Genomic DNA, 57,671 nt, shown 5'->3' on the forward strand with positions numbered 1-57,671 from the left:
TGCTGGAAAGGAGCAACTTAATTCTATCTGCCACCGCACCAGCAGATCCATCTCTCATTGTGCATCAATCATGCTGCACGTCAAAGGGCCAGCGTTAGCTAAAGGTATATCCGACAGTGGTAGAACTATCCATTAAAAAGAATTGCATATGACTTACTCTGCGAAACTTTGCGTACTCTGCGGTGAATGCCTTTTGCGTTTCAGCGTGATGAACCTGTGAGGATAGATATTCTTTTCATCCACGACACCGGACTGGCTGGAAACCACCTGCCAATCATCGCGATTAAATATCGGGAACCAGGCATCCCCTTCAAAGGCCGCATCAATTTCAGTGATATAAAGGTAATCGGCCTGATCAATGAGCAAGGCATAGATCTCTGCGCCCCCCATGACCATAATCTCCTCAGCATCTGGCACAGTCGCCCGCGCTTCGGCAAGCGAGCTAACCACCGTACAGCCATCAATATGCAGATCGGCTTGTCTGCTCAAGATAATGTTTACGCGCCCCGGTAGTGGCCGCCCAATAGATTCATAGGTCTTGCGCCCCATCAAAATAGGCTTACCCATGGTATTCTGTTTAAACCAAACCATATCAGCCGGCAGCTTCCATGGCAGCGCGTTCTCCCGCCCGATCAAACGATTGCTATCCATGGCCCAAATCAAAGAAATTTTCATATAGACCACCCTCAATCAATAATATTTTACCGCAGTCCCCCAGGGGAGTATCTCTTGCTACGCAATTCACCTTCAGTACGCAAAGTTCACCCCAGGGTGCCTTCTCCCCTAGGGGATACTCTCTCGCTTTGCGATTCACCTGATCTTGCGCAAACGCAATTCACCTTGTCGCAAAGTAGAACCAAACAATATAAATGTAATTTTCGATCGCTGTCATTGTCGCGATGCTTTTTTAATGCATCACAACTTGTGATTTTGGCCTATTATAATTGCATTCCGAAACCTACAACACAATGATTTTAACTTACTTTGTGGTGAATCGTTTTGACCATAATGGAACTGTCAGTCTGGAGTTTGCCTTATCATCTTCACCAGCCACATCTATTTTATTGCCTTTGACTTACTTTGCGTAACTTTGCGTCCTTGGCGGTGAAAAGCTTTTGACCCGTTATTTACTTGCAGCTAATTGACGCAGGACATACTGCAGGATACCGCCGTGTTGGTAGTACTCAACCTCTTTCGGGGTATCGATACGCACATCAACCACAAACGATTTCACCGAGCCATCACTCGCTGTTGCAGTCACATGAAGCTCTTTGGCTGATCCATCTTTGATGCCTGAGAAATCATAAGACTCCTGACCAGTAAGACCAAGTGATTCAGCCGATTCGCCCGCCTTGAACTGCAATGGCAGAATTCCCATACCAACAAGATTAGAGCGATGGATGCGTTCGTAGGTTTCAGCAATCACCGCCTGCACACCCTGCAACCTTGGGCCTTTGGCAGCCCAGTCACGCGAGGAGCCTGAGCCATACTCTTTACCTGCCAGGATGATACTCGCCACACCCTCATCTCTGTATTTCATAGCCGCATCATAGATGCTCATTTGCAAACCGGATGGCTGATGCAGCGTTACACCACCCTCTGTACCCGGCGCCAAACGATTGCGCAGGCGAATATTGGCGAACGTACCGCGCATCATGATCTCATGGTTACCACGGCGAGAGCCGTAGGAATTGAAATCTTTGGCATCAACACCGCGTTCCTGCAGATAACGACCGGCCGGAGAGTCGGCTTTAATAGCACCAGCTGGTGAAATGTGGTCGGTCGTGACCGAATCACCCAGCAACGCCAGTACTCGTGCGTTCTTGATATCGATGATCGGATCAAGATCAAATGTCATACCTTCGAAATATGGCGGATGCTGGATATACGTTGAATCTGCATCCCATGCGAAGCGGTCACCTGTAGGTGCTTCCAGATTCTGCCAGCTGGCATCACCATCATACACATTACCGTAAGAAGCTTCGAACTGCTCAGCGGTTACACATGAAGCAACCACATCGGCCACCTCTTTCTGGGTTGGCCAGATGTCTTTCAAAAAGAGATCATTGCCATCACGATCCTGACCAATCGCATCGTGATAGAGATCGATATTCATCGTACCTGCAATGGCATAAGCCACCACCAGCGGTGGAGAGGCCAGATAGTTCATGCGTACTTCTGCATGCACACGGCCTTCAAAGTTGCGATTGCCGGAGAGTACGGCTGTAACAGCCAAGTCACCTTCAGCAATAGCAGCAGACACTGCGGCAGGCAGTGGGCCTGAGTTACCGATACAGGTGGTGCAACCATAACCGACGGTGTTAAAGCCGAGTGCGTTCAGATCATCAGAGAGACCTGCTTTATCGAGATATTCAGTTACCACTTTGGAACCGGGGCCGAGGGAAGTTTTCACCCATGGCGCTGCAGTGAGGCCAAGAGCCACTGCTTTCCTTGCCACCAGCCCTGCCCCCAGCATGACAGAAGGGTTGGAGGTATTGGTACATGAGGTGATAGCGGCAATAACCACTGCGCCGTTATCAATGGTGACCTCTTTGCCGTTGATCATCGTGGTTACAGCCTTGGTGGTAAGGCCAGCCTCAGCTTTAACCGCTTCAATCGTTTCAAGATATTTAGCTTTGGATTCGGTCAACGCAATACGATCCTGCGGACGTTTATGGCCAGCCAATGATGGCACAACAGATGCCATATCCAGTGACAGATTCTCACTGTAGATCGCTTCAGGCGAGCCCGCTTCACGGAACATGCCCTGTGCTTTGGCATAGGCTTTTACCAGTGCAATACTTTCTTCACTGCGGTTGGAAAGGCGGAGGTAGTTCAGTGTCTCTTCATCAATCGGGAAGATGCCGCAGGTAGCACCATATTCAGGTGCCATATTGGCTATAGTGGCACGATCCGCCAGCGGCAGAGAATCCAGCCCAGGACCATGAAACTCAACAAATTTACCCACCACGCCGTGGCTGCGCAGCATTTCAACAATGGTCAGTACCAGATCGGTGGCGGTTGCACCTTCAGGAATTTCACCGCTCAGTTTAAAGCCAACCACCTTAGGCACCAGCATAGAAACCGGCTGACCGAGCATGGCAGCTTCCGCTTCAATACCACCCACGCCCCAGCCCAATACACCCAGACCATTGATCATGGTGGTATGTGAATCAGTACCAACCAGGGTATCAGGATAGGCCACGCCATCACTGTTCACAAACACGGTGCGGGCAAGGAACTCAAGATTCACCTGATGCACGATGCCGCAACCCGGAGGTACTGCTTTAAATGTTTCGAATGCGTTCTGACCCCATTTGAGGAAATTGTAGCGCTCGCGGTTACGCTGAAACTCAATCTCGGTGTTTTTTGCAGCTGCGTCAGCAGAGCCGAAATTATCCACCTGTACAGAGTGATCGATCACCAGCTCGGCAGGAGCCAACGGCTCAATCTTTCTGGTGTCACCACCCAGGGCTGCCATCGCATCACGCATAGCAGCCAAATCCACCACCGCAGGTACACCGGTGAAATCCTGCATCAGCACACGCGCTGGCATGTAGGCAATCTCGTGGTTCGGTTCAGCCTTCTCATCCCAGTTAGCAAGAAAGCGAATGTCATCTGCAGTAACATTAATGCCATCTTCGCGGCGTAACATGTTCTCCAGCAGTACTTTCATAGAATAAGGCAGGCGGCTTACATCGCCTGCAGCATTCAGCTGATAATATGTGTAGGCCTTGTCGCCGACCTGAAGGCTTTGTTTGGCGTTAAACGTATTACTCATACTATCAGTCATGTTAGGACTCCTATTGCAAAAAAGAAGCCGCAAGCTAGCGATAACGCCACTATTTCAAAAGCTCCATCATTTAGAGCCTTCTGATCCAGTGTAATTCACAAGCGTTCACCGCAATCCCCCAGGGGAGTCTCTCTTTCACAAGTGAAATTCATCTTCAGGACGCGAAGTTACGCAAAGTAAGTCAAAAGCATTAAAGAAATAAATGCCAGTCCTCAATTCTATTAATATTATCGCCAAAGGCTTTCAATTCTGAGTTGGTCATAGGTGCTTTCTTTAAAAGAGAGTTCGCTACTATTGCTTGGCGTTCCTTTTACTAACGCAGGCCCTTTGACGCACAAGTACAACAGAGAGATGGGCCTGCTGGTGCGGTGGCTGAGAGAATTAGTAGCACTCTTTCCAGCAATCCCTCTCTTTGTTTGTTTTTGATTTTACTTTGCGACAAGGTGAATTACGCTTGCGTAAGAGAGCGTGCCCTGGGGCAAACTCTGCGTACTTTGCGGTGAAATATTTTAAGTATTTTAATGCGATAACGCTGCGTTCTCTGCGATAAATATTATTTCTTTTATTAAATAAGACTTTTATAGCTAGAGTCGGCCCATGTCCAAATTACTCTCACCCCACATGACGTTTGATGATCTACCCACTTGGTTCGCCGAAGGCTGCAAACCCAGGGATGCTTGGCGCATTGGCACAGAGCACGAGAAGATAGGTTTTTGCATGGATTCATTCAGGCCCATTCCGTATGCAGGAGAGCGTAGCATCAAAGGTCTGCTTGAGATGCTGGCAGGGCATGGTTGGGATCCTGTGCTTGAAACGGGTAATATTATAGCACTCAAACGCGGCATGGCCTCCATCACGCTCGAACCGGGCGGACAACTGGAACTGTCCGGAGCCCCCCTAGAAACCATCCACCAAACTTGTCAGGAAACCACCGAATACCATCAGTTGGTGCGCAGTATTTCTGATGAACTGCGCATTGGCTTTCTAACCCTTGGCTTTCAACCCAAATGGAAACGCGAAGATATCCACTGGATGCCAAAAGCCCGCTATGCCGTTATGCGTGATTATATGCCCCGCGTAGGTGATGGTGGACTGGACATGATGCTGCGCACCACAACCGTGCAGGCCAATCTTGATTTTGCATCGGAAACGGACATGGCTAAAAAAATGCGCATATCCCTCTGCTTGCAACCACTGATTACAGCCATGTATGCAGCCAGCCCCTTTGAAGAGGGTAAACCCAGTGGCTTTTTATCACGCAGGGCAACCTGTTGGCTTGATACTGATCCGCATCGCACCGGCATTCTCAAGTGTGCATTTGATAATAACTTTGGCTTTGAGGCCTATACACAATGGGCGCTGGATGCGCCGATGTATTTTATCATGCGTAATGGTGCCTATATCGATTGTACCGGCAGCAGCTTCCGCGACTTTATGCATGGAAAGCTGGCACAGCTACCCGGCGCATATCCCGACATGGATGATTGGGAGCTACATCTCTCCACCCTTTTTCCCGATGTACGCTTGAAACAATATCTGGAAATGCGCGGTGCCGACGCCGGTGCGTGGCCATGGATCTGCTCGTTACCGGCCTTGTGGAAAGGGCTATTATATGATGAGCAGGCTGAATCTGAAGCATGGGATCTGGTCGCCGACTGGTCTTTTGATGAGGTCAATGCACTGCGTCAACAGGTGCCTCGCACAGCGCTACAAACGCCATTCCGTCAGACATCGGTGATCAAACTCTGTGAGCAGGTGCTCGAAATTTCCAGAGCTGGATTGGAGCGCTTACAGCAATGCAATGAAGCAGGTGAAGATGAGAGTAAATTCTTACAACCTGTCATCCAGGCTGTTGCAGCGGGAGAGACACAAGCCGATCACTGGTTAAAACTGTATAACAGTGAATGGAATCAGGATATTGATCGCGTATTTTTAGAAGCCATGCACTAATTTTTTCACCGCAAAGTTTCGCAGAGTAACCCCTTATATTTTATTGTGCTGAGGGTTTCTGATCTTAGCCGCACTATAGCGATCAGGTGAATGCCTCTTCTTTCACAAGGATAGCCTTTGACTTCCTTTGCGGAACTTTCCGGTGAAATGTTTTTTAACTTTAGCTGTCTGCCTTTTTCAAACGACCCAGTAAATCCGCCACGAAGTCTTTTGCTTTCATATACTCCATCAAATATGAGGATACCTTACGCACCCGTTTGGAGAGATATGATGGCCGGGCATGATAGCTGAGTACATTATGCTGCTTAATGCGAGCGCGCACCCAATCGGCATGGTCAGCCGAAACAACAGCGGCTTTCGGCACATCACATTTCTTAAATAACATATGAAGATCGGGATCATCATCGTTTGAAAAACATTCAACCAACTTAAAACCACACTGCTCAACCGATGCCTGCAATGTTTTGGGAGAAAAGTTATAGATATGCGCGTAATGAAACATGCGATCATAAGTCGCAAAAGGGCCTGTTACATTCGGGCATTCAACATAAAGTAAGCCATCATCATGAATCAATTCACGCATGTGCGTTAATGCCTTACGTGGTGAAGAGAAATGTTCAATCACATGAATCAACAGCAGCAAATCCGTTTTCGGCGTTTGCTCCAGATCAAACAAATTCACATTGTCCACATTGGCAAACAGGCTCTGGCGGGTAAAGGCATTAAAGTCATGATTCGGTTCGATGCCCGTTGCCTTAAAGCCTTCCGTTTCAAACTTTTTCACCGTACAACCAATACCCGCGCCAACTTCAAAGACGGTATCCACACCGTTTAAAGCTGGTTTCAGCTGCGCATGAATGCGTTCTGCATTTTTCCATGCCCGCATAATACGCCGTTCCGAAGGCTGAGACTCGCCATGATAATCCTGACGATATCTGGAGGCATAATATTCATTTACCTCGGCTTCACTTGGCACCGGCACATGCATCACCAGACCGCAGCCTAAACATAAGCCTGTATCCAGAGCTTGCTGGTGCCGGTCTGATTGAGAAATGATTTCTAAATTATCGCAACCACAAAGATCGCATTGCACGGAAGGAGTAGTCATAGCGAAACACTAATCAATAGATCATGCTGCTGCCAGTCGAGACTTTTTTTATGCTCAGAGCCCATGACAAGGCTATACCTGATTATGGCATTCTTTCACCATAAACACCGCACTAAAAAACGTCCACAACAACAGTTCATTAAAAACATACAGCCTGGTCATTTCTGACATCAATAATCCTGCAAAATTCAGCACAAGCTGAATACTGCCAGCTATTGCACTCATGCTTTGGAGATGATGGAGTCGGGATATGGACAAACGATATGACATGATTGTGATCGGCGCAGGCATTAGTGGCTTGGCCATGGCTTTTGAAGCCAAACAGGCTGGCCTGAAGGTGCTGGTCTTGGAAAAAGAGGCACGCTGCGGTGGCTGCTTTGATTCAGCGGCGGTGGAAAATGCTCAGCAAGCGTTCTGGGTCGAAATGGGCACACATACCTGCTTTAACTCATACGCTCGTCTATTGAGTATATTAGACAGGTTGGGACTGATGGATCAACTGCAGGCCCGTGAAAAGCTGCGTTATCGCTTGCTGGTTGACGGTTCGCTCTATTCTATCCCGTCTCGCTTACACTTTGTTGAGCTGATGACCCATGCCTGGCGTATATTTTCACTCAAAAAGCAGAATCAATCGGTAGCCGATTATTATGGCGCGCTCGTTGGCCCTAAAAACTATACAGAACTGTTTCAACACGCTCTAAGCGCGGTGGTATGCCAGGATGTAAATAATGTACCAGCCGACATGCTGTTCCGAAAACGGCCACGTGATAAATCTATTATGCGCAGCTATACCTTTTCCGGCGGTCTCCAGGATATTATTCAGGCTCTGGAACAACAATTGGATATTCATACGAATCAGCATATTACATCCATTGCGAAGGATGAAAGTGGCTACGCCATCACAACAGCCGATGCCTGCTATCATAGTGATCGGCTGGTTTGTGCCACGCCTGGCCTGGCAGCATCACGCCTGCTCAAGCAAGCCCATCCCGAGATTGCAGCGCAACTTAACTGGATTCGTGAGGTAGAGATTGAGTCTGTCGCTGTGGTGATGCAAAAAGCCACCTTGTCACAAGAATCCATGGCAGGGCTTATCGCCGTGGATGGAGACTTTTATTCAGCCGTATCACGCGATTACATCGAGCACCCAACACTCCGAGGCTTTACGTTCCACTTTAAGCCAGGCCTGCTCAGCGAACAAGAAAAAGTGGAGCGCATATGCACTGCTTTACAGATCAGCAACTCCGACATTCAACATCTGTTTCATAAAACCAACCGATTACCCGCACCGGATATGGGACATTATCAACTCATCGAAGCACTGGATGCATCGTTGGCGGACACTCAACTGTCCCTGATCGGCAACTACTTTAAAGGCGTGGCAGTAGAAGACTGTTTGGAACGGGTTGAAACAGAATTCCACCGCATCATGCCATCCGCATGAGGGTATGCGTAGTTTTGATGGCAACCACGCTGTTACTGCTCTCTGGCTGCAGCAGTGAAAAAACAGATATTATGTTTGAATGCCCTTCTCCATCAGGGAACAAGACCGCCACCCTCTTCCGCATCTCTCACGGCGATAATCCGATCCATCAAGAAATGAAAATCAACATTCGCCAGGCCAATAAACAGTTCAATGATGACATGGCCAGCTTTTCCTTTAAATATGGTTATGATGCCCTTATACGATGGCAGTCCGATGATGCCATCATCATTGAATACCCCGTAGATTCCGAACTTACACATCAGGAAACTGTCATTTTCGGCACCACGTACAGCTTTAGCAGCAGTGATATCATCCATGTGACCTATCAAGAGAAACCATCTACTCACGGTTATTTCCTGATCGAACAACGTTGTTTTACAACCAATCCCCTCGCCAATTAAAGTATATATTTAAAAGAAACAGGACATCTCGCCACTGTCGCACCACCACCTGAAAAAAAGTTATGGAGAATTCAATCAGGCTAGTACAAGATAGCTGCTGCACATAGCGTGGCAAGGGAGAGCATATCAGTGCCTTATACAAGCAAGCAGATCAGTGAAGAACTAGCCCTGAATCATCTGGGCTTAAAAAACCTGGAAGATGTATTCTGGAATATGCCTACCCCTCTGTTTTATGAACATGCTCTGCGCAATAGAGAGGGACACTTAGCCCATCAAGGGGCTTTGGTGGTACGCAATGGACACTTCACCGGTCAGTCAGTAAAAGATAAATATATTGTAGGTGACTCGCTGAACAATTTCGATGACGCCCATGGTGATTTTGACCGCTCTCTATCCAAATCGCAATTTGAAGCCTTGCTCAATCGCGTGCGCGGCTATCTGGAAGGGCGTCAACTGTATGTCGAGGACTGTTTGGTGGCAGCCGAATCAGAGCATCAAAAATCGATACGCATCATTACGCAAGACGCATGGCATGGCCTGTTTGCCAGAACTATGTTCATTCGACCTTCCGACCTTAGTCAAAAAACCGATTTCAAGGAACCAGAATTCACCATTATTCACGTTCCGCATTTTCACGCAGTACCTGGCCGTGACGGCACCAATGCAGAGACGTTTGTCATTATCGACCCAAGCCAGCGCATTGCACTCATCGGTGGCACTGCCTATGCAGGTGAGATCAAAAACACTGTTTTCGCCATCATGAATCACCTGCTGGTGAAATCAGACGTACTGCAGCTGCATGCCGCCGTAAATGTGAGTGATAATGGCGATGCGACCCTATTTCTTGGCCCGGATGGCAGTGGCAAAACGGCACTGGCATCGGATCCATCCCGCAGCTTTCTTGGAGATGACATGCACGGCTGGAATAACGAGCATATTTTCAATTTTGAAGCAGGCTGTTACGCCAGCATCAAGCAGCTCGACAAAGACCGTGAACCTGTAATACATGCAGCCAGCCAGCAATTTGGTTCGATTCTGGAAAATGTTGGTATGGATACTCAAGAGCGTCGCATTGACTTTACTGATACCACACTGACTGAGAATACCCGGGCAGCTTACCCGATTAGCGCCTTATCCAACGCTGCCTCTCCTCCTTACACGATCAGTAGTCCAACAAACCTTATTTTACTGGCCTCTGATGCCTTTGGTATATTGCCGGCCATCTCGCGCTTAACGCCGGAACAGCTTATCTATTATTATCTATTGGGTTATGGATCTCACCCTGCCGATAACCATGAAACGAATGCTGAACCCATTGCCACATTCAGCCCCTGCTGCGGCATACCATTGATGGCGATGCATCCTTCCGTTTCTGCAAAAGTGCTCGGTGCCAAAGTACGTCGTGGAAATGTTCAGTGTTGGTTGATTAATACAGGCTGGAGCGGCGGCCCTGCCGGCGTTGGCGAACGCATGAACATTGAATTAACACGCACATTAATCACCGCCGCATTAAACGGCAATCTGGATGACCTCAGCTATCAGGCACACCCCGTTCTGGGCATGCAAATGCCAGATCAGCTTGATCCGATTGCGACCTGGCATGATCAGGAAAACCCGAAAACATATACAACAGCGGCCAAACAATTGGCTGCAAAATTCAAACAAGCTTTTGCCCGGTTCACAGATCATGTGCCTGCAGAAGTGACAGCAGCGGGGCCTCGTTAATCGTGAGTATTCAATATCTTAAACAGACAGATGCACCTGATTACAAAGCATTAATACGCCGTGGCTTTCAACTTGGCTGGGTCAAACAACCACTGCGCCCGCAGATGCCCGAACAAGCTGTGATTGTCGCTGCCTGGAAACAAGATAAAGCCGTGATGCTACCCTCACTCTTGCAACTGGATGACTGGCAAGCCGATATCGAACAATCACATCAGTTGATGCTGAACACACTCGAATCCGGCGAACTCTCTCCTAGTCTGGATCTACCTCCCTACCCTGATCGACTCGGTGATCAGCTGCCTCTGGTAGCATCCTCCATGGAAGAACACGATGAGCAGGCCATCGAAAAAGTCTATTTTGACGCCATTGCCAAGCCCAATGATGATCAGGCGCTGGCGGAAGATCTCTGGTGCAAAGCATCATGGTTATCCTTCCTTGAAGATGATGCATCGCTACGTTTTCGATTCTCTTTTGGCATGGAATCGCTGGAAGATGTCGCAGCTGATCCTTTGCGCCAGCTTTGGGCGGGCAAACTATGCGATGCAATATTCCCTGAATCAGCAGCCTTAACCGAGAATCTTCAACTCTTACCTGTTTTGCAGGAACTGCTTGGCGGTCAGCCTGCTTTTGTGGAACGCATCGTTTATTTCAATGCGCCCGGCGGCGGCGCCCAGATGCATCACGATGTTGAGCGTGGTCATGATGGTGTGGTGTTTGCCCAGCTATCCGGTAGCACATTCTGGCTGGCTCTGTCCAAGCCTCGCTTGATGGATGAACTGATTAGTTTTACGAATGATCCAACATTTACAGCCGATATTGCACTATTGATCCCATCTGAAAATGATCAAAACGATTTGCATCAGCTATTGAAAGATAAAGCAGCCTTGTCTGACTACATGGATGAAAATGATCATGAGCTTATCGAAGCGATCATGGATAGATGCCCTGCTTTTATTGAACACCTCATTGCGCAAGGTTTTGCCTATATTCTGCATGCTGGTGATGTACTGTTAATGCCGCAACGCGACTTTGATACCTGTGTCTGGCACTCGGTCTGTTGTTTAGGAGATGAACCCGGTGAGGCTGTATCGTTTGCGATTAGAAAAGAGGCACATGTATAACCTGATTATAGCTTCGCTGATTTCACTCATGCTGATTTCAGTCGCCAATAGCCAGGAGGTCAATCTGATGAAAGAGCAGCCCCCTTACACCAATGCCCTTATTCATGAATCCAGCCCCTACCTGCAACAACATGCCCACAATCCTGTGCTCTGGCTGCCGTGGGGAGAAGATGCCTTCACTCTGGCGCGTTTGCAGAATAAGCCGGTATTCCTCTCCATCGGTTATTCAACCTGCCACTGGTGCCATGTGATGGAGAATGAATCGTTTGAAGACCCCGCTGTGGCTGAACTGCTCAATCGATATTTCATTAGCATCAAAGTAGATCGGGAGGAACGCCCTGATATTGATGCAATTTATATGCGTGCGGCACAATTGATGAATGGTAGCGGCGGCTGGCCACTCAATCTGTTACTCACGCCGGACAAAAAACCATTTTATGCCTCCACCTACCTGCCCAAGCAGAGCCGCTTTGGGCGTCTGGGTCTGATGGAATTGGCAGAGCGAGCTGGCACCATGTGGCAGCAGGATCGTGAAAACGTTGAAGCATCAGCTGATTCCATTGCCGCCGCACTCAAGCACAGTATCAAAATCATCACTCCGGCTATTTCATCCAATGGCAGCACGGCTAAAATTGATACCGCACTGATTGATCAGGCTTATCTTGCCACTGCTAAACACTTTGATATCAGCCATGGCGGTTTCGGTGAAAAACCAAAATTTCCAAGCGCACAACGACTCCTGTTTCTGCTGCGTTACGCAAGCCTGAAAGAGAAACCTGAAGCGCTGGCCATGGTTGAGAAAACCCTGGATGCCATGCAGCGCGGTGGCATTCACGATCAGCTTAGTGGCGGTTTTCATCGTTACTCCACTGATGCAGCGTGGTTACTGCCTCATTTCGAAAAAATGCTCTACGATCAGGCCATGCTGATGATGGCCTATGCCGAGGGATGGCAGGCCACCGGCAATGCCAGCTTCGCCTATACAGCCCGACATATCGCCGATTATCTACTGCGAGATATGCGCCATACCAATGGTGCTTTTTATGCTGCCGAAGATGCAGACTCCGAAGGCGAGGAAGGAAAGTTTTATCTCTGGAATTCAGTAGAAATCAACACGCTTTTAGGCAAGCGTGCTGCTGCATTCATGCAGGCCTACGGCGTAGAAAAGAATGGCAATTTCAACGATGAAACGAAGCGCAAAAAAAACGGCGAAAATATCCTGCATCAATCAGGCACAATAGATCTGGAACGCTTTGCTGCGGACAGAAAACGACTCATGGATGCTCGCGACCAGCGCATTCGCCCCTTTCTTGATGATAAAATATTAACGGATTGGAACGGCTTAACCATCGCAGCCCTCTCTATTACCGGACGCATCCTCAATGAACCGCATTATATCGAGGCAGCCTCGAAATCAGCTGATTTCATTCTCAAACACCTGCATAAAGACGGTGTGTTAAAACACCGTTGGCGAAAGGGTCAAGCCGCCATCCACGGGCAACTGGAAGATTATAGCTCCATGGTTTGGGGTTTAACCGAGCTCTACGAAGCAAGCCTTGAACCGCGCTGGTTAGCATCTGCACTGTCGCTGAACAAAACCATGCTTCAACGCTTCAAGGGGAAGGATGGTGGTTTTTACCAGGTGGAAGAGAATGCTGAGCTGATTGCGCGCCCCATGGAGGTGTTCGATGCAGCTCTGCCATCCGGTAATGCTGTTGCCATGCATAACCTGTTGCGTTTATCCCGATTAACCGGTGATGCCAGCCTGGCAAAAGAAGCTGCTACCCTGGCCGATCACTTTGCCGGCACTGCACAGCGCGCTCCTAGCGGCGTACTTCACATGCTTTCTGCCGTTTTATTGGCACAATCCACTGGCAAGGAAATAGTACTAGCAGGTGACCGAAACTCCGATGAGGCAAAAAAGATGCTGGCGCTTATTCACAACCGATATCGCCCCAACACAGTGGTGTTATGGCATGATGAGGACATCGAAGCACTGGCTCCATTCACCCGTGGGCAATCTTCCATCGATGACACAGTCACCGCTTACGTCTGCGAACACTTTCAGTGCAATCGCCCCACAACAGATCTGAATGAACTGAAACAATATTTAAACTAATCAGCTACAGCGTGAATTTGATTTATTTGCTCACAGCTCATAAAACAACTATTTCATGGTAAGCATTTCCCCGCTTAAACATAGTGGCAATCGCATTACAATAATAAACGGATTTACCGCCAAGTACTGAATAAGCTGTAAAACATAGGGGGTGTTTTAGTGCGACTGCCCTGCACTTAAACATGCACCATTGGCAAATCGCCCTGATTAGGCATAGATTATTCAGAACTAAAATAACTGAGTCTTACCCTTGACTGCTATTTAATATTCAAGCTCAAATACCATATAGGTGAACAGAGAAAGGTAACACATGAAGATCTGCATGCATTATCAAATCAGGTATTCGAAACCCAGGAGAATTCAATGGCATATTCAAAAGACCTGCTTGTATTGAGAGATGGTCAAGCGCAGTCAGGTAAAGTAATAAAAAATGAATTTAAAATTAAAACTGCATTTGGTGATGTCACTGTAAAAAAAGAAAATATTGTGCACATTCACTTTGCGCGCCCGGATGGCACAGGCTACCCTCTCAGTGATGAAATCAAGACCAATACCGGTGATGATATAAGAGGAAAACTGGTGCAAACACAAGCGATTTCCTTTGTATCTGCAGAAAACAATCAATCAGAAAGAGTACATAGGGACAACATCAACACACTCCTTTTCCTAGGTTCGCAAGACGCTCCCGCCTGAAAACACAACAAAGATTTCCAGCGAACAAATAGACAGCTCCCTTCTCAGCGTTCACCATACCGCCTTATCAGAGTTGAACGTATGTAATCAAAACTGAGGAATGCTGATTACGCCTATTAGGATAGTGATAACTTTAAAGGATACCAACATTGAAAGAATCTAACTTAACTACCAAATATGTTTTAGAAATATATGAACCCAACGATGATAGTCGTATAGCCGCTGTTTTTACTAGTGATACTCCCTTTATGACCATTGCAAAGGGCGAGTATATCAACTCCTCTGCATTCACCATGTCAAATCCTCATAAAGTATTAGAGGTTGTTAGTGTTGAACATATTCTTTGGGTCATTGAAGGTCATCACCGAAGCCAAAAGGTTTGTGTTCGCACCACTACAGTGGAAAATCCATTTAAATAAATATATCCTATAGCAACATTTTGGCATTCACCCTAAGTCAAACGGCCCTACTAACCCTGTTTTTTCACGGCTTGTAGGGCGCGTTTATAGGCCAGGGATATCATCTTTTTACTGTACTGGGTCTTGGGGACTTTGATGCCGTACTGTTCAATAATCATATCAATTCCCAATGGATCAGGATCGCCATCGATCAATTCACTGAGCGCGGATTTGGCAAAGCGTTTGCGCCTTGTCAACTCAAAGATACGAACCGCTCTAGCTAAACAGACATGATGTTGAACGTTCATTCAGCTTGCCTCACTGCGTAAGACAAATGACAAACAGGGAAACAGAACAGTTTATTTGTTCCTGCGCAGTTTCAACGCCTTGAATACTTCATCCGCATGAAATGATGAACGCACCAGAGGACCAGAGGCAACCATGCCAAAGCCTTTTTTCTCGGCGATGTATTTAAAATCGTCAAACTCTTCCGGCGTCCAATATTTCATGACCGGATGATGCTTTTCACTCGGTCGTAGATATTGCCCGATGGTAAGAATATCGATATTCGCTTCACGCATATCATCGAGCACCTGCAACACTTCATCCCGTTCTTCACCAAGTCCCAACATAATGCCTGACTTGGTTACCACATCAGGATCAACTTCTTTGGCGCGCTGTAATAACCGTAAGCTGGTAAAATAACGCGCACCCGGACGCACGGAACGGTAAAGGCGCGGTACTGTTTCCAGGTTATGGTTAAAGATATCCGGTTTTGCATCCATAATGGTATTCAGGCAGGAGTCCGCCTTGCGTTGGAAATCAGGTGTGAGGATTTCAACCGTCACATCCGGTTGACGCGCTTTAAGCTCTCTGATCACCGTTGCATAGTGACCAGCCCCACCATCTTTAAGATCATCACGATCCACCGATGTAATCACCACATGTTTCAGGCCAATCTGGGCGACAGCCTTGGCTAGATTCACCGGTTCATCAAGATCTACCGCATCAGGACGACCGGTTTCCACATCACAAAATGCACATGTGCGCGTACAAACACGTCCTAAAATCATGAACGTGGCCGAACCCTGCTTCCAACAGCCCCCGATATTGGGGCACGAGGCCTCTTCACAAACGGTATTCAGCTTCAAATCACGCATCATCTGTACAATATCTTTATACTCTTTCGACATCGGCGCGCGCACTTTTAACCATGAGGGCTTACCCACCATAGGTTCGCCTTGTATTTCTGTTTGGATAGGGATCACTTTACGACTCATGGGCGTATTGTATGGGGCAACTTTTTTTTTGCATCCACAATAACGCAATGCCTATTACTATTTTCCACACGTCACATGGATAAGCCGTGCTTTTCATCACCATTGTTGGCATTCTTCGATTTCAATTCGCTGCGCATTTCTGCAGCTTTCAGGGAGAAAATATGAGTAGTACGTGTTTCGTTAAATTATTGGCAGTCAGTCTGGTTGTATCGCTGGTCGGTTATCTGTTGGGTAACATGTTTGGATTTACAGGTGTACCTGCGGGTTCTGTATTGGCAACCGGACTATTCATCGGCACTGTTTTCGGTGGCCTGTTGGTTGCTCTGGCACCAAAAGCGGGGGAAAAGAACAGCAATTCAAATGACGCCGCCAATGCCGAGAGCAGAAACATCTATGTTGGCAACTTACCATTTAATGCAGGAGAAGATGATATCAAAAATATCTTCTCGCCCTATGGTGACGTGCTCGACATTCGTCTGGTAAAAGACCGTCGCAGTAAACGTTTTAAAGGTTATGGTTTTGTTGAAATGTCAGCCAATGGTGCAAAAGCAGCGATTGAACACCTCGATGGTACTGATTACGCTGGTCGCACACTGCGCATCAATGAGGCTAAAAAGAAAGAAGACTGATAACAGATGCGCTTAATATTCAACATCTCATGAGCACAAACAGAAAGGAAGGGCCTAAGGCCCTTCCTTTTTATTTACCCTTGGCGGCGTTTACGAACCGCTGCTGCCAATGTGCGCAACAGCGCTTCAGTATCATCCCAACCCAGACATGCATCAGTCACACTGATACCAAAAGCTGGTTTTTCGCCCACAACCACATCCTGACGCCCTTCATTCAGATGAGACTCAATCATCACACCGGTAATCGAAGCGTTTCCTGCAGCAATTTGTCCAGCCAGATCTTCGCCCACCTCTATCTGACGCTTGAACTGTTTACGGCTGTTAGCGTGACTGCAATCCACCATCAAATGCGTAGCTAAGCCTGCCGATTCCAGTTCTGCACTGGCTTTAGCAATACTGGCTGCATCATAATTCGGCTCTTTACCACCGCGCAGAATGATATGACAATCATCATTTCCGGCTGTAGAGAAAATGGCCGATTTACCCTGTTTCGTCAGCGAAATAAACACATGCGGATGCCGTGCTGCCTGAATGGCATCAACAGCAATCTTAAATCCACCATCTGTACCATTTTTGAATCCCACAGGACAAGATAGCCCACTGGAAAGCTCACGATGCCCTTGCGATTCAGTAGTACGCGCACCAATAGCACCCCAACTGACCAGATCAGCCACATATTGCGGCGTAATCAGATCAAGGAACTCTGTACCGGCAGGCACGCCGATCTCATTCAAATCAAGCAATAACTTGCGCGCCAGGCGAATGCCTTTATTGATTTCAAACGAATCATCCAGATTAGGATCATTGATCAACCCTTTCCAACCGACAGTGGTTCGTGGTTTCTCAAAATAGACACGCATCACAATCAACAGGTCATTACCCAGCTCTTCGCGCATGCGTTTGATATGCTGAGCATACTCCAGGGCGGCATCCGGGTTATGAATAGAACATGGTCCAACAATGGCCAACACACGATCATCTTCACCCTGTAAAATATCATGAATGGCCATGCGCGTATCATGCGTAGTGCGCGCAGCGATTTCGCTCATCGGATACTCACTATGTACCTGTTCAGGTGCTGCAATTTCACTCATACCATTAATGCGTATATCGTCAGTATTATACTTCATCGCCATTATTCCTGATCCCTTTCTACCCTTTAATCGCCACCAGCTCACACCGATGGCGGCGCAGTATCGCAGAAAATCCACCAAACTGTTAGTACTGTGACGACTCAGCTTATTTTTTAGCACACTTGCACAGGCACCCTAAGAAAAGTTACATTACAGTCATGTCCCGCCTGCTGTTTATATTCATCACCACTGCGCTGCTGATCAGCTGCTCATTTGATCCTATCCGGATTGATCTGGCTGGTGGCTGGTCGGTAAAATCATTGGTCGCATTTCGACACACCAACCCCCAATCGATTACGGCATCCAAGGATGGGAAATGGCTCTATATCAGTCTAGAAAACAGTGCAGGACTCTCAACACCGAGCCTTGCGACCATCAACATGGCAACAGGTCATCACCAGATCCTTCTCAACGGCCTGCATCTGGCGCACGGGCTGCAAATAGCACCAGACACCAGCCTGTGGATCGGCGAACAGTTTGAACAAGGCATGATCTGGCGCATCTCCGAACCTGGAAAGCTACCGGAGGATCAACGGATAGAGCGCACCACACTTGCTGTCACTCACCCATCCATTGCACCCTTACCAGCAGCAGGTCGCTTTACCCACAGCGGCTTTGCCTTCTCCCAAGATGGCCGTTTTGCCTACATGGCTGGTGCCGACAGCCAGGGCAGACTCTATCGATATACGCTGCGCAGCCGAAAACTGCAGGTGCTACATGCTCAAGAGGGCTGGCTCTCCATTACCAACCCGGAAAGTGCCGACGCTGAAGCGACTCACCTCAAAGCCCGTGCTTTTACACCGCTGCGGGGGGTCACCGTGCTTCCGAATGGCCATATACTCATCGCTGAACCCGCTAAAGGAAGGCTGCTGGAGCTGGATGACAGTAGTGAGCACCCTGAACTGTCCACCTATCTTGATGATGCTGAACTCCAGCAACCAGTGGATCTGGCTTGGGATACTGCTCGACAGTGGTTATGGATCAGTGATGGCTACAAACCATCGCGTCTTTGGGCCTATGATGGCAATCGACTCAACCGCATAGCCAGCCACAAAGAAGCACGTATCACAGGTCTCGCTGTACATGGAGAAACAGTGTATCTGAACCTCCGAGACAATGGGCAGTCCCCGGAAATAACACTGAAATTAACCGAAACTGATACGCCCTAGAAACGCTGCATGCCTGACCTGTGCGCAGCTGACCTAATGCTGAACATACCTCTCTAGCAAAACAGATAAGAGCCGTTATTTTCCCGGGCTATTAGATAGCGCTTTCAGACATATCGCTTAAGCAGAAGCATTCACCGCCAACAGAGCATGCATATCCGGCCTTACCGGCACCGGAATTTTCACCTGGTGCCCACTACCTGGCGCGACATCCATCGGCCGGCCATAACGCGCATCATTGATGGATTCGACAATAAATGTGGCATTGCCCGTCGGATTTACCAATTCAACGGTATCACCCACTGAAAATTTATTCTTCACGATCAATTCAGCCAATTTTGTCTCTTCATCATAAGCAACCACTTCTCCAACAAAACGTTGCACATCAAAGCTGGAGTTGCCGGTGTCATAATTCTGGGTAGATGATGAACGCTTGCGGGTATAAAAACCGTCCGTATAGCCACGATTTGCCAAGCCATCGAGTTGAAACATCAGAGCCGGATCAAACGGTTTTCCGGCCATGGCATCATCAATAGCCCGGCGGTAAGTCTGGGCTGTACGCGCTACATAATAATGCGATTTGGTACGCCCTTCGATCTTCAATGAATCCACACCAATATTCACCAGGCGCTCCACATGCTGCACGGCACGCAGATCTTTCGAGTTCATAATATAGGTACCATGTTCATCTTCAAAAATGGGCATCTGCTCATCGGGACGGTTCGGCTCAGTCAGCGTATAAACCTGATCAGCTAAAGGGTGACGTTGAACATTGCCTGTTTCGGAAAACGGCTGAGCATCCATACCATCAAGCACCTGAATTGGAATAATATCTCCCGAAATATCCTCTGTGGCTTTTTCCATCCCGTAGTCCCAACGGCAGGCATTGGTACAGCTGCCCTGATTGGCATCCCTGTGATTGAAGTAACCGGAGAGCAAACAACGCCCTGAATAGGCCATGCATAGTGCGCCATGTACAAACACTTCCAACTCAATATCCGGACACTGCTGACGAATTTCTTCTACTTCATCCAGGCTCAATTCACGCGACAGAATAATGCGACTCACACCGACCGACTGCCAGAATTTTACAGCCGCATAATTCATAGTATTGGCTTGCACCGACAAATGCACCGGCATCTCCGGCCAACGCTCCCTAACCATCATAATCAGACCGGGGTCCGCCATAATCAATGCATCCGGCTTCATATCAATCACCGGCTGCATATGCTCAAGATAACGTTTTATTTTATTGTTATGCGGTAACAGGTTGCTAGCCACAAAAAACTTCTTACCCAAAGCATGTGCTTCATTTATGCCTGTTTGTAAGTTATCCAGTTGGAAATCATTGTTGCGCACCCGCAAGGAGTAACGCGGTTGGCCGGCATATACTGCATCTGCACCATAGGCAAATGCATAACGCATATTTTTAATGGTACCGGCAGGAGCCAGTAGCTCTATTTTTCTGTTATTCATGATTGATTCCTTCTCTGCCTATGTTTATCCGGAACGCCGACTTTCGCCTGTTCAAGCTGGTCACGCACCAAAGCCAGATGCAGACGCAAATCATACAGTTCTTCTGCATAAGAAAGCGGCACTTTCACCTTACGAATTTCCATCTCTATACGATCCAGATCCAGCTGCAGCGACTCCGAATACCCAGCCATCATCTCCGCATCTATTTTGCCAATCTCCTCATACCAGCGATAAATACCCGAACGAATACGCCAGCGATAGAGTGGAGGCATCACTTTAAATAGTGGAATAAGCAGCACAAGGAAGGGCAACAACATCACTTTCAGTCGATTTACCAATGTGGCGGCCCAAAATGGTAAATATCGCTGCAAAAGCGGCGGCCCCGATTTGTAATAGTTCTTCGCCACTGTACTCAAACCAAGTCCTGCATACTGCGCTGTAGGAAAGGCTCCTGCTGTTGAAAACAGGCTACTACCAGCATGAATATCCGTAGCAGCCTGCATCATCAATGCCTGTAACGCAGGATGCATAGATTCATTCACAATCAGGGTCGCGGCACTGGCCAATAAGGGTGTATCGGTAGCAGGTACGTTAGCCGCCAGATTCAATGCACCTTGTGGCAGCAGTACCGATGAAATCGAATCCATACGACGGGTATATGCCATAGCCCGCTTAATCGGCATCAAATGAACATTTGTGTTTTGCTGCAGGTTTTGCACCGCTGCGCTGGTGGCCGCAGATACAATCATAACCGCATCAATCTCTGCCGCGATCAGTGCTTTGGAAGCATCTAATGAAGACAATGGCAATAACGCACTATTCTTTTCATCAATTCCATTCTCAGATAAAAGCTGCAAAGCCAATACTCGTGTACCACTACCCGGCAAGCCAATAGCGATACGTTTTCCTTTTAATTCACTTAAAAACTGAGCCTTCACACCCTGACGTAAAAACACCCAGAGTGGTTCATAATACATGCTTCCGAGTGATTGCAACACGCCTGTCTTCGCTGTTTTGGTTGAGACCAGACCACTTTGCACAAAGGCGACATCAGCAGCTCCGGATTTCAATCGTTCTATATTTTCCATGGAGCCTGCCGAGTCAAAAATTTCAACACGAATACCATGCTGCCGCAGATAATCACGGTAAGACTCAGCATGTGCATAATACGCACCACCCTTCTGACCAGCTGAAAATGTCAGCGTCATCGGTGGAGCGGGATCAACAAACTGAAAAGCAATCACAAACCCGAACAGGGCCAGCAATGTCGCCGGCACAAATAATTTAATTTTATCCATAGTGCCGAAGTGTAGAGACAACACTGCGATTCTACCATGCGTTACAACAGTGGTGAGATTATCCCGAACATGTTACCTGCTCTCGCCTCACTAATGAACGCACTTCGCCTTGGGAAAATCGAAATCAACGAAATCAGCCCAACTGCCGGCATCGAGCCAATGATCGACAGGAAATTCAATCGTCACCATGCTGCAGGTCGGCATGCTGCCAAAGAACTCACCCGTCAATTTTTCAGCCAGCTCCGTGATTCCGGGGTTATGCGCCACCAGCGCGACTGTTCTCGCATCATCCGGCAAATGGCGAATAATATCCTGAATGGTGTCAGGGCTGGATAGGTATAACTCCTTACGCCATTCAATAGATTGTTCGGGAAAACGCAAAGATTGTGCCAGCAAACGCGATGTTTGCTCTGCCCGAATTGCCGAGCTACTGATCAAAACATCCAACGACAGCTCCGCATTCGCTAAACGGGCAGACAGACGTTCTCCCATCAAAGGAGCATCGGATAAACCACGCCCATTCAGGCTACGTTCAAAATCTGTCACGCCTTCATTCCAACTCGATTTAGCATGACGAATCAATATAAGTCTTTTCATAAATCAGCTCTCCCTGATGCGCGCAGATGCCGTATTAAACAGTTGCACCGCAGCATGTTCAGCATCATCAGCGGCCAGAATGGCACCAATCACAGCTAAAGCCCGGCCGTGTAACAAACTACAATTTTCCAGTGTAATCCCGCCCAGCGCAATTACGGGTAACTTAGCATCAGAAACCAGTTCTTCAAACAGCCCCACACCCATATGCGGTGCCCCGGGGTGTGAGTCGGTGGGAAAGACAGGAGAAAGCATAGCAAAGTCAGCGCCCATTTCATGGGCCAGAGCCAGTTCACAAGCGTCATGACATGAAACAGACACACTCATTTCAGGCGCTCTCAACCATTGTCGAATTGCCGCCACACTGGTGATTTCAGCGCTGGCCAAATGCACCCCGTCAGCTCCGACAGCCGCCGCAATATCGGCCTGAGAATGGATAATTAAACGGGCTTGGTGAGCAAGCGTCATCTGCCTGAGCCGTGATGCCAGCGCCAACAGCTTTGCAGATGTAAGACTCTTTTCCCGCACCAGCACAGCATCCACGCCACCACATAAGGCTTGTTCCACGTGATGAAACAGCGACTCTCCGGAAAATCGGGAGGAGTCCGTGATAAGGGTAAGTGCGGGTGTCGCCGCTGGCGAACGCGAAATGCTATCCGGCATAATTCACTGCGGCTGCAACGCTAAAGTGATGGCTTTGTATAAAGTCATCGTACCTAATCCATTAAAACTCTTTTAAAATCCAGCTTGGCGGAACAATGCGTGTTGCTCCACCGGGCAAACGACGCTCGAATTCGCCACCTGCATTACGATAAAGGTAATAGGCCGGCATCCCCCCGGGAGGTTGCACTTTGATCTCAAACACCTTTCCTTTTGGACCATACTCGGTAATGACCGTACCATCTTTGCGTTTATATGAGCGCACATCCACCGCAGTACTGCTATCCGGTGCATTCAACTCATCATGTAAATTGGCTGCAGGATCCATACGCTCTTCTACTCTGTCCGAAGAGACCTCCACGTCATCCGTCACCTCAGGTGGGGCCATCGCATCATTGGCCGCCATCAATTGAGGCGGTGCCAATAACAAGGTACAGAGCAGTAAAATTAACTTTGGGAGGGAACAGGGGAAAGTATGCATGCAAGCAGTATAGCGCTGAAAATCCAAATTGGTAATGGGAAATTTTCCACCGCCATGGGTGTTTTCAGGGCTATCGCACAACTCACATCACCAGAGCGTTGCGAGACAGAATCAAGCGGTTGGCTTGATCCTGTCGACAATATTGTGCCCCTGCCGCTGATGCAGAATGACAGCCAGAATATGTGCTGCAAGCAATGCCTCTAAAGCACCAACAAGCAATTCATGTGTTTCAGCTACCAACTCAATAAGGTCTGTCTGTGGAGCAGTCGTGCTCCAGCCGAAAAACAACACTGTTCCGGTAACAGCCATACCAATGCCGCCCAGCACAATAAAACCATGCACACTGCGCGCTACGGTCTCACCATCCTCAGGCGCAGCCAGTTTTCCCTGTTTCCAACCGGCCATCTGTGTCTTTATTTCATCGGCTAATTGCTTGCGTCCAGCGGCAAATAACCATGGCAATAACAAGCGCCAATTGGCTCCGGGTAGAGATGTCATGGCCAACATGATGCGAATCAGTAACAAGCCGGCAATCGTCAAGCCTAGAATCTCATGTACTTCGAAACCAAGTGTCTCTTCTACAGGCATGCCCGGAACAGTATGCTGATGAGCCTCATGTGCCATCGCAGGTGCAATCCACTGTACAGCTACAGCAGGATGATCTTCGACTTCAGGTACATCCATCAGCTCACCAATGGCCAGCTGGGTAAGCATACAGAGTGCTAAGATGCTATGTAAGATGCGAATAGGTTTTGCATATCCTTGATCTGTTTGGTCTGTCATATTCATTTACCTGCCAGTTTTGCCATACGCAGACGCAATGCATTAAGCTTAATAAAGCCACCCGCATCCTTTTGATCATATGCGCCTTCATCATCTTCAAAGGTGCAGAGGCGCTCATCAAACATGGATTGATCAGAACGACGCCCCACAACCTCGACATTGCCTTTATAAAGCTTAAGGCGCACGTCACCATTGACGGTAAGCTGCGATGCATCAATCGCTGCCTGCATCATGACACGCTCAGGTGCGAACCAGAAACCGTTATAGATCATCTTGGCGTAACGTGGCATCAACTCATCTTTCAAATGTGCAGCTTCACGATCGAGTGTGATCGATTCAATAGCACGATGTGCCTTGAGCATGATGGTGCCACCCGGTGTTTCATAACAACCACGTGATTTCATACCGACAAAACGGTTTTCAACGATATCAATGCGGCCAATACCATGTTTTCCACCCAGACGGTTCAGCTCGGCAAGCACTGTTGCAGGTGTCATCGCAACACCGTTGATCGCAACAATATCACCAGACTGATAGCTGAGTTCGATATATTCAGGCGTGTTTGGTGCAGCTTCAGGCGACACACTCCAACGCCACATCTCTTCAGTGGGCTCACACCACGGATCTTCGAGGTCATAACCTTCGTAGGAGATATGCAGCAGGTTGGCATCCATGGAATATGGCGATTTGGAGCCTTCGCGTTTGCGTTCAACCGGAATGCCGTGTTTGCTAGCAAAGTTCAACATATCTTCACGCGAGACCAAATCCCACTCACGCCATGGCGCAATCACTTTCACATCAGGCTTCAAGGCGTAAAAACCAAACTCAAAGCGTACCTGATCATTACCCTTACCTGTTGCTCCATGCGAAACAGCGTTCGCACCTTCCGCTTCAGCAATTTCAATCATGCGCTTAGCGATCAATGGACGGGCGATGGAAGTGCCCAACAGATACTCACCCTCATAAATAGCATTGGCACGAAACATCGGAAAGACATAATCACGCACAAACTCTTCACGCAGATCTTCGATATAGATCGATTTTACGCCACCGGAAATGGCCTTAGCGCGAGCCTCTTCTACTTCATCGCCCTGACCAAGGTCAGCGGTAAAGGTCACCACCTCACAATCATAGGTGTCCTGCAACCATTTCAAAATAATTGAGGTATCGAGCCCCCCGGAATAGGCCAGAACAGCTTTTTTTACATCGGAATGCGCCATGTTAAATCCTTATAGTCCATCATATTTATCATCCCTCTGAATAGTTCATTAGGGATGTTGCAAACGCTACACGTGCCACCTGCACCTTTCCAAGCTCTTTACATCGAAGCTGCTGCCTCAAGACTCAACAGCTGCTGTTTCCATAGTGATCCAAAGGCAAATCCACCCAATCCGTCCGCTGCAACCACACGATGACAAGGTATCATAACAGGCAATGGATTTGCCCCTAAAGCCTGCCCCATTGCGCGCGGTGAAGTGTGCAATGCCTTAGCTACTTCACCATAGGTACGCATTTCACCGACGGGTATCTTCAACAGCGCCACGCGCATACGCTGCTGAAATACCGTCGCAGCAGGAGCCAATGGCGGCAATGCTTGCATATCCCCATTGAAATAATGCTCAAGCCATTCAGATACCGGATCAGCATGCGGCAATAGCAACGTCTCATCCTGGGCACCCGGCTCTTGCTGCAACATAAGGCGAGTACAGCAGCAGCCATCCCACGCATAATGAATTTGTCCTAATTCACTAGAAAAGAGATACATCATGCAGAAAGGATAACACATGATTGGCTTGTACCCATACATGGACATAGATTCTGAAGTCTGCAAACACTCATCAACAAGGGCGTTAAATGGACTGGACACTTTTTTTCTCAGCACTGATCTCTTCAACGTTATTTCCCGGCGGATCAGAAGCACTACTACTCTACCGTTTAAATGAAGGGGGAGCTGCCATCACGCTCGTATTCATCGCCACAGCCGGCAATGTATTGGGCAGTTGCATCACCTATGCTATGGGACGCCTTGGTAATCAAGCCGTACATAAAAAATGGTTACGTATTTCAGCCGAGCAGACTGAACGGGCAGAAGTGTGGTTTCATCGTCATGGTCAAGCATCGTTATTACTGGCCTGGTTGCCCATCATTGGCGACCCACTATGTCTTATTGCAGGTCTGTTACGATGTAACCTTATTACGTTCCTGGTTCTGGTCACTATAGGAAAATTTATCCGTTATGCTGTGCTGGCTTTACCATTCTTTTAACCATCACATCTTCCATTACATTTTATATTGGCGCTGTAAATTACGTTTAACATCCTTCTCTTTCAAATCATGGCGTTTATCATGTGCTTTTTTACCACGAGCCAGACCAATTTCCAGCTTCACATAATTGCGTTCATTAAAATAGATTTTCAGGGGTACAAGCGTTAGCCCCTTCTCTTTAAGCTTACCCATCAGGCGATGAATTTCTTTAGCCTTTAACAACAGCTCGCGCGAGCGGGTTGGATCCGCAGGATTATTCATCGCGGCCGGCTTGTAAGGATTAATGTGACAGCCAATCAACAGCAAGCGATCCTTACGGATAATACAGTGCCCCTCATTCAGACTGGCTTGCCCAGCACGAATCGACTTTACCTCAGGGCCAAGCAGAATCATGCCTGCTTCATAGGTTTCTATAATATGATATTCATGCCGCGCACGACGATTTACAATAGCCATTTGCGAATCCTAACCCAAACTGATCATGAGGCTAGCCCGAAATAGAACAGACTGGCCCGTATGATTCATAAACCGGCATGATGATTGCGCAGGACCTATGTTTGCAACGGGTTACGAGGAGCGTTCGCACCCATATTTACGGACGGCCGACGAGAGCCCTTGGCAGATCAATGATAAGCAGCGGCGCTGCAACGTTTGTGCATTACTGGCTAGTATCTACCCCAACGCTCTTTGCGGCGAAATTTCAAATGCGGCGCCAATAAACCCAGCAATATGCCAAGTAAAATCGCGCCACCACCAAGCATAAACCAGCGCTGTTGGGCCCCACTACGGATATCATGTGTATCCTGACGTAAATCCTCCAAGGCCCTTTCAGCATTCTGTGCACTGACCTGCAAAGCCTTATTTTCATCTGCAATAATCACTGCATTGGCTGCTACTTTGCGGATATGATCCAGTTCTTTCTGGATTGCTTTATTTTCCACGCCTAACTTTGCATGCTCTAACTCGAGTGTTTGTTTAGCCTGCTTTAAACTTTTCAGTTGGCTCAACTCTTTCTCAGCCCAGGCCAGGCGATCTCTGGCGGCAGGAGACTTCATCAAATACCGACTTAAAATCCAGCCTTCTTTACCTTGAGGTGTGCGCACTCTCGTATAACCCGCTTCGGACTGCTCAAGCACCTCTACAGCGACACCACTGGGCAGCATTTTCACAATAGTAAAACTGGTACCTTGTCCGGATCGCAACGGCAATTTGGCTTGATCTACGATATATCGGGTTTCAGCCTGCACCGACGAGATACCCACAAACAACGCAAAAATGATCATCAAGGCTTTCATAAAACTCTCCATACACTTACAACGAGCGGGCATCATAACATGAACTATCAATCACTTAATATGTTTTATCAACATGCAGGAGCAAAAGCCCTTATGCATTGAACTATCTACTTGATAGCATCAAATATGTGATTTACTATCCGCTGGTTAGGGTTCTATAAAGGGAGTTTCTTTTCATGCACAAGTTCAGGTTTTTTCTGATTTTTTTACTGTTTTCTGTGTCATCCTGTAGCACTATTGATTCAATTTTTAACACGGATGAACCGGAAGTCGCTGTTCCGGCAAGTAACGACAAACTCGCCTCTGAAAACAATCGCTTAGAAACAGAAATTTCTGCTCTGCGTGGTTCGTTACAACAGCTCAAAGATGACATTGCACGCAAAAAAGCTGAAAAAGCCCGTGCTCTTGGAGCAGAACAGCAAGCCCCCACACAAAAAGCAATTCCAATAGACCGTTTATGGGTGACCGTTTCATTTCGATCCGGCCACATGGCACTGACATCAGATTCGGGGAAAGCACTAAAACGACTGGCTGCAAAATTTCTATCCAAAGACCGTGAGCAAACGATTGAAGTGCGTGGATACACTGATGATGAACCTATCGGTGGCTATGCCCGCAGCAGGCACACCCCACGTCACCCCTACAAAACCAACCTGGCACTGAGTCAGGCGCGTGCGGATAATGTGGCAGGAGCACTCATTAACGCAGGATTACCACAAAACATCGTGAAAGCGCAGGGATTCGGTGCTGCAGATTTTGCTGCCGATAACAACAGCGATGCAGGCCGTCAGAAAAACCGTCGGGCAGAAATACATCTGGTTAGTCGCTAAACACATTATTCCAAAAAAACAGTCCTGTGAAAGCCGGGCTGTTTTTTTTTGCCTACCTGCAGATATCATTGCATGATTGTTAGCATCCACAACACACAAACTAGATTTCTAGGGGAAAAATATGTCAGCGGATAATCAAATCACGGCAAAGATCGGCTTAAGCTTTCCCATGGTTATTGCTATCACGGCTCTCATCCTTTCTCTGGCCTCTGGCATCGTCAACTACAGACAAAATAATCTTTCCAATCTGGAAAGTAGCCTGAGAGACACACGCGATCAGTTACAACTGGCTAAAAATGATATTACTGATATTCAAATGAATACGATTCAACAGCTTGTAGATGCTGAACTCGCCATTAAAAACCAGGCTGAATTAAAACATGAAAATGAAACACTAACTGAAAAACTCAAAGAATCGAAAATCCGTATGGGTGAATTAGAAAGGCAAATCAAACGCATGGATGACAAAATCAGCAGCCAGTCTTCCGCATTAAAAAAAGCACAAAAGAGAGCTAAAGCATCTCATTCAAAAACAAGGGCTAGCGCCAAGATCCCCCAGCCTGCTGACAAAAGCAGAGCAAGCAATGCCTCTGCCAGCGTGGAAATCTATTTAAATAACATACCTACTGCATTGCAAAACAGTATTATAAAATCTATCAAAGAGGATAAATTTAGACCTACTTTCCCTGCCTTGACCAAATCGATGCATCTAAGCAAAAAAACTACTATTTTTTATTACAACGAAACCTATAAAAACATTGCAAACAATCTACGCAACATTTTGATGGCACAGAACAAAGGTAAAGTCCTGCTAAAAAAAGGTGCTAGCGCCTACGCTGCAAATAAAATCATTGTGCACCTGATCGGACAGTAACAGAGCACGCCTGCGCCAACCCTTGGCAGGCATGATCATGACCCCAGATGTTTCATCACTATCTGACTTAATGCCTTAATATGCGCATCACCATCATTTAAAGCAGGAATATAACGATACTGCTGACCGCCCGCCTCGAGAAAATAATCACGATTTTCCATGGCCACCTCTTCGATAGTCTCCAGGCAATCTGCTGCAAACCCAGGGCAAATCACATCAACAGATTTCACCCCTTCCTCACCCCACGCTTTCAACGTGGCATCGGTATATGGCTGCATCCATTGCTCACGGCCAAAACGCGACTGAAATGATACAAAGGAGCTCTCTTCATCCAGCTCCAGCTGCTCACGCAACAGCCTTGCTGTTTTTCGACAATGACAGGGATAGGGGTCTCCATTTTTGAAATAACGTTCAGGAATACCGTGATAACTCATCAGTAAGCGTTCAGGTTTACCATGTTCTGCCCAGTAATTTCGCACACTCTGGGTCAATGCTTCAATATAAGCCGGGTGATCATGATACGCGTCAATCATATGCAGCTCCGGAACGCGCCTCCATGACTTCAACACGTCGGATACAGCATCAAATGTAGATGCTGTCGTAGTCGCGGAATATTGTGGATAGAGTGGCAACACAATAATTTTCTTGCAGTTTTTTGATCGCAAGGTTTCCAGACCGGCCTGGATTGATGGATTACCATAACGCATCGCAAGCTCAACATGCACATGGTCGCCAGCGGCTTCGCGCAGACTATCGGCTAGTTTTTTCTGCTGATTTTTGCCAATCGCCAACAGTGGAGAGCCCTCATCTGTCCATACTTTACGATAAGCTGCCGCCGATTTGGCTGGGCGCACATTCAAAATAACAGCGTTTAGCACCAACCACCAGAGCCAGCGCGGTTGTTCTACCACACGCGGATCCCAAAGAAACTCTTTGAGATAGGCCCGTACAGCTTTTGTTGTGGGCGCATCCGGAGTACCAAGATTGGTTAACAACACCCCTGTTGAAACCGGCTGCTCATGATTAAATTCCTGTTGTGCATTGAAACGCATTATTACCCCTTACACCCTGTCGCATCTGTCATGACTTACATCAACATCACGCACACTAAAATCGCTCAGTGATCCTGTTATCTGAAGCGGTACAAATGTTACAGCATCGACGCTTGCACCCACGGGCCCGCGCCTCAGCCAATCCTGCATAGCTTGCATGGGCAGTGCATCACCACAAATACAACACTCCACACTGCCATCCGCCCTGTTTCTCACCCAACCTCGAAGGCCCAGTTCTCGTGCCTTAAGGCGCGCATGATAGCGAAAACCGACACCCTGAACACGTCCGTGCAGGTGAACAAGAAGCCCTCTCTCTGACATCAGTGCTCTGGCCGCAGCACAGTATCCGATGCCACTGCTGAGGATTGAGGATAATCAGTGGAGTAATGTAGCCCGCGAGACTCAAGGCGCTGCTCAGCACTGCGTATAATCAATTCGGCCAACAAAGCGATATTACGCAGTTCCAGAAGATCCTGACTCACCGGATGTTTCCAATAATAGGAGGCAATCTCATCCTGAATAATACGCAGACGGCGAGCTGCACGGCGCAGACGTTCATCAGAACGCACAATACCAACATAGTGTGACATGGTAGCCCTGATTTCATCCCAGTTCTGTTTGATCTGAATACGTTCGATTTCCGGTACAATGCCTGAGTCATCCCAATTCGCTATTTCACAGGCAGGAGGCACTGGCTGCTTGATCACATCAGCAGCACAACCATCAGCCATGACCAGGCATTCAAGTAACGAATTGCTGGCCAGTCGATTGGCACCGTGCAATCCCGTACATGCGGTTTCTCCAATCGCATACAGACCATCCAAACTCGTTTTACCAGTCACATCCGCTTGAATGCCACCACAAATATAGTGAGCCGCAGGCACCACCGGCACAAGCTCCTGAGTTAAATCTATACCCAACGCCAGCAGACGACTGTGAATATTACGAAAGTGATCCAGAATAAGATTCGCGTTTATCGGGCGGGCATCAAGATACATGCAATCAACGCCCTGTTTTTTTATCTCATGGTCAATCGCACGTGCGACAATATCGCGTGAAGCCAGTTCTCCGCGTTCATCATAATCAAACAGGAAACGGCGCCCATCAGCATCTACGATATGCGCACCCTCCCCCCGCAGAGCCTCGGACAACAACATATTGGAGCCTTCACGATGATACAGGCAGGTGGGATGAAATTGGATAAATTCAAGATTCATCACCGCACAACCGGCACGCCACGCCATTGCAATGCCATCGCCGGTCGCGGCATGGGGATTGGATGTATAGAGATAGACCTTACCTGTACCGCCGGTTGCCAAAATGGTTTGCCCGGCTGCAATCGTAATCACCTCACCATCTGGATTCAGTACATAGGCACCAACACAGCGCTTTTGACCGGCATCTGTAGATACTGACGTTACCAAATCAATGGCGACATGCTCTTCAAGCCGTGTCACATTGGCATGCGGAGCAATCTGTGCCAGCAGCGCCTCGCTAATCGCTCGCCCTGTTGCATCCTGAACATGAGCCACACGCCGACTACTATGGCCCCCTTCTCTGGTCAGGTGCAATGCGCCGTTTTCCTCATCGAAAGCAGTACCTATCTCAACCAGCTCATCAATAATCTCACGACCATGTCCAATAATGACACGCACCACATCCTCATGACAAAGTCCCACACCGGCATCCAGAGTGTCCTGTACATGCGAATCGAAAGAGTCACTCTCCGACATTACACCGGCAATCCCACCTTGCGCATTCCAGGTGCTGGAATCTTTAAACCTGCCTTTATTCACCAACAACACCTGCCCATGTGCAGCAAGTCGATTGGCTGCCAACAAACCAGCAGCGCCACTACCAATAATCAGATAGTCCGCATGCAGGTGCTTACATTCTGTCAACGACTGATTCGCAGACACAGGTTTATCGTGCAGGAACAATTTTTCCCTTTTTAATACTAAAAATATCCAACTGTTTTTGTCCAACCCCGGAAGCATCGAACAACACGTGTCCGGTCATAGCAGGGAAACCATCCGGATCGCGCAACTCACGAAACAGAGCCTGTTTTTCAAGCCCCAAACGACTCGTGATCATCGTCGCAATACGCATTGTATCATATGCCAGACTCATCAATTGCGATGTATTTTCATCGCCCCATACACTGCGATGTACTTGATTGAATTGCCGGATAGCAGGGTCTTTATGATCCATCTCTTGTGACAGATTGGAGATAGCAAATCGCGCCCGCGACAAATATCGTCCCCGATCATCCAACAGATGGCCATCCTGCCAACGGCTACTGCCATACAACGGCACACCTGAAATATCAGCATAGGCCAACTGCCCCGCCAACAGCGCAATCTGCTTACCATTTAAAGCTAGGTAGATTGCATCAAAATTCACAGGCACACGAAACTCCATCTCCATCTCAGGCAAAAAGACATTCAACTCTTCATCCAACTCAGCCAGGAGCTGATCATCATCTGTTTCAAAACGCAGCTGATTCAAAACGTCACGATAATCCAACGTTCCACGCTCCATTTTCAGTGTTTCAATGACTTCACCACCAAGCGATTCAAATGAAGCAACAAACATATCCGCTTCTTTCTGGCTTTCACCATCCGCAGCGATCACAACCATGCGCTTCGCATCATGTTTCCATGCATAATTGGCCATCACATCAATTTGAGCCAATGGTGAAAGTGTATGCACAAACAACGCATCTGATTTATGTGCCAGATGGGTTCGACCGGTCAGGCTGATGACTGGAATGCCATACTTCAAATAAGGCGCGATAGCTTCTGTCGTTTCAGCCAACAGTGGGCCAACAATAATATTGACCGATTCATTGGCCAGCTTGCGGTAGGCTTTTATTGCCGTCTCTGCATTCGAACCGGTATCTTCTACGCGTAGCGTAATATATTGATCAAACTCCGTTGCAGCCAAAGCCATGCGAACACCGCGCAGCGCCTGCTCCCCGAAACGGGCATATTTACCACTTAATGGGAGCAGCACACCGATTGTTGCAGCACTGATTTCTCCAGCAGCCCAGGATTGAAGCTGCCGACTCTCTGCACTACCCGGCATCAATTTCGACAAGGAGCTGGCAATTTTATTTACCCCGACCATATCGCCACTCATCAAATGGGCGCGTCCGGCATACAGTGAAAAGGCAGGTAGAATATCAGGCGATAAGGAACCGTTTGTCATCAACATATCGATGGTATCCAACGAAGCACGGCGAGCGGCCATTCTCAACCAGCTATCACGTCCTGACACATCTATCTGCGCTGCCGACAACAGCCAGCTTATCGCTTCACCCTCGTCTGCATACTGGACAATGGCAGGGCCGATATCGAACACTTCATCCACCAGCTCACGGGTCAAACGTGGATGAACAAGTGCTTTTCTCAGGCTCGCCAGCGTAGCGTTGGCATCATCTTGCTGCATCCACCAGCGCGCCTTCCAAACATAGGCATACGGCACCAGAGCATGATCAGGGTATGCATCCATGGTTGCTTGCATCACCCTCGCCGCATCAGGTCGGTTACCGGCCAGCATCAACTGGGCTCTGCGAAATGCTGCCTCCTGATGCACAACAGGAGAGGGATCCAGCATCAATCGCTCCAACTCCTGAAACACATGTTCAATGTCGCCACCATCACGTGCCTGCTGCATCAAATATTTTATTTCAGCGACACTCTCAGGAGCCACGGCCATACGAGAGACCGATTCAGCACCTTTTACAGCATGTCTGTTCGCCGTCTCAGTCGGCGTTTTGGGTTGGCAGGCGCTGAGTAATAACAGCACCCCCATAGCAACTAGCATCATGATAGGCATTGCAGCCGGAGGGGTAGGAAGATAACGTGTCCACAACATGGATTCGCAGCCTAAACATCAATCGACATCCGGCCAACTGTTCGTCGTCGCCACGCCTATCGGAAATCTCGCCGATATGACCTATCGTGCCGTCGAAACACTGAAGCAGGCTGACATCATCGCCGCTGAAGACACACGCAACAGCCGTAAACTGTTGCAACATTATGGCATCACCACAGCCATGATTGCAGTGCATGAACATAATGAAGCCAACATGATTCAAACCCTGCTGCCACGTTTGCAACAGGGCGAAAACATCGCACTCATCTCTGACGCTGGTACGCCATTAATTTCTGATCCCGGTTATCGACTGGTGCGCGGCTTGCGTGCTGAAGGTATTCGTATTGTCCCGATTCCCGGTGCCAGCAGTGTGCTTACATCCTTGTGTGCAGCGGGACTGCCAACGGATCATTTTCGTTTTACCGGCTTTTTACCCCGCAGTGGCAAAACCCGTCAGCAGGCGCTCAACCGCATCAATGGTTCGGATGAAACCGTCGTGATCCTGGAATCACCACACCGCCTGTTAAGTACACTACGCAATATCCAGACCTGTATGGATGCCTCCCGTGAACTGGTTGTGGCCCGTGAATTAACCAAGCTATTTGAAGAATTCGTCGCTGGCAGTGCCACAGAACTCATCAGCCATTTTGAACAACATGCACCACGCGGAGAGATTGTCTTATTGATTGGCCCTGCCACGGAGGCCGCTGTGGAACTTACGGATCAACAAATTATTGAATGTTTAGCCAGCCCCGCCATGCAAGCCCTACCGCCCTCAGCTCGCGCAAAAGCGGTCGCCAATATGCTCGGTGTAGCCAAATCCCGCGCCTATGCGCTGATTACAGGCAACAACTAAGAAGATGCTGATGCACTGCATCCTGCAAGAGAACAGCGTTTCCCTACACAACTACTCCCCTTGTTGAATCCCCCTCTCCTTACATGAGCACCAAACTGGGACAAGCTGGTGAAGATCGTGCCGTCCGCTATCTACAGCGCCGCGGTTATACTATTTTAGGACGTAATATCCGTCTGGCTCGTGGTGAACTGGACATCATCGCCAAACGCGATGAATTACTGGTTTTTGTTGAAGTAAAAGCCCATCAAACCTATGAGTCAGCCCTGCTGGCTGTGCACCCGGACAAGTGTGCCAGACTACAATCAGCTGCTGAAACATGGTTAAGCCACCATCCAAACTACGCCCATTTACAATGCCGCTTTGATTTAATCATCCTCACCCCTAGAATCGGCTTACCAATGTGGGTTTCTCCTCGCATTGAACACATGGAGGATATTATCAGGTGAGTGCTGAAGAGATTGCATCCAAGTCAATCGCGTCCAAAGCAGACGATACTAAACAATCAGTATCGCACGCATTGATTCAACAGGCCTTTGCCGATGGCATTGTACTGCGTCAACAATGCATGACAGAGCTTACTGAGCCATTATTAGCTGCCGCGGCTGTCATGATCGAATGCCTCACACACGGTGGTAAAATTCTGGCCTGCGGTAATGGCGGCTCAGCTGCCGATGCTCAGCATTTTGCCGCTGAACTGGTTAATCGTTTTGAAATGAACAGACCTGGATTAGCCGCTGTAGCCCTGACCCATGATGCCTCTGTCATCACCAGCATCGCCAATGACTTCTCTTTTGCGCAGGTATTTTCGCGACAGGTAGAAGCACTTGGTCGCCCGGGCGATGTGCTACTGGCAATTTCTACCAGCGGTAATTCTGAAAATGTAGTCGCCGCTGCAACTGCCGCGCATGCAACAGGTATGCAAACCATCGCCCTTACCGGCGGACATGATGGCGGAGATCTCGGACAGAGTAAGTATGTGCAACATCATCTGAATATTAATCACCCCTCCACTCCCCGTATTCAGGAAATGCATATCACCTGCCTGCATATCTTATGTACAATAATTGATAGCGACATGTTTGGGGGCAGATCATGATTATTAAACCACTTTCATTGAAAAAGCTTAAAACGGTCCCCCTGTCGCAACGTAAAATTGATAGTGACAGTAAAGATTTTGGTGCCCCTTACAAGGCAGGCAACAGCCTGGAAGACTTCCTCTGCAGCCTACCCAATTTGGGCTGTGCAGGAGATCTGTTTCATATACGTGATGCCATAGTCTCAGCTTATCGCAACAAATATGCTGTCATTCTGGCCTGTGGTGGACATGTGTTCGACTCTGGTCTTGGCCCTATGATTTGCCGGCTGATCGAGCAAAAGATCATTACCGGTCTGGCGCTTACTGGTGATGCATTGGAACAGGATGTTGAAATAGCCATCTCCGGTCGCACTGTCACAGCGCGCGAACGCGAACTCCGTGATGGTAACTACTGCATTACCGAAGAAACAGGCTGTTTGATTAACGATGCAATCAATTATGGCGCACTGGAAAATCAAGGTATTGGCAACAGCGTAGGCAAACGCCTGAATGAGACAGAGTTTGAGCATCTTGATCACTCTGTACTGGCCACAGCATTTCGTTATGGCGTGCCTGTTTCTGTGCATCCGTCCATCGGTGCCGATGCTTTTTGTTTGCACCCTGCTGCACGCGGTGAATCATTGGGTTCAACCAGCATCAAAGATTTCAGACTGCTGGCAGGCATGATGGCTGCATCCAGCCATGGTGTAGTCATCAACATTGCCTCCAGTGTTGTCTTGCCTCGTGTGTTACTACAGGGCGTGGACGCAGCCCGAAATGTTGGTAAAAATATTGAATCACTCACCACCGCGGTGATTGATCCCGCCGCCAGCTCTTCTGCTATTACCGATGTCGTAAATAGACTGTCCTCACCCAATGGGGCAGGTTTCTGGTTATCCGGCCCTGATGAAATCCTTGTTCCTCTTCTATTTGCTTCCGTAGTGGAAACATTGGGTGATGAAGTGATCTGATAAGATCAGTTAAATATAATAATAAACACCCACTAATTACTCAGGAGATCACATGCCCTTGTTACGTCTATTTATATTAGTTTTATTCACACTTTCTCTGTCCGGTTGCCTGGCCGGTGCCATTGTTGGTGGAGCCACGGCCGTGGGCAACACAACACAGGACGAACGCACTATTGGCCGACAGTTTGATGATACCGTTACCGCCTCCAAAATTGATGCACGTCTGATTGCAGAACGTGATATGCCTTCACGCTGGGTCAGTATTGAGGTCATCAATGGCCATGTAACCTTGATTGGGAATCTGCCCAGCAAATCCCATATTGATCGCGCCATCTTTATCACCAAACAGGTCAATGGCGTTGTTGATGTAAAGAACAAGCTTGAAATCGGCAAACCAAAATTGCGTGCAATCATGTCTGACTCATGGATTACCGCCCAGGTAAAACGACAGTTCTGGAACGATAAACTGGTTTCCGGTTATAAAATTCATGTCGAAACAATCAATGGCAAAGTGTATCTGCAAGGTGTTGTCCACAAACTTGTTGAACGTCAGCGCGCCAAAGAGATTGCCCGCAAAACCAAGGGTGTTACGGCTGTCATTGATATGATGCGATCCGGTAACGACAAAAATTCGTGAGCCCGGCCTTGCTGCGCCATCAAAGCACCCTTCAGCAAGCCATCCAACAGGTTGAAGCCTGGAAAGCTGAAGGTAAAAAAATCGTTTTTACCAATGGCTGTTTTGATCTGTTGCATCCCGGCCACATCGATTATCTGGAAAAAGCAGCCGAGCATGGTGATATTTTTATAATCGGCCTTAACGATGATGATTCCATTCGCCGTTTAAAGGGTGAAACACGCCCGATCAATCCACTGTCAGATCGCGCCATCATGTTGGCGGCCCTGCGTGCGGTCGATCTGGTTGTACCGTTTTCTGAAGACACCCCCTTGAACCTGATCTCAGCACTCATGCCCGACACCCTGATTAAGGGCGGGGATTATCAACCCGATGATATCGTTGGTGCTTCCGAAGTACGCAACAACGGTGGCGAGGTACTGGTCATCCCCTTCGTGGAGGGTTACTCCAGCTCAAATCTCATTCTGCGTATTCAGAACAGCTAAACAGTTATATTCCGTCGGCGTACGTCACACAATCATTACCGGAAAATACCGGTGTGGTTAGATATTTTTCGCCACCATCAGGAAAAATAGTCACGATTTCCCCAGCTTTACCTTCCGCCGCCAGTTTTTCAGCCACTTTCAATGCCGCCGCCAGAGAGCAGCCACAGGACTGACCACAAAGAATCCCCTCTTCAGAAGCCAAGCGCTGGGTAAAGCGATAAGCCACATCGGTATCAATACCAATCTTCTGATCATGTACGCTCGCATCATAAATACCCGGTACTATGCTGGACTCGATATGTTTCAGACCTTCAATACCATGAAAAGGAGAATCAGGTTCGGCCGCCACAATTTGGATATCGGCATTCATTTTTTTCAGATAACGGCCTGTACCTACCAATGTGCCGGAGGTGCCTAACGAAGCGATAAAGTGTGTCACTTTACCATCACTGTCACGCCAGATTTCAGGGCCAGTGGACTCTTCATGGGCACGAGGATTGGCCGGATTATTGTACTGATCCGGTTTAAAATAGAGCTCTGGATTGGCTTCATAGATTTTGCGTGCATCCATAATGGCACCATCAGAGCCTTCCAGAGGATCGGAGAGCACCAGATCAGCGCCGAAAGCACGGCAAATGCATTTACGCTCTTCTGATACATTACCCGGCATCACCAGACGGACCCGGAACCCCATGGTGGCTCCAATCATCGCCATAGCGATGCCTGTATTACCGGATGTAGAATCAAGAATGGTTTTATCTTTACTCAACAACCCCTTCTTAAGGCCATCTCTGATCATCCACAAAGCGGGACGATCTTTTACCGAGCCCCCCGGGTTACAACGCTCAAGTTTGGCGAAAATGCGGATATTATCCGGCAAATGACTGGTGATGTTTTGCAACTGCACCATGGGGGTATTACCGATTAAATCTAAAATTGCAGTCACTACATTCTCACCTTTGTGCCTTTTCTTGATCTGCGCCATGCGCCTTTAAAAACGCGCCAATCATGGCAGATCAAGGTCTCTTGCCAAGTACATCTAATATTTTATCTCTATCGGTATCGGAAAAAGGCCAGCTGTAGCGACCCGGTTCAGTTAAAAATGCGCGCAGCTTTTGTGGCTCTACGCCCAACTGGCGCAATCCTTTCAGCGTTGTGCTGCCATGCCGCTTGGCCAGCCTTTCACCGTCGATATCGCATAACAGGCCGTGATGCATATACACTGGTTCAGGCAGCTCCAACAAGCACTGCAACAGACGGTGAATGCCGGTACTCTCTCTCAAATCATCACCACGAACGATATGCGTGATACCTTGCGCTGCATCATCAATAACAACCGCAAGATGATAACTAAAGCCAATATCTTTGCGCCCTATAATAATATCGTGATCAATCGTATGCGCATGTCTCAGGCCTGACGAATCCAGCCAGCTCACATCATCACCAACCGCTTTTAATGCTCTCTCTACATTTAGCCGCCATGCAAAAGGTTCATCCTGCATACGCTGCGCTTGTTCATATATTGACCTGTCTCTGCATGTGCCAGGATATTCCACCAGCACATCTGCTGCATGTGGCGCAGATGCCATACGTGCAGTCTCCTCCCGAATCTCTTTACGGGTACAGAAACAGGGGTAAATCACCTGCATCTCTCTAAGCTGTTCTATGGCCTGCATATAGGCCCCGGTATGCTGGCTCTGATATTGAACCGGTTTACTCCATTCTAAACCCAACCAATGCAGATCTTCTATCAACGCATCCGTGTATATTGGTTTACAGCGGGTATGATCAATATCTTCGATACGCAATAGCAACTCAGCATCATGTTGTTTGGCCCAAGCTGCGCAAAACAGCGCCGAATAGGCATTACCAACATGCAACAAGCCGGTGGGACTGGGCGCAAAGCGTGTGCGATAGTGCAATGAATCAGGCTGTTTTTGGTTCAATTTGGCGTGACGATGGAGGTAAAATCAACGGCTGATTTTCCTTATTCCGCTCAGGCCGCATCAGCATTTTTATTTCATCACCTGCTTCAAAAGCAAGCGCATCATGCGGCACCAGAGTCAGCCCTTCCCGAACGATAGCCATCGGCTGTATGCCATGCTGAATACGGCAATCGGCCATACGCATACCAATCAGCGGTGAATCAGGCTCAATATAACGCGATTCATAGGTCAAGCGTTTGCGATAAGCCTGATCGTTCCAATAGGTATAATTATACGGTTTGGCAAACAAACGATGGGCTTGCAACTGATGAATCATGCTGGCGTGTTTTACTTCATCCTCTTCCTGCAACGCGATATATATCTCAGGGATATGGAACTGTTCATTCGCCAATCGTGCAATCAACAGATTGTGATCCGATGAACCCGTCATCACCAGAGCACAACCAATCTCTTCGGCGTGACATATCTCCCAATACAGTGGGTCAAGCGCATTACCACACACTGCATCGTAACCTGAACGTTTTAGACCACCAATGACTTCAGCATTCAAGTCCAAAAATCTGACTTCTCGATCTTCACCCAGCGCCCTACCAAGCTCTGCACCAATTTGCCCGCCACCGATAATCAACACCGAGCGTTCATCGCCACCTTGAATCTGCAACGCTTTCTTCAAACGCGCTGCAAACAGACTATAACCAAGCACAGATACAATAATGACGATATATACCATTGCCAGCAGCATCTCAGCCTGAGAATCACCATTTTCTTGCAGGATAAGCACAAAAAGAGAGGTAATTGCAGCCGCCACCACACCACGTGGCGCCATACCTGCCAAATACATAGACTCATTCATGGTCAAACGACTACCTAAGGTCGATAAAAAGACAATCATCGGCCGCACAATCACTGCCAGGATCACGCACAACAACAAGCCCTGCCACAAGTATGCATACATTACCGACAAATCCATTTGACCTGCCAACAACACAAACAACACGGATATCAGCAGCATCGACAGACTGCCTTTGAAATGTTTAAGGCGCTGGATATCATGCACTTCCATGCGTTGCAGCGTTGCTCCCATCATTAACATTGCCAACAGACCAGCCTGTTCACTGATCGAATCTGCGACAAGAAACAGTCCCCATGCCGAACTCAGCGTTAAAACCGTTCGTATTTCGAAATCTTTGGCCCAATGTGTCCCTAGTAACCAACCCAACAAACGCCCACCAGCTAACCCAACAGCTGCGCCAACACCCACTTTATACAACATATCCAGAGCCACAGTCGATGCAGACATATTGAGTGTCATGGCAACCTGAAGCATCACAATTGCCAATATCGCCCCGATCACATCGATCAACATGGCTTCAGCTGTTAATATATGACTGATATTGCGACCCAATCGCATTTGACGAACTATTGGCATAATGACCGTAGGGCCACCCACCGAAACCAGCGCACCAAACAGCAAAGCCAGCTGCCATTCCATGCCTACAATGTAATGCGCCGCAGCACCGCCTATTAACATGGTCAATAATGGCCCGATCAATACCAGCTTACCTACCACCCAGCCGTTTTCACGCAGCGCCTTGAGATTAAGGTTTAATCCACCCTCAAAAAGAATAATTGCCAGGCCAAGCTCAATAAGTGTGTGCAGTGCCGGGCCAATGGTTTCTACATGCAGGGCATGCAGGCCAAATGGGCCCAACGCCATGCCTGCAACGAGCCACAACAGAATAGGAGGAAACCGAAAACGGTACGCCAGCATCTGTGCTGTTGTGGCAATCACAACCGCAACAACAAATGTCGTAGTGGGGGTTACAGTTTCTGGAAACATCGCCAATGAAGCTGACGTTATGAAGTCAGGTCGGCAAGCAGCCTGTTAGCAACAACAATTAACATATTATATATTAATAGTTTATAAACATAACACTTGCTGTGCTTTCTCTTCAAAAGGTCCAGGAAAGATGGATTCTACAAGAAATTGACCATACACCACATCAGATAGTGCTTCTGTCATATAATGTTCACGATATTCCGTCGTTTAAATCGCACAAACAGCGGATTGATTGCTTCTCCAGCTGGGTAGATATTGTACAGTGTACTCAAGGGAAAGTGACCTGAAATAGCAAACGTAGCAGCCATAGTTGCCTATTGCACAACATGCGTCCCAGCTGATGACATGCTATGGTTCCGCCAACTTTACAAAAGCATATGGCAGAACAGGTGAATTCAATGAAAGCAAACAGACATTTCAGCAAACCCGATGGGAGTAAGCGCCCGGTACTACTCATTGTAATGGATGGCTGGGGCATGGGCACAGGTGGCCCGGAAGATGCCATTGCACAAGCCAAAACACCTGTATTTGATCGATTAATGCAAGATTATCCGAACACCCGCTTGATGACGCATGGCTCCTATGTAGGCCTGCCTTCAAACAAAGATATGGGAGGCTCGGAAGTAGGACATCTGACCATGGGTGCTGGCATGGTGCTGGATCAGGGTCCAACCCGTATCAACAAAGCCATTGCAGATGGCTCCTTTTTTGAATCCAAAGCACTGCAGAAGATAATGAAGAATATCGAAAGTAGCGGTACGCTACACCTGCTTGGCCTGCTATCTGATGGAAACATTCACTCTCATATCGATCATTTCACCACATTGATTGCACACGCGTTTAAACGTGGTGTAAAAAAGTTGCGCATCCATGCCCTGCTTGACGGACGCGATGTAGGTATTCAGTCGGCTGAGCAATTTGTCTCTGTACTGGAAGATCAATTCACAACGATCAATCAACATGATGGTTTTGATTTCGCTTTTGCCTCTGGTGCCGGCCGTGAACGCTTGATCATGGATCGTGATAACAACTGGCCTAAAGTCGAAGCGGGCTGGAATTTAATGGTGCATGGTAAAGCAGAGTTCCGTTTCACATCAATGCAGGCTGCGATTGACCAGTTCAGATCAGAGCAACCGGATCTGATCGATCAGGACATGCCAGGATTTGTCATCGTTGATGAAGAGGATAAAGCTATCGGTTCAATCAATGATGGCGATGCTGTCATCATGATGAACTTTAGAGGTGACCGTGCTATTGAAATCACCGAAGCGTTTGAACTGAATGATTTTGATGGCTTTGATCGCGGCATACGGCCTAACATCACTTACGCAGGCATGATGGTTTATGATGAAGATAGAGACCTTCCCAGCTTGCAAATTATGGGCCCTACCAAAGTAGATAACCCGTTTGGTAAACGTATTCTTGCACTTGGCATTAAACAGTTCCGCCTGACCGAAACACAAAAATATCCACATGTGACCTTCTTTTTTAATGGTGGCTACCGTAAACCACTGGATGCCTCCATGGAAGATTATATCCTGATCGATTCGGATAAAAACGTATCCTTTGCTGATGCACCGCAGATGAAAGCTGCAGACATTGCCGACAAAGCCGTGCAACTGATAGAAAGTGGCGAATATGGCTTTGGGCTGATCAACTTTGCCAATGCCGATATGGTGGGGCATTGTGGAAAAATGGGGCCTGCCATACAAGCGATTGAAACCGTAGATACGTCTGTTGGACGTATTGTTACCGCTCTGCAAAAAGCAGGCGGCTGCGCGCTTATCACCGCCGACCATGGCAATGCCGAAGAGATGTTGGTGTTTAAAGCAAATGGTGACTCCGAAGCCTGTACCAAACACTCCACGAATCCGGTTCCCTGTATTCTGTTTGACTCCGCCTACGATGGCTCCTACCAACTTAGAAAAGGTAATATCACACATGGGCTATCGCATCTGGCCGCAACACTTTTTGAAATCATGGGCTATGATGTTCCGGATGATCTGGATCCTTCATTGATCTCATATTAATCTCAGGTTGATCTCAGGTTGATCTCAGGTTGATCTGATCAGAATGTTGCTATTGGCGTAACTATTCCCCGCTGATGAAGCCTTTACGCTTGCCTCATCTATTTGATCCGGCAACTATTCAGCAGTAAGCTGATCTCTTCATAGATAGTTTCCAATAATAAAGAGCTATCTGAATTGATCACGCAACAGGAGTCGCCTTATGGAACAGCTCGATCAAATTGCCGGCATACTCGCGCTAACCATGGGAGCGGCATGGGCTAGCGGCATCAATCTCTATGCCGCTATTCTGATGCTCGGCCTGATGGGCACAACGGGCAATATTGATTTGCCTCCAGGCTTGGAAATACTCACCGATCCGATGGTGCTAATGGCTGCCGGAGTAATGTATGCGGTTGAGTTTTTCGCAGATAAAATCCCCGGCGTAGATACTGGCTGGGACTCCATTCACACATTCATCCGTATTCCTGCCGGTGCCATGTTAGCAGCCGGTGCTGTCGGTGATGTGACCCCTGCTCTTAATCTGGCCGCAGGCATTATGGGAGGCGGTTTAGCCGCCGCCACGCATGCCACCAAAGCCGGTTCCCGCGCACTGATCAATACGTCGCCGGAACCGTTCAGTAACTGGACGGCATCTATCACTGAAGATGTGGCTGTGATTGGCGGTTTGTGGACCGCATTGAATCATCCGACCCTGTTTCTTGCATTGATGTTCGTGTTCATTGTCCTGATGATTTGGCTATTACCTAAATTATGGCGCGCACTTAAAACAGTCTTCAGAAAAATCCGCGGTTTTTTCGGTGCCAAAGAAGATCCTGCTGCCAGCCCCTCTCCTGCACCGCCATTAGAAACGACAGTAGACAAGCCATCTGAACATCAACCGGCCCCGCCCGATAAAACGTAAACGCGCTACTCTCGCTCAGAAGGCATCCTTCCTATGAATCGCTGATTTATCAACGTTCCTGAGCAGACCCTAATCAGCGTTTACCCTGTTCCTCGGCCATATCACTTGCCATTGTTTCACCAATTTCAGCCGTTTCCGATCTGTTTAAACCTTCATACTCTGGCCATGATTTTGAGAAATCCTCTGTAATACCAACATGTGCAGGCTTCTCTTGAGCTTGTACGGGAGGAGCTTTTGATTCAATAATTTTTATCTCTGCTGGTTCAAGCTTTACCGGCTTAACGCCTGTTGGCTGCGCATGGGTCAATACAGCGGGACGTTTCGCTGGATTCACCGGGGCATACTGTTTTGCTGGCTGAAGCGCCAACGGCTCAGCAAATGTTTCAATCTGCAGTGGCTGTTTCTTAGCTGCAGCCGGCGCTGGTACCGGAGCCTTTTCTATTGTTGTTTTTGCGATTTTTTCTTTGTTTTTTTGTTGTGGTGAGATCGGCTTATGATCAGTCCAGAATGATGATATCTGTTTTTTTCTAGCCTGCTCAGAGAGGCTATGTTCCAAATTTTGTAGCTTATAACGGGCGGCCAGATGACCTTGCTGAGATGCTGCTGTAAGCCAGCGGCTAGCCTTTTGGAAGTCTCTTTGCACGCCATTGCCTTTTGCATACATCATGCCCAATACAAATTGCGCCTGCTCATTCTCTGCCTGAGCTGCCGCCTTACACAGAGGCAATGCTCTGGCATAGGATTTCATATAATATGATTGTAAACACTCCTGAGCATCAACCGCAGCAACAGCATTGATGCTACTCACAACAAGTATCCCCAAACTGGCAATTACAGATAGAAATATGTTACCGATAGTGCGATTCACTGGTTTATATCAAGCAGATGATAACTACCATCGTCTTTTTCAATCAGGTGGGATATTTTTCCATTAGATAGTTTATAGCGCCCATCCGGCTCCAGCTTCTGCAATGTTTCCATCAGGCGCGAACCAATATGATAATGCGAAACAATCAGGATGCGCTTTCCAGTGCCTGCAAAACGTTTACGGATAAGCTGTACGGCCTTAAACATCTGCAACAAACCATCACCATAATTTTTTGCCGCAAATCTCCGCTGGGCCTGATCATCAGGAAACATGAAATAGCGCCTCATCTTCGGCTCAAGACGAATAGTGTCTCCCCGCTGTAAATTGAATGATGATAAACGGCTTGTTTTCGTCTGCCAGCAACACTCCTCTAATTCCGGCCATACCTCAGCCTTCAAATTGTGTTTTTTTAAATAAGGAAAAATGGTGTTTAGAGTGCGATATTTGGGACTGACGATAATATAATCAAAACGTAACGCATCAAGCTTCTGCGTTAAATCAGCCACCTGTTTTAGCCCTTTTTCTGAAAATGTACGATCATTTTCATGCGTATGGTGATGGGTTACATTGCCCACGGTTTCACCATGCCGTGCAAAATAAATCTCTGTTGCAGGAGCCGCATATGCCGAAGCTGTTATTACAAAAAATGCACAACAAAGCGTCGCCAACAATACCTTCATCTTTTTCATATGCTTAGCTTAGCAGTTTTACTGCTGTAAAGTGAAAGGAAAATATTCCTACTACAGCTCATGTGCTTCAAACCAGTTATCTCCCATTCCGATATCCACAGTCAACGGCACACTTAGTTGAACAGCCGATTCCATCGCTTCGCGCATGATCACAGACACCCTTTCGGCATCGGATTTCGGCGCTTCAACAATCAATTCATCATGCACCTGTAAAATAATCGCTGATGCCGGTGCCTCTGCTTGCAATCGCTTATGCAGGTGAATCATGGCGATTTTGATAATGTCGGCGGCTGAACCCTGTAGCGGTGCATTAATCGCCGTACGCTCTGCATAGGAGCGGCGCATACCGTTGCTGCTATTGATCTCCGGTACATACACACGGTGACCCAATAATGTTTCAACATAACCACGCTCTTTGGCCTTCTCCATGGTCTCATCCATAAATGCACGCACGGTAGGATAACGCGCAAAATAGGCTTCAATAAACGCTTTTGCTTCATTGCGTCCAACCCCTAACTGCTTGGCTAACCCAAACGCACTCATACCGTAGAGAATACCAAAGTTAATGATTTTTGCGCTTCGACGCTGCTCACCGGTCACATCAGCCAGATCAATATCATTCACCGCAGCAGCTGTGGCAGCATGAATATCTTTACCATCAGCGAAAGCCTTTCTCAACACATCATCATCGGAGAAATGTGCCATCAGGCGCAATTCAATCTGCGAGTAATCGGCTGCAATCAACACATGCCCCGGCTCAGCAATAAAGGCTTTACGAATTTCACGTCCTTCTATGCTGCGTATCGGAATATTCTGCAAATTGGGATCGGAGGAAGACAAACGCCCTGTAGTCGTAATGGCCTGATTATAAGAAGTGTGCACGCGGCCTGTCTTGCTATGTACCAACTTTTGCAATGCATCGGTATAGGTTGATTTTAACTTGGCCAATTGACGCACCTGCAAAATCAAACGCGGCACTTCATGTTCATCGGCAAACTTTTCCAACACCTCCTGGCCTGTCGCCCACTGACCGGATTTGGTTTTTTTGCCACCTTCGATGCCCAGCGTTTCAAACAATAACACACCCAACTGCTTTGGTGATTGGATATTAAAGGCCTGTCCAGCAGCAGCATGAATCTGTGTCTCCAGCTCAGCAATGCGCTGACCAAAAGAGACCGACAGCTTGCTCAGCAATGCAACATCAACATGCGCACCTTTCCATTCCATATCAGCCAGCACCAATGCCAACGGCAGTTCAATCGTATCATGACGATCCAAACGACGTTCATCGGTTAATTTGTCGCGTAACAGCCTGGTCAAACGCAAAGCAATTTCGGCATCTTCCGAGGCATAGGGCAGAGCCTCGGTGATATTCACCTGATCAAAACAGATCTGCTTTGCACCCTTGCCCGCCACCGCTTCAAAAGGGATGCACTGATAACCCAGATAATCTTCCGCCACGCTATCCATCTTCGGTGCATATTTGGCCGGGTAGAGGCAGTACGCCAATAACATAGAGTCGGCAGAAATGCCGGCCAGCTCAATACCGACACGACGCAATACCTGCGTATCATATTTCAGGTTATGGCCGCATTTGGCTCTGCTCTCATCTTCTAACACCGGTTTCAGCGCCGCCAGCACATCAGCCCGAGCTAGTTGTTTTGGTGCAGGCTCAAGCAGATCCATCGCCCGATGAGCAACCGGCACATAATACCCTTCACCCGGCTTCACCGAAAAAGAGAGCCCTACAATATCAGCATCATGGGTATTCAATGAGGTCGTTTCGGTATCCACGGCAATCAGTTCAGCTGTTTCCAACGTCTCTAGCAGGCTTTGAAATGACGCATCATCATTGACCAGTATATCAGTGCGCTCAGGTAGTGCTTCATGCACCACCCCATCATTCTCTTCCTGCCTGTCTTCATCCGCAGAAGCAGGAGCAGCAACGCTGTTTGTCTTTTCAATCACAGCACCGGCATCATCAACTTCGCTGAATTCAGCCAACAGGCGACGAAATTCCAGACGCTCAAACAACTCAGCCAAACGTGGACGATTCGGTAAACTTACGGCCAAATCTTCCAGCTCGACACCCACATCAACCTGCTCATCGAGCGCCACCAATTGATACGAAAGACGCGCGTTATCGGCAAATTCAATCAGATTTTCACGGCGTTTATTTTGCTTGATTTCAGGTGCATGACGCAAAACACCTTCCAGATCACCATAGGCTTCAAGCAGTTGCACCGCCGTTTTTGGCCCGATGCCCGGCACACCGGGGATGTTATCTGCTGAATCGCCTGCCAGTGCCAGCAGATCATGAATACGATCAGGACCAACACCCCATTTCTCTTTCACCTCTTCCGGGCCATAGTCTTTTTTACGCATCGTATCGAGCATCCAGATACGATCATTCACCAATTGCATCAAATCTTTGTCGGTAGAGACCATGGTCACATCCCAACCCTTTGCCTCAGCCTGTTTGGCCAGCGTTGCGATCACATCATCGGCCTCATAATCTTCAATACAAATCCGATTCAAATTAAAGCCATCAGTCACATCAAACACAGACGACCACTGCGCCGCCAGGTCTTCAGGCATGGGTGGTCGGTGTGCTTTGTATTCAGGGTAAAGGCGATTGCGAAACGTGCCTCCCTTAGGGTCAAATACGACAGCCACATGGGTAGGGCTCAGGTCTTTCATGATACTGCGCAACATCTGCACATAACCAAACACCGCATTGGTCGGCTCGCCCTTAGAATTGCTAAGATTGTGGCGCACAGCGTGAAAGGCGCGAAATACGTAATTGGGTCCATCGATCAATACTAAATGAGGCATAGCGATAATCTGCCTATCAAATCATAAGGGTCAAATTTGTTATGATGAGCGCTGGATAATTACGGAGATGCGCCCTTCTTTTTCTTCATATTTATAAACACAGTCTTTAATTCACCGTTTATTTCTCAGGTTCTCAATTACAGCATCGAATGGTGAAAAAATGCCAACCACCAAACTATTTTGATGTCGTTTTCTTGTCATGCAACTGACATAGGCTTGTCACAATAACATTACACAATGGCGGACATGGAGATATCTAGATGAGTAGAAAAGTTTTATTGAGGTCAACAGGTGATAAGGCACTTTATAGGCAAATTGCTGAACTTCTTACCTTAGAAATCCGTAAGGAAAATAAACATGGGGATTTTCTTCCTTCTGAGAGTGATATGGCTGAACGCTTTGGCGTAAACCGACACACGCTGAGAAAGGCCATTGATGTTCTTGCGATCAAAGGATTAGTTCATCGGCAACATGGACGGCGTATTGTCGTCAACGAACGCCCAGTTCAGTACGAAATCCATTCTGGCGTACAGTTTTCTAAAAACATGGAAACGCTTGGTGTTGACTGGAGTTCCGAGGTGGCTGAACTTGAATTCATCGAAGCTCCTGAAGAAGTTAGTCAAGCAATGGGCAGAGATATCGATGATATGGTTTTCATGCGAACAGTCCGTTATATCAATGAGACGCCTGCCTGCGTTTCAACCCATTACCTGACATCTGAATGCAGAAAAGCGCTTCAATCCTATGAAGGTGGCTCACTGCACGATTATCTCCAACAATCATGCGGCCTACGCCTCCGGCGAGGGTCCTGCCACGTATCGGTTGCCCTAATGGATGCTGAAGCGGCGATGTATCTCCATATGCCCATCGGCGCACCCATGCTCTGCGTCGATAGCATCAATTTCAACCGTAGCACTGGTGAAGCGGTTGAATTATCCAGATCCCTATTCAGGGGTGATTTGATAAAACTAAATATAGAAATGAGTAACCACGGAGAAGAAAATGAACAAAATTAAATTATCAATTCTCGCAGCATCATTGATGTGTTTGTTACCATCGCAACTGATGGCAAAACCACTTGTACTGGGCCTTATTCCTGCTGAAAACAATGAGGAAATGATCCGTACATTTGAACCGATGCGTCAGTACCTAGAACAGAAAACAGGTGAAAAGATCAAGGTTTATACGGCCACAAACTATGCGGGTGTGATTGAAGGCATGCGAAAGGGTCGTGTCGATATTGCATGGTTTGGTCCATTGTCTTATGTGTTGGCAGAAAAAGAAGCTGGCGCAGAAGCATTTGCGGTAGGCGTGCGTAAATCTTCAGGTAAATCAACGTACCGTTCACTGATGGTAGTACCTGGCGATTCAACCGCCCACTCTATCATGGATCTGAAAGGTAAAAGTGTTGCATTCGTTGACCCTGCATCCACATCTGGTGGTTTAGTGCCAACATATATGGTGAAAAAAGCTACCGGCATGATGCCGAAACAATTTTTTGGTAAATTTACATATGCAGGTTCTCATGATGCAGCTGAAATGGCTGTTAAAAATAAAACCGTCGATGCAGCTGCTGATAATGATATTACTTATCCGAAGTTGCTGAAGAAGGGAATGATTACCGAGCAGAGCAATCGTGTACTGGTTTATTCAGATCCTCTACCAGGTTCACCTATGGCTTACCGCAAAAATTTGAGTGAAGATCTTAAGCGTAATATTCGCGATGCGATTCTTTATGCACATTACACAATTAAGCCAACAGGTTATGGCGATCTATCTAAATATGAACAGGCTGCTCCTGCTGATTATCAAACCATTCGCGACCTAGTGAAACAGCTTGGCCTGACCCGTAATGATATCCTGAAATAAATACGAATGAGATTGCCGGGGCACCAATTGAGTCGGTGCCCCGGTTATTTTGTAAATCATGGATCCATATATTTACGAGAACAGAAGGAATACAGCATGGCATCTATCAAAATAAATAGCTTGGCTAAAACATATGATAACGGATTTCAGGCACTTCAATGCCTTAGTCTGGATATTGACCCAGGCAGCTTTACCGTCATTTTAGGACCCAGCGGTGCAGGGAAATCAACCTTATTGCGCACCATAAATGGATTGGAAACTGCCACATCAGGAACTGTTTGTGTGTCCAATCTTCAGGTCAATAAACAGAACCTGAAATCTATCAGAGAACATGTAGCCATGGTGTTTCAGCAATTTAACCTGGTAAGCCGTCTCAGTGTGATGACCAATGTATTAACCGGACGACTGGCTAAACGCCATTCTCTGCTCAGTTTATTATATCTGTTTCCCAAAGAAGATTATGCCATAGCACTCAAGGCACTTGAGCGGGTAGGTCTGGAAGAAAAGGTCTGGCATCGCGCCGATAAACTTTCTGGGGGGCAGCAACAGCGCGTAGGTATTGCCAGAGCATTAGCTCAGGAGCCGTTAGCCATTATTGCTGATGAACCGGTCGCAAGCCTCGACCCGCGAAGCAGTAAAGAAGTGCTTACCCTGCTCAGGGATATTTGCCGTGAGATGAATATCACGGTGGTAGCCAGCCTTCATCAGGTTGATTTTGCCCGCGAATATGCTGATCGAATTATTGGCATGAATGCAGGGCGTATTGTGTTTGACGGCCCACCCAGTGCATTCACCAGTAGTCAGGAAATAAGTCTCTATCAACATGAGACAATGGAGGTGAAAGAAGATGCAAAAATGGCACTGGCCTACGCCTAACGGGCTACCCCCATTTCACATTAGCATAGTGGTTATCTGTAGCATTCTGCTCTTGGCATTAAGTGCTTCCATGGTTGAAATATCATATAATCGTATTGTGAATGGTTGGCGTCCTATGGTGGATTTTCTCGGCCACTTATTAGTTACACCCGACTGGAGCTATCTAGGACAACTCGGGGCCAAAATGTTGGAGACGGTTGAAATGACCGTGCTTGCTACAGCAATCGCAACAATAGTCTCCGTGCCTGTTGGCATTCTGGCGGCGGAGAATGCCAGCCCCCACCCTTTTGTGTATCGCATCATGCGGGAGGTTCTGAGCTTTGCCAGAGCCTTACCGGAACTGGTTTGGGCGCTGGTATTTGTATCTGCCGTGGGTCTTGGCCCTTTGCCCGGCGTGATGGCGTTGGCCTTTGTGACGGTTGGATTTATGGCTAAATTCATTGCAGAAAGCATCGAAGTGGTGGGTAAAGGCGCAGTCGAAGGCATCCAGTCCACGGGTGGAGGGCGCCTTCAGACCATTATGTTTGCCATAATGCCACAGGCGTTGCCGGATTTTGCCGGAACGCTGCTCTATATCCTGGATCATAATCTGCGTGCGGCAGCCATACTCGGCCTGGTTGGAGCGGGTGGAATTGGCTATGACATGGTCATTTCCATGCGTATGTTTGAATATGATCGCATTATCATGATCGCCATCTCTATTTATTTGATCGTGACGCTGCTGGACCGCTTATCCGATAAACTGAGGAAACGTATTATCCATGGTAAAGTCAATGTTATCCGCTAATCACGCCATGGCCGGGCTTGAAGGCAGGCCGCGCAATCTGTTCCCGGTCTGGTTGTCGCTGATCCTTATCGTGCTGTGGCGAATCACGGTCGATCTGGATATTGATTTTTCCACGCTGGCCTATGGCGTCAGCGATATGGGCGAATATTTCAGCCGATACCGCACGCCTGATTTTTCCAGAATATCAACCTATCTGGAGCTTATCCTGCAAACGCTGGCGACAGCGTTCTGGGGTACAGTATTTGCCTTGATTGTATCCGTCGTATTAGCGCCACTTGCCGCCCGTAACCTCAGCCCGCACCCGCTGATCTATCGCTTGAGCAGAGAAATGCTCAACTTTATGCGCGCCATGCCGGATTTGTTGTTGGCTCTGTTGTTTGTTGCGGCGATTGGCCTTGGCCCGCTGGCGGGCATTATTGCACTGAGTATTCATACGGCCGGCTTTCTGGGTAAATTTTTTGCCGAAAGCCTGGAACGCGTGGATGGCGGTGTTTATGAAGCATTGGAAGCTGTGGGGGCAGGCTTTTTGCAAACCGTGATGTTTGCAGGCTGGCCATCCATTAACCGCGAGTTTGTAGGTTACACGCTGTATATTATGGATCGAAACGTACGAGCAGCCAGCGTGTTGGGGCTGGTCGGAGCCGGTGGCATAGGGCTCGAACTGAACGAAGCATTGGCGCTGTTTCGTTATGATCGTGCATCTGCAATCATGATTCTTATCATCACAGTCATTATCGTTATCGATCATTTATCGTCATATCTGCGTAAAAAATTAAATTGAAAGCGTTGGTTATTAACTTATTCAATCGAACCCTGAGTCGATAAGCGGATGCATGGATTTCTATTGACTGCACGCTTCTTGTTGCTTTCCCGAAATAAAAACAAAGAGAGGACGCATGACAAACATTGCGATGGGGATATCACCCTCCGAACGATCAAGCAATCTGGAGACACTGATGAAAGTGTCGAAAGAAAAATTAAAACTGGCGGTAAAGCAACTGACTGATGACTGGCAGATTCAGCCTGTCGCCCTGCCTCAAGCCGGGCTTGGCCTGCTAAAACTCGAAGACGGTGCTTTTCATGAGCCGTTTTATCTGGGTGAATTTCCGGTTACAACCGCGCATCTGTCGATCACGTTGCCTGATGGTGAGTCCGTCGAAGGAGCGGCAGTCATGATGAGTGACGATATTTTGCACGTTGAGTCACTGGCCATGTGCGATGCTATTTTAACACATGAACTTTCAGGTTGTGAGACTATCCGTGAACTGCTTGTGGAGGGTCGGGCGCTGCAACAGCAGGAAACCAATAAGCGACATGCCATGCTAGCTAAAACGAGAGTGGATTTTTCATTGCTCGGTGATGCAGGAGATGAAAATGAAGATTGATGCGATATGGCAGCCTGACAAACAGCAACAAATGTTTCGCGTGCTCCTGGAAGCGATGTCCCGTCCGGGAAGCATTCAGTCACTTCCGGCAGCCTTGCAAAGCAGCATGGCTGACAAGGCATTACTGGCGACGTTGCTAGATGGCGAAGTCTCCATGTGTGACAGACATGCGTTGTTAACGACATCGGACTGGCCATTATTGCAAGCCAGGCAAGCTGATGCTGAACAGGCTGATTATATTCTCTGTGATGGCGCACAAGCACCTGATTTCGAGCCGCGCCTGGGTACGCTTTCATGCCCAGATGAGTCGGCTACGCTGATTATCAAAGTACGTTCTCTATACGGAGGCGATATGGGATTGAAACTAGAAGGCCCCGGTATCGAGGCGTCTACCCGAGTGGTAATCGATGGCTTGCATCCAGACTGGCTAAAAACTCGCCAAGATTGGGTCTGTTCTTTCCCGCTCGGTGTTGACTGTCTGTTCGTGGATGAGAGCCATGTTATTGGTTTGCCACGCACGACTATCGTGGAGGTGTGCTGATATGGGTTATGTTGCCATTAAAGGCGGTGGTAAAGCCATCGAAGCGGCGGAATCGTTACTGGATTTTCAACGAGCGGAGCAAGGTGCAGATGCATTGCCTTTAGATACCGATTCGATTGAACATCAATTGCGCAATCTGACCAGCCGAGTGATATCCGAAGGCGGTTTATACCATCCAAAACTCGCTGCACTGGCCATTAAACAGTGTATGGGCGATTCACTTGAAGCTGCCTTTACGCTACGAGCTTATCGCTCTACGCGCCCACGCCTGCTCGAAACCGCGATTCATAATAGTTCGGGAATGCGTGTTACCCGCCGTATATCAGCAGCTTTTAAAGATATTCCCGGTGGCCAGATGTTAGGCGCAACAACCGACTATTATTTGAGATTGTTGCGCATGAACCTACTGGATGAAAGCCCTGAACAGTTCCAAAAAGTGGCATCTAACTGGTTTAAAGATATGCCGAAAGATGCCGTTCCAGAGACCTTTCCCAAGGTGGTGGATGCGCTTAGAGCCGAAGGCTTGCTGCCGCCTGTAAACAGAGATCCCAAAAGCGATGCCTTTGATATTACCCGTGACCCTTTGGTCTTTCCTGTGCCCAGGTCAGCCGCGTTGGCAACAATGGCACGCGCTGAACAGGGCGGTTTGCTCACGATCGCGTATTCCAATATGCGTGGTTACGGCGATGTGCATCCCACGGTGGCAGAGCTGAGAGTCGGTTATCTGCCCGTCTTTTTACCGCATCCAATCACCGGTGAACCGATTGAAATCGGTGAGGTGTTGATGACGGAATGCGAAGTGGTGGCGATGTACGAAAGCAGTGATGAAGGCAGCAAGCCCGTATTTACGCTCGGCTACGGTGCCTGTTTTGGACATAATGAGGTGAAGGCTATCTCCATGGCTATTCTTGATCGAGCCTTACAAAAAGGTGCGATGGATGGCCCGCAGAATCCATCGGAAGATGCTGAATTTGTTTTACTGCATATTGATGGAATTGATTCAATGGGGTTTTGCACCCACTACAAGATGCCGCACTACGTTACCTTTCAATCGGATATGGATCGTTTGCGCACTACCCAGAGCAAACGGCAAAGTGGGGATCAGGCATGAGTGCATCTGTAGGTTATAACTTTGGCTTTATGGATGAATATGCCAAAAAAGAAATTCGCCGCACTGTTCTTAAAGCAGTTGCGATCCCCGGTTATCAGGTACCCTACTCCAGTCGTGAAATGCCGATGGGGCGCGGATTTGGCACAGGCGGACTGCAACTGACGTTATCGTTGATTGGCGTGGGCGATAACCTGAAGGTGATCGATCAGGGTTCGGATGATTCTGTGAATGCGGTGAATCTGCGCAGTTTTATCGAAATGACCTGCCCCGGCATTGATACTACAACCAGCGTTGATGAAGCAAATCTGATTCAGTCACGTCACCGTATTCCGGAAAAACCGCTACGGGATGATCAGGTAATTGTGATGCAAGTGCCTTATCCTGATCCACTGGTGATTGTTGAACCATCGGAAGATAGGCGCAAAATTCAGCACGGCGAGGGCAACTATTCAAAGCTGCTGGTGAAACTGTATGAGGATATTGTCCAGTTTGATGAAATCACCATATCGCATCGTTACCCAACCTGTATCAATAACCATTATGTGCTCGATCCCTCACCGATTCCACGTTGGGATGTTCCAAAAATGCATCAGTCTAGGGCGTTAATTCTATTTGGCGCAGGGCGAGAGAAAAAAATCTATGCCGTCCCACCTTACAGCAAAGCTGAGCCGCTGGTGTTTGATGACGTGCCATTCCGAATCGAAGATTTCCGTGATGAACATAGCGTTCGTCGTCCGTGTGCCCGGTGTGGATGCACATCCAGTTTTCTTGATGAATTTATCGATTCGGAAAATGGTGAGAAAGTTTATCAATGCTCTGATTCTGACTGGTGCGATGAACAGTTAGCGCAGCAGGGAGAATGCTGATGAAAAAAGTTCTTGAAGTAGACGGCTTGTCCAAAATCTATGGCAAGGGTTGCTCTCAATGTGCGCAGCTAACAGGGCCTGATTGCGATACGAATATCTGTCCGCAGTGCGGTAGTGTCGTTGCCGCACATGACCTCTCGTTTGATCTGTATGAGGGCGAAATTTTAGGCATCATTGGTGAATCGGGTTCAGGTAAATCAACCGCAGTAAAAACGCTCTATTTTGATGAGGAGCCAACAGCAGGTAGCGCAACCTTTTATGATGGCCAAACAAAGCATGATCTGTTTGAACTTAACAAAGCTCAGCAACGCCACCTAGCCAATCATCGTTTTGGCATGGTCTATCAGAATCCGCATCTCGGCCTGAATTTTGGTATCTCTGCCGGTGGAAATATCGCCGAGCGCCTGCTGATGTCGGGTGAACGCAGCTATAGCACGATCAGGGCGCGAGCCACTGCATTACTTACGCGCACGGAAGTGTTGCCTGAACGCATGGATGAATTACCCAAAAATTTCTCAGGAGGCATGCAGCAGCGTGTACAGATTGCCAAAGCACTGGCGATTGAGCCGCCGTTGTTGTTTCTTGATGAAGTCACTACCGGCCTGGATTTGTCCGTG

58 protein-coding genes (1 of these 58 running past the window's edge) are annotated in these 57,671 nt (G+C 48.0%); 30 read left to right on the forward strand and 28 right to left on the reverse strand.

Annotated elements, in window-relative coordinates:
- Positions 1-153: 153 nt before the first annotated feature.
- Together folA and acnA are read right to left on the reverse strand one after the other, a co-directional pair.
- The gene (gene folA, locus D8Y20_RS06605; protein WP_121542259.1) at positions 154-675 is read right to left on the reverse strand and encodes a type 3 dihydrofolate reductase; all 522 of its coding nucleotides are present in this window, start codon (positions 673-675) and stop codon (positions 154-156) included.
- Between the two features lie 448 nt (positions 676-1,123).
- Positions 1,124-3,781 (reverse strand): aconitate hydratase AcnA, encoded by a 2,658-nt coding sequence (gene acnA / locus D8Y20_RS06610; RefSeq protein ID WP_121542327.1) that lies wholly within the window; start codon positions 3,779-3,781, stop codon positions 1,124-1,126.
- 609 nt (positions 3,782-4,390) lie between these two features.
- Here acnA and D8Y20_RS06615 point away from each other — a divergent pair.
- Positions 4,391-5,743 carry a glutamate--cysteine ligase gene (locus D8Y20_RS06615; protein ID WP_236075304.1) on the forward strand — a complete coding sequence of 451 codons (1,353 nt, stop codon included), beginning with the start codon at positions 4,391-4,393 and terminating at the stop codon, positions 5,741-5,743.
- A 160-nt stretch (positions 5,744-5,903) separates the two neighbouring features.
- Here D8Y20_RS06615 and D8Y20_RS06620 read toward each other — a convergent pair whose 3' ends face one another.
- Positions 5,904-6,851 (reverse strand): class I SAM-dependent methyltransferase, encoded by a 948-nt coding sequence (locus D8Y20_RS06620; protein WP_121542260.1) that lies wholly within the window; start codon positions 6,849-6,851, stop codon positions 5,904-5,906.
- A gap of 72 nt (positions 6,852-6,923) precedes the next feature.
- Complete coding sequence (locus D8Y20_RS13595) at positions 6,924-7,076, reverse strand: hypothetical protein (protein WP_153232656.1); 153 nt, start codon at positions 7,074-7,076, stop codon at positions 6,924-6,926.
- A 25-nt stretch (positions 7,077-7,101) separates the two neighbouring features.
- Between D8Y20_RS13595 and D8Y20_RS06625 the strand changes: the two genes are divergently transcribed.
- Positions 7,102-8,295 carry an NAD(P)/FAD-dependent oxidoreductase gene (locus tag D8Y20_RS06625; protein ID WP_121542261.1) on the forward strand — a complete coding sequence of 398 codons (1,194 nt, stop codon included), beginning with the start codon at positions 7,102-7,104 and terminating at the stop codon, positions 8,293-8,295.
- Positions 8,296-8,387: 92 nt separating this feature from the next.
- On the opposite strand, the gene D8Y20_RS06630 is transcribed toward D8Y20_RS06625, so the two are convergent.
- Positions 8,388-8,684, reverse strand: coding sequence for a hypothetical protein (locus D8Y20_RS06630; RefSeq protein ID WP_147434031.1), 297 nt, complete (start codon positions 8,682-8,684; stop codon positions 8,388-8,390).
- A 183-nt stretch (positions 8,685-8,867) separates the two neighbouring features.
- Between D8Y20_RS06630 and D8Y20_RS06635 the strand changes: the two genes are divergently transcribed.
- From D8Y20_RS06635 to D8Y20_RS06655, 5 genes are all read left to right on the forward strand, one after another.
- Positions 8,868-10,463 carry a phosphoenolpyruvate carboxykinase (ATP) gene (locus tag D8Y20_RS06635; RefSeq protein ID WP_121542263.1) on the forward strand — a complete coding sequence of 532 codons (1,596 nt, stop codon included), beginning with the start codon at positions 8,868-8,870 and terminating at the stop codon, positions 10,461-10,463.
- Between the two features lie 2 nt (positions 10,464-10,465).
- Positions 10,466-11,584: a hypothetical protein gene (locus tag D8Y20_RS06640; protein WP_236075305.1), complete on the forward strand. Its 1,119-nt coding sequence runs from the start codon at positions 10,466-10,468 to the stop codon at positions 11,582-11,584.
- A gap of 67 nt (positions 11,585-11,651) precedes the next feature.
- Positions 11,652-13,703: a thioredoxin domain-containing protein gene (locus tag D8Y20_RS06645; RefSeq protein WP_236075306.1), complete on the forward strand. Its 2,052-nt coding sequence runs from the start codon at positions 11,652-11,654 to the stop codon at positions 13,701-13,703.
- A gap of 363 nt (positions 13,704-14,066) precedes the next feature.
- Complete coding sequence (locus tag D8Y20_RS06650; RefSeq protein ID WP_121542266.1) at positions 14,067-14,396, forward strand: hypothetical protein; 330 nt, start codon at positions 14,067-14,069, stop codon at positions 14,394-14,396.
- A gap of 149 nt (positions 14,397-14,545) precedes the next feature.
- Entirely contained in the window at positions 14,546-14,815 is a 270-nt protein-coding gene (locus D8Y20_RS06655; protein WP_121542267.1) for a hypothetical protein, read from the forward strand.
- Between the two features lie 50 nt (positions 14,816-14,865).
- On the opposite strand, the gene D8Y20_RS06660 is transcribed toward D8Y20_RS06655, so the two are convergent.
- Positions 14,866-15,102: a hypothetical protein gene (locus D8Y20_RS06660; RefSeq protein WP_121542268.1), complete on the reverse strand. Its 237-nt coding sequence runs from the start codon at positions 15,100-15,102 to the stop codon at positions 14,866-14,868.
- Positions 15,103-15,153: 51 nt separating this feature from the next.
- Positions 15,154-16,074 (reverse strand): lipoyl synthase, encoded by a 921-nt coding sequence (gene lipA, locus D8Y20_RS06665; protein WP_121542269.1) that lies wholly within the window; start codon positions 16,072-16,074, stop codon positions 15,154-15,156.
- Between the two features lie 161 nt (positions 16,075-16,235).
- Here lipA and D8Y20_RS06670 point away from each other — a divergent pair, with 161 nt between their 5' ends.
- The gene (locus D8Y20_RS06670; RefSeq protein WP_121542329.1) at positions 16,236-16,703 is read left to right on the forward strand and encodes an RNA-binding protein; all 468 of its coding nucleotides are present in this window, start codon (positions 16,236-16,238) and stop codon (positions 16,701-16,703) included.
- A 74-nt stretch (positions 16,704-16,777) separates the two neighbouring features.
- On the opposite strand, the gene aroG is transcribed toward D8Y20_RS06670, so the two are convergent.
- On the reverse strand, positions 16,778-17,839 hold the full coding sequence (aroG, locus tag D8Y20_RS06675) for a 3-deoxy-7-phosphoheptulonate synthase AroG (protein WP_370050599.1): 1,062 nt from the start codon (positions 17,837-17,839) through the stop codon (positions 16,778-16,780).
- Between the two features lie 155 nt (positions 17,840-17,994).
- On the opposite strand from aroG, the gene D8Y20_RS06680 reads away from it, so the two are divergent.
- Entirely contained in the window at positions 17,995-19,005 is a 1,011-nt protein-coding gene (locus tag D8Y20_RS06680) for a hypothetical protein (protein WP_121542270.1), read from the forward strand.
- Between the two features lie 117 nt (positions 19,006-19,122).
- Here D8Y20_RS06680 and yegQ read toward each other — a convergent pair whose 3' ends face one another.
- The 8 genes from yegQ to D8Y20_RS06720 all read right to left on the reverse strand — a co-directional run bounded on the left by yegQ (position 19,123) and on the right by D8Y20_RS06720 (position 26,062).
- Positions 19,123-20,478, reverse strand: coding sequence for a tRNA 5-hydroxyuridine modification protein YegQ (yegQ, locus tag D8Y20_RS06685; protein ID WP_121542271.1), 1,356 nt, complete (start codon positions 20,476-20,478; stop codon positions 19,123-19,125).
- On the reverse strand, positions 20,475-21,776 hold the full coding sequence (locus D8Y20_RS06690; protein WP_121542272.1) for a TAXI family TRAP transporter solute-binding subunit: 1,302 nt from the start codon (positions 21,774-21,776) through the stop codon (positions 20,475-20,477). The genes yegQ and D8Y20_RS06690 overlap by 4 nt, the downstream gene beginning before the upstream one ends.
- A 90-nt stretch (positions 21,777-21,866) precedes the next feature.
- Complete coding sequence (locus D8Y20_RS06695) at positions 21,867-22,373, reverse strand: histidine phosphatase family protein (protein ID WP_121542273.1); 507 nt, start codon at positions 22,371-22,373, stop codon at positions 21,867-21,869.
- A gap of 3 nt (positions 22,374-22,376) precedes the next feature.
- On the reverse strand, positions 22,377-23,033 hold the full coding sequence (locus D8Y20_RS06700) for a thiamine phosphate synthase (RefSeq protein WP_121542274.1): 657 nt from the start codon (positions 23,031-23,033) through the stop codon (positions 22,377-22,379).
- A gap of 61 nt (positions 23,034-23,094) precedes the next feature.
- Positions 23,095-23,460: a DUF2782 domain-containing protein gene (locus tag D8Y20_RS06705; protein ID WP_161957592.1), complete on the reverse strand. Its 366-nt coding sequence runs from the start codon at positions 23,458-23,460 to the stop codon at positions 23,095-23,097.
- A 162-nt stretch (positions 23,461-23,622) separates the two neighbouring features.
- Positions 23,623-24,294, reverse strand: a complete 672-nt coding sequence (locus tag D8Y20_RS06710; RefSeq protein ID WP_121542331.1) for a cytochrome b/b6 domain-containing protein — start codon at positions 24,292-24,294, stop codon at positions 23,623-23,625.
- Between the two features lie 2 nt (positions 24,295-24,296).
- Complete coding sequence (locus D8Y20_RS06715) at positions 24,297-25,514, reverse strand: argininosuccinate synthase (RefSeq protein ID WP_121542276.1); 1,218 nt, start codon at positions 25,512-25,514, stop codon at positions 24,297-24,299.
- Positions 25,515-25,612: 98 nt separating this feature from the next.
- A complete protein-coding gene (locus tag D8Y20_RS06720; protein WP_121542277.1) occupies positions 25,613-26,062 on the reverse strand; it encodes a methylated-DNA--[protein]-cysteine S-methyltransferase in 450 nt (149 codons plus the stop codon).
- 86 nt (positions 26,063-26,148) lie between these two features.
- Between D8Y20_RS06720 and D8Y20_RS06725 the strand changes: the two genes are divergently transcribed.
- Positions 26,149-26,559: a YqaA family protein gene (locus D8Y20_RS06725; protein WP_121542278.1), complete on the forward strand. Its 411-nt coding sequence runs from the start codon at positions 26,149-26,151 to the stop codon at positions 26,557-26,559.
- 15 nt (positions 26,560-26,574) lie between these two features.
- Here the strand turns inward: D8Y20_RS06725 and smpB are convergent, their stop codons facing one another.
- Both smpB and D8Y20_RS06735 read right to left on the reverse strand, forming a co-directional pair.
- Positions 26,575-27,015 carry an SsrA-binding protein SmpB gene (gene smpB / locus D8Y20_RS06730; protein WP_121542279.1) on the reverse strand — a complete coding sequence of 147 codons (441 nt, stop codon included), beginning with the start codon at positions 27,013-27,015 and terminating at the stop codon, positions 26,575-26,577.
- Positions 27,016-27,224: 209 nt separating this feature from the next.
- Entirely contained in the window at positions 27,225-27,854 is a 630-nt protein-coding gene (locus tag D8Y20_RS06735; protein ID WP_121542280.1) for a TIGR04211 family SH3 domain-containing protein, read from the reverse strand.
- A 218-nt stretch (positions 27,855-28,072) separates the two neighbouring features.
- On the opposite strand from D8Y20_RS06735, the gene D8Y20_RS06740 reads away from it, so the two are divergent.
- Both D8Y20_RS06740 and D8Y20_RS06745 read left to right on the forward strand, forming a co-directional pair.
- Positions 28,073-28,684, forward strand: a complete 612-nt coding sequence (locus D8Y20_RS06740) for an OmpA family protein (RefSeq protein ID WP_236075307.1) — start codon at positions 28,073-28,075, stop codon at positions 28,682-28,684.
- Positions 28,685-28,805: 121 nt separating this feature from the next.
- On the forward strand, positions 28,806-29,558 hold the full coding sequence (locus D8Y20_RS06745) for a hypothetical protein (protein ID WP_236075308.1): 753 nt from the start codon (positions 28,806-28,808) through the stop codon (positions 29,556-29,558).
- Positions 29,559-29,593: 35 nt separating this feature from the next.
- Here the strand turns inward: D8Y20_RS06745 and hemH are convergent, their stop codons facing one another.
- The 4 genes from hemH to D8Y20_RS06765 are packed head-to-tail and all read right to left on the reverse strand — an operon-like array spanning position 29,594 to position 34,489.
- Positions 29,594-30,610 (reverse strand): ferrochelatase, encoded by a 1,017-nt coding sequence (gene hemH, locus D8Y20_RS06750; protein WP_121542282.1) that lies wholly within the window; start codon positions 30,608-30,610, stop codon positions 29,594-29,596.
- Positions 30,611-30,619: 9 nt separating this feature from the next.
- The gene (locus D8Y20_RS06755; RefSeq protein WP_121542283.1) at positions 30,620-30,931 is read right to left on the reverse strand and encodes an acylphosphatase; all 312 of its coding nucleotides are present in this window, start codon (positions 30,929-30,931) and stop codon (positions 30,620-30,622) included.
- Positions 30,931-32,607 carry an L-aspartate oxidase gene (nadB, locus tag D8Y20_RS06760; RefSeq protein ID WP_121542284.1) on the reverse strand — a complete coding sequence of 559 codons (1,677 nt, stop codon included), beginning with the start codon at positions 32,605-32,607 and terminating at the stop codon, positions 30,931-30,933. The genes D8Y20_RS06755 and nadB overlap by 1 nt, the downstream gene beginning before the upstream one ends.
- Positions 32,534-34,489 carry a penicillin-binding protein activator gene (locus D8Y20_RS06765; protein ID WP_121542285.1) on the reverse strand — a complete coding sequence of 652 codons (1,956 nt, stop codon included), beginning with the start codon at positions 34,487-34,489 and terminating at the stop codon, positions 32,534-32,536. Before D8Y20_RS06765 ends, nadB begins: the two co-directional genes overlap by 74 nt.
- On the opposite strand from D8Y20_RS06765, the gene rsmI reads away from it, so the two are divergent.
- The 6 genes from rsmI (at position 34,488) to rfaE2 (ending at position 38,510) form a co-directional block, all read left to right on the forward strand.
- Positions 34,488-35,345, forward strand: a complete 858-nt coding sequence (rsmI, locus tag D8Y20_RS06770) for a 16S rRNA (cytidine(1402)-2'-O)-methyltransferase (protein WP_121542286.1) — start codon at positions 34,488-34,490, stop codon at positions 35,343-35,345. The genes D8Y20_RS06765 and rsmI overlap by 2 nt on opposite strands.
- 83 nt (positions 35,346-35,428) lie before the next feature.
- On the forward strand, positions 35,429-35,791 hold the full coding sequence (locus D8Y20_RS06775) for a YraN family protein (protein ID WP_121542287.1): 363 nt from the start codon (positions 35,429-35,431) through the stop codon (positions 35,789-35,791).
- Between the two features lie 119 nt (positions 35,792-35,910).
- Entirely contained in the window at positions 35,911-36,441 is a 531-nt protein-coding gene (locus tag D8Y20_RS06780) for an SIS domain-containing protein (RefSeq protein WP_121542333.1), read from the forward strand.
- Positions 36,438-37,391 (forward strand): deoxyhypusine synthase family protein, encoded by a 954-nt coding sequence (locus tag D8Y20_RS06785; RefSeq protein ID WP_121542288.1) that lies wholly within the window; start codon positions 36,438-36,440, stop codon positions 37,389-37,391. Before D8Y20_RS06780 ends, D8Y20_RS06785 begins: the two co-directional genes overlap by 4 nt.
- 52 nt (positions 37,392-37,443) lie before the next feature.
- A complete protein-coding gene (locus D8Y20_RS06790; RefSeq protein WP_121542289.1) occupies positions 37,444-38,028 on the forward strand; it encodes a BON domain-containing protein in 585 nt (194 codons plus the stop codon).
- Between the two features lie 8 nt (positions 38,029-38,036).
- A complete protein-coding gene (gene rfaE2 / locus D8Y20_RS06795) occupies positions 38,037-38,510 on the forward strand; it encodes a D-glycero-beta-D-manno-heptose 1-phosphate adenylyltransferase (RefSeq protein WP_236075311.1) in 474 nt (157 codons plus the stop codon).
- A gap of 4 nt (positions 38,511-38,514) precedes the next feature.
- Here rfaE2 and D8Y20_RS06800 read toward each other — a convergent pair whose 3' ends face one another.
- The 3 genes from D8Y20_RS06800 to D8Y20_RS06810 all read right to left on the reverse strand — a co-directional run bounded on the left by D8Y20_RS06800 (position 38,515) and on the right by D8Y20_RS06810 (position 42,296).
- On the reverse strand, positions 38,515-39,456 hold the full coding sequence (locus D8Y20_RS06800) for a PLP-dependent cysteine synthase family protein (RefSeq protein WP_121542335.1): 942 nt from the start codon (positions 39,454-39,456) through the stop codon (positions 38,515-38,517).
- A 70-nt stretch (positions 39,457-39,526) separates the two neighbouring features.
- Complete coding sequence (gene gluQRS, locus D8Y20_RS06805; protein ID WP_236075312.1) at positions 39,527-40,456, reverse strand: tRNA glutamyl-Q(34) synthetase GluQRS; 930 nt, start codon at positions 40,454-40,456, stop codon at positions 39,527-39,529.
- Positions 40,437-42,296, reverse strand: a complete 1,860-nt coding sequence (locus tag D8Y20_RS06810; RefSeq protein ID WP_121542290.1) for a cation:proton antiporter — start codon at positions 42,294-42,296, stop codon at positions 40,437-40,439. Before D8Y20_RS06810 ends, gluQRS begins: the two co-directional genes overlap by 20 nt.
- Positions 42,297-42,694: 398 nt before the next feature.
- Between D8Y20_RS06810 and gpmI the strand changes: the two genes are divergently transcribed.
- Positions 42,695-44,326, forward strand: a complete 1,632-nt coding sequence (gene gpmI / locus D8Y20_RS06815) for a 2,3-bisphosphoglycerate-independent phosphoglycerate mutase (RefSeq protein ID WP_121542291.1) — start codon at positions 42,695-42,697, stop codon at positions 44,324-44,326.
- 199 nt (positions 44,327-44,525) lie between these two features.
- A complete protein-coding gene (locus D8Y20_RS06820; RefSeq protein WP_121542292.1) occupies positions 44,526-45,227 on the forward strand; it encodes a DUF4126 domain-containing protein in 702 nt (233 codons plus the stop codon).
- Positions 45,228-45,300: 73 nt separating this feature from the next.
- Here D8Y20_RS06820 and D8Y20_RS06825 read toward each other — a convergent pair whose 3' ends face one another.
- The 3 genes from D8Y20_RS06825 to polA are packed head-to-tail and all read right to left on the reverse strand — an operon-like array spanning position 45,301 to position 49,619.
- Positions 45,301-46,035, reverse strand: coding sequence for an SEL1-like repeat protein (locus tag D8Y20_RS06825; RefSeq protein WP_147434033.1), 735 nt, complete (start codon positions 46,033-46,035; stop codon positions 45,301-45,303).
- 56 nt (positions 46,036-46,091) lie between these two features.
- Positions 46,092-46,784 (reverse strand): histidine phosphatase family protein, encoded by a 693-nt coding sequence (locus tag D8Y20_RS06830; RefSeq protein WP_121542294.1) that lies wholly within the window; start codon positions 46,782-46,784, stop codon positions 46,092-46,094.
- A 51-nt stretch (positions 46,785-46,835) separates the two neighbouring features.
- Entirely contained in the window at positions 46,836-49,619 is a 2,784-nt protein-coding gene (gene polA, locus D8Y20_RS06835; RefSeq protein WP_121542295.1) for a DNA polymerase I, read from the reverse strand.
- 260 nt (positions 49,620-49,879) lie between these two features.
- Here polA and phnF point away from each other — a divergent pair, with 260 nt between their 5' ends.
- The 10 genes from phnF to D8Y20_RS06885 all read left to right on the forward strand — a co-directional run.
- Complete coding sequence (gene phnF / locus D8Y20_RS06840; protein ID WP_121542296.1) at positions 49,880-50,635, forward strand: phosphonate metabolism transcriptional regulator PhnF; 756 nt, start codon at positions 49,880-49,882, stop codon at positions 50,633-50,635.
- Entirely contained in the window at positions 50,622-51,488 is an 867-nt protein-coding gene (phnD, locus tag D8Y20_RS06845) for a phosphonate ABC transporter substrate-binding protein (RefSeq protein ID WP_121542297.1), read from the forward strand. The genes phnF and phnD overlap by 14 nt, the downstream gene beginning before the upstream one ends.
- Before the next feature lie 96 nt (positions 51,489-51,584).
- Complete coding sequence (gene phnC / locus D8Y20_RS06850; RefSeq protein WP_121542298.1) at positions 51,585-52,364, forward strand: phosphonate ABC transporter ATP-binding protein; 780 nt, start codon at positions 51,585-51,587, stop codon at positions 52,362-52,364.
- Complete coding sequence (phnE, locus tag D8Y20_RS06855) at positions 52,336-53,151, forward strand: phosphonate ABC transporter, permease protein PhnE (protein ID WP_121542299.1); 816 nt, start codon at positions 52,336-52,338, stop codon at positions 53,149-53,151. The genes phnC and phnE (D8Y20_RS06855) overlap by 29 nt, the downstream gene beginning before the upstream one ends.
- Positions 53,138-53,932, forward strand: a complete 795-nt coding sequence (phnE, locus tag D8Y20_RS06860; protein WP_121542300.1) for a phosphonate ABC transporter, permease protein PhnE — start codon at positions 53,138-53,140, stop codon at positions 53,930-53,932. Before phnE (D8Y20_RS06855) ends, phnE (D8Y20_RS06860) begins: the two co-directional genes overlap by 14 nt.
- 115 nt (positions 53,933-54,047) lie before the next feature.
- Positions 54,048-54,536 carry a phosphonate C-P lyase system protein PhnG gene (gene phnG, locus D8Y20_RS06865; protein ID WP_121542301.1) on the forward strand — a complete coding sequence of 163 codons (489 nt, stop codon included), beginning with the start codon at positions 54,048-54,050 and terminating at the stop codon, positions 54,534-54,536.
- Positions 54,526-55,077 carry a phosphonate C-P lyase system protein PhnH gene (gene phnH / locus D8Y20_RS06870; protein WP_201265566.1) on the forward strand — a complete coding sequence of 184 codons (552 nt, stop codon included), beginning with the start codon at positions 54,526-54,528 and terminating at the stop codon, positions 55,075-55,077. Before phnG ends, phnH begins: the two co-directional genes overlap by 11 nt.
- A 1-nt stretch (position 55,078) precedes the next feature.
- A complete protein-coding gene (locus tag D8Y20_RS06875; RefSeq protein ID WP_121542303.1) occupies positions 55,079-56,188 on the forward strand; it encodes a carbon-phosphorus lyase complex subunit PhnI in 1,110 nt (369 codons plus the stop codon).
- Complete coding sequence (locus D8Y20_RS06880; protein WP_121542304.1) at positions 56,185-57,054, forward strand: alpha-D-ribose 1-methylphosphonate 5-phosphate C-P-lyase PhnJ; 870 nt, start codon at positions 56,185-56,187, stop codon at positions 57,052-57,054. Before D8Y20_RS06875 ends, D8Y20_RS06880 begins: the two co-directional genes overlap by 4 nt.
- Positions 57,054-57,671, forward strand: partial view of an ATP-binding cassette domain-containing protein gene (locus D8Y20_RS06885; RefSeq protein WP_201265567.1) — the 5' portion only. It continues 213 nt past the right edge of the window; only the first 618 of its 831 coding nucleotides appear in the window; it begins with the start codon at positions 57,054-57,056; the stop codon falls past the right edge of the window. Before D8Y20_RS06880 ends, D8Y20_RS06885 begins: the two co-directional genes overlap by 1 nt.

This window comes from Mariprofundus sp. EBB-1, assembly GCF_003665155.1.
Taxonomy (GTDB): Bacteria; Pseudomonadota; Zetaproteobacteria; order Mariprofundales; family Mariprofundaceae; genus Mariprofundus.

Excerpts from the sequence above, each read along its gene's own strand:
- folA (WP_121542259.1), bottom strand. The coding sequence starts at position 675 with ATGAAAATTTCTTTGATTTGGGCCATGGATAGCAATCGTTTGATCGGG.
- acnA (WP_121542327.1), bottom strand. The coding sequence starts at position 3,781 with ATGAGTAATACGTTTAACGCCAAACAAAGCCTTCAGGTCGGCGACAAG.
- D8Y20_RS06615 (WP_236075304.1), top strand. The coding sequence starts at position 4,391 with ATGTCCAAATTACTCTCACCCCACATGACGTTTGATGATCTACCCACT.
- D8Y20_RS06620 (WP_121542260.1), bottom strand. The coding sequence starts at position 6,851 with ATGACTACTCCTTCCGTGCAATGCGATCTTTGTGGTTGCGATAATTTA.
- D8Y20_RS13595 (WP_153232656.1), bottom strand. The coding sequence starts at position 7,076 with ATGAGTGCAATAGCTGGCAGTATTCAGCTTGTGCTGAATTTTGCAGGA.
- D8Y20_RS06625 (WP_121542261.1), top strand. The coding sequence starts at position 7,102 with ATGGACAAACGATATGACATGATTGTGATCGGCGCAGGCATTAGTGGC.
- D8Y20_RS06645 (WP_236075306.1), top strand. The coding sequence starts at position 11,652 with ATGAAAGAGCAGCCCCCTTACACCAATGCCCTTATTCATGAATCCAGC.
- D8Y20_RS06650 (WP_121542266.1), top strand. The coding sequence starts at position 14,067 with ATGGCATATTCAAAAGACCTGCTTGTATTGAGAGATGGTCAAGCGCAG.
- D8Y20_RS06660 (WP_121542268.1), bottom strand. The coding sequence starts at position 15,102 with ATGAACGTTCAACATCATGTCTGTTTAGCTAGAGCGGTTCGTATCTTT.
- lipA (WP_121542269.1), bottom strand. The coding sequence starts at position 16,074 with ATGAGTCGTAAAGTGATCCCTATCCAAACAGAAATACAAGGCGAACCT.
- D8Y20_RS06670 (WP_121542329.1), top strand. The coding sequence starts at position 16,236 with ATGAGTAGTACGTGTTTCGTTAAATTATTGGCAGTCAGTCTGGTTGTA.
- aroG (WP_370050599.1), bottom strand. The coding sequence starts at position 17,839 with ATGGCGATGAAGTATAATACTGACGATATACGCATTAATGGTATGAGT.
- D8Y20_RS06680 (WP_121542270.1), top strand. The coding sequence starts at position 17,995 with ATGTCCCGCCTGCTGTTTATATTCATCACCACTGCGCTGCTGATCAGC.
- yegQ (WP_121542271.1), bottom strand. The coding sequence starts at position 20,478 with ATGAATAACAGAAAAATAGAGCTACTGGCTCCTGCCGGTACCATTAAA.
- D8Y20_RS06690 (WP_121542272.1), bottom strand. The coding sequence starts at position 21,776 with ATGGATAAAATTAAATTATTTGTGCCGGCGACATTGCTGGCCCTGTTC.
- D8Y20_RS06695 (WP_121542273.1), bottom strand. The coding sequence starts at position 22,373 with ATGAAAAGACTTATATTGATTCGTCATGCTAAATCGAGTTGGAATGAA.
- D8Y20_RS06700 (WP_121542274.1), bottom strand. The coding sequence starts at position 23,033 with ATGCCGGATAGCATTTCGCGTTCGCCAGCGGCGACACCCGCACTTACC.
- D8Y20_RS06710 (WP_121542331.1), bottom strand. The coding sequence starts at position 24,294 with ATGACAGACCAAACAGATCAAGGATATGCAAAACCTATTCGCATCTTA.
- D8Y20_RS06715 (WP_121542276.1), bottom strand. The coding sequence starts at position 25,514 with ATGGCGCATTCCGATGTAAAAAAAGCTGTTCTGGCCTATTCCGGGGGG.
- D8Y20_RS06720 (WP_121542277.1), bottom strand. The coding sequence starts at position 26,062 with ATGATGTATCTCTTTTCTAGTGAATTAGGACAAATTCATTATGCGTGG.
- D8Y20_RS06725 (WP_121542278.1), top strand. The coding sequence starts at position 26,149 with ATGGACTGGACACTTTTTTTCTCAGCACTGATCTCTTCAACGTTATTT.
- smpB (WP_121542279.1), bottom strand. The coding sequence starts at position 27,015 with ATGGCTATTGTAAATCGTCGTGCGCGGCATGAATATCATATTATAGAA.
- D8Y20_RS06735 (WP_121542280.1), bottom strand. The coding sequence starts at position 27,854 with ATGAAAGCCTTGATGATCATTTTTGCGTTGTTTGTGGGTATCTCGTCG.
- D8Y20_RS06745 (WP_236075308.1), top strand. The coding sequence starts at position 28,806 with ATGTCAGCGGATAATCAAATCACGGCAAAGATCGGCTTAAGCTTTCCC.
- hemH (WP_121542282.1), bottom strand. The coding sequence starts at position 30,610 with ATGCGTTTCAATGCACAACAGGAATTTAATCATGAGCAGCCGGTTTCA.
- D8Y20_RS06755 (WP_121542283.1), bottom strand. The coding sequence starts at position 30,931 with ATGTCAGAGAGAGGGCTTCTTGTTCACCTGCACGGACGTGTTCAGGGT.
- nadB (WP_121542284.1), bottom strand. The coding sequence starts at position 32,607 with ATGCTTCCGGGGTTGGACAAAAACAGTTGGATATTTTTAGTATTAAAA.
- rsmI (WP_121542286.1), top strand. The coding sequence starts at position 34,488 with ATGGATTCGCAGCCTAAACATCAATCGACATCCGGCCAACTGTTCGTC.
- D8Y20_RS06765 (WP_121542285.1), bottom strand. The coding sequence starts at position 34,489 with ATGTTGTGGACACGTTATCTTCCTACCCCTCCGGCTGCAATGCCTATC.
- D8Y20_RS06775 (WP_121542287.1), top strand. The coding sequence starts at position 35,429 with ATGAGCACCAAACTGGGACAAGCTGGTGAAGATCGTGCCGTCCGCTAT.
- D8Y20_RS06780 (WP_121542333.1), top strand. The coding sequence starts at position 35,911 with ATGACAGAGCTTACTGAGCCATTATTAGCTGCCGCGGCTGTCATGATC.
- D8Y20_RS06785 (WP_121542288.1), top strand. The coding sequence starts at position 36,438 with ATGATTATTAAACCACTTTCATTGAAAAAGCTTAAAACGGTCCCCCTG.
- D8Y20_RS06790 (WP_121542289.1), top strand. The coding sequence starts at position 37,444 with ATGCCCTTGTTACGTCTATTTATATTAGTTTTATTCACACTTTCTCTG.
- D8Y20_RS06810 (WP_121542290.1), bottom strand. The coding sequence starts at position 42,296 with ATGTTTCCAGAAACTGTAACCCCCACTACGACATTTGTTGTTGCGGTT.
- gpmI (WP_121542291.1), top strand. The coding sequence starts at position 42,695 with ATGAAAGCAAACAGACATTTCAGCAAACCCGATGGGAGTAAGCGCCCG.
- D8Y20_RS06820 (WP_121542292.1), top strand. The coding sequence starts at position 44,526 with ATGGAACAGCTCGATCAAATTGCCGGCATACTCGCGCTAACCATGGGA.
- D8Y20_RS06830 (WP_121542294.1), bottom strand. The coding sequence starts at position 46,784 with ATGAAAAAGATGAAGGTATTGTTGGCGACGCTTTGTTGTGCATTTTTT.
- polA (WP_121542295.1), bottom strand. The coding sequence starts at position 49,619 with ATGCCTCATTTAGTATTGATCGATGGACCCAATTACGTATTTCGCGCC.
- phnF (WP_121542296.1), top strand. The coding sequence starts at position 49,880 with ATGAGTAGAAAAGTTTTATTGAGGTCAACAGGTGATAAGGCACTTTAT.
- phnD (WP_121542297.1), top strand. The coding sequence starts at position 50,622 with ATGAACAAAATTAAATTATCAATTCTCGCAGCATCATTGATGTGTTTG.
- phnC (WP_121542298.1), top strand. The coding sequence starts at position 51,585 with ATGGCATCTATCAAAATAAATAGCTTGGCTAAAACATATGATAACGGA.
- phnE (WP_121542299.1), top strand. The coding sequence starts at position 52,336 with ATGCAAAAATGGCACTGGCCTACGCCTAACGGGCTACCCCCATTTCAC.
- phnE (WP_121542300.1), top strand. The coding sequence starts at position 53,138 with ATGTTATCCGCTAATCACGCCATGGCCGGGCTTGAAGGCAGGCCGCGC.
- phnG (WP_121542301.1), top strand. The coding sequence starts at position 54,048 with ATGACAAACATTGCGATGGGGATATCACCCTCCGAACGATCAAGCAAT.
- phnH (WP_201265566.1), top strand. The coding sequence starts at position 54,526 with ATGAAGATTGATGCGATATGGCAGCCTGACAAACAGCAACAAATGTTT.
- D8Y20_RS06875 (WP_121542303.1), top strand. The coding sequence starts at position 55,079 with ATGGGTTATGTTGCCATTAAAGGCGGTGGTAAAGCCATCGAAGCGGCG.
- D8Y20_RS06880 (WP_121542304.1), top strand. The coding sequence starts at position 56,185 with ATGAGTGCATCTGTAGGTTATAACTTTGGCTTTATGGATGAATATGCC.